This window comes from Blautia sp. MSK.20.85, from assembly GCF_013317245.1.
Taxonomy (GTDB): domain Bacteria; phylum Bacillota; class Clostridia; order Lachnospirales; family Lachnospiraceae; genus Blautia_A.
Genome location: NZ_JAAIUN010000006.1, coordinates 115,344 through 167,575, shown reverse-complemented (window position 1 = coordinate 167,575; position 52,232 = coordinate 115,344). Strand labels below are relative to the sequence as shown.

Here is a 52,232-nt window from a genome sequence, read left to right as displayed (position 1 = left end):
TGTCAATGAGAAAGAAAAGGTTCGTAGTAAGTTTGCGTCCAATTAAGTATTTAGAAGAGCTTTTAGAAGCTTAAAAAGTAGAAAAAAATAGAATTTGCAGTTGCTAACCATTCATGCGTTTGTCGTGGGGTTAAATAACACCTGGCTTTCTTTTGTAAAGATATTCTGCTACAATAAACAGATAGAAACAGGAAGACAGAACAGGAGAAAACAATCATGTCAAATATCATAGAAATCACAGATTTTAACGCACCGGAGCTGGATGTATATGCCAGGATCTCCGAGATACAGCTTTTGAACCGGGCAGAGCCTGAGAAGGGAATCTTTATCGCGGAGAGCCCGAAAGTTATTGAGCGGGCGTTGGATTCCGGATGTAAGCCGATTTCTTTTCTGGTGGAACATAAACATATTGAGGGAGAAGCAAAGGAGCTGATCCGGCGATGTGGAGACATTTCGGTTTATACAGCAGAATTTGATGTTCTGACACAGCTGACCGGTTTTAAGCTGACAAGAGGAATGCTCTGTGCCATGCACCGGCCGGCACTTCCGGGGATTGATGAGATCTGCAAAAATGCCCGCAGGATCGCGGTTCTGGAAAATGTGGTAAATCCTACTAATATCGGCGCGATTTTTCGTTCTGCGGCGGCTCTTGGAATGGATGCGGTCCTGTTAACGCCAGGATGCAGCAATCCCCTGTACCGCCGTGCGATCCGTGTCAGCATGGGAACTGTATTTCAGATCCCATGGACGTTTTTTGATGAAAAGACAGAGTGGAAGACCGAAGGCATCCGGCTGCTGAAGGCAATGGGATTTAAGACCGCAGCCATGGCACTGAAGGAGGATTCTTTTGATATTGACGATCCCCATCTGATGGCGGAAGAAAAACTGGCGGTTGTTCTTGGGACGGAAGGAGATGGACTTGCCTCAGAGACCATTGCGGACTGTGACTATACGGTATGCATTCCCATGGCCCATGGAGTAGATTCATTGAATGTGGCTGCAGCCAGTGCGGTGGCATTCTGGCAATTGGGGAAACATTAAAAAAATGTGCCGGACAGGAAGAACGTATTCTTTTATAAGATCATTGCGGGGAAATGTCATGGACATGGCTATTGGTGTGATCATTGGAGGTGCTTTCTCAGGTATCGTAACATCACTGACCGACAACTTTATCAATCCGATCCTGAATGTGCTTACAGGAGGAGCAACGTATACACTGAAGGATGTATCCGGATTTGCTTCATCCTTTGTCTCATCAGTGATCAATTTTGTGATCATGGCATTTATTCTTTTCTGTCTTCTGAAGGCGGTAAACAAGATCACTTCTATCGGAGCAAAAAAAGAGGAAGAGCCTGCACCAACTACGAAGGTATGTCCGTTCTGCAGAAGTGAGATCGACATCGAGGCTACAAGATGCCCACACTGTACTTCAATTCTGAACGAAGAAAAAAAGGAAGAATTATAAAAGAGAATATCCGCTTTACATAGAAAAAACGGGAAATCAGGAAGCATATTATGGTATGCATGAGATTTCCCGTTTTTTTTATGCGTTTGTGTTCTGATTTTCTTCTTCCATATCCATCAGATGAAAAGAAAGCAGCAGATAAAGGATTTCATCTCTGTCTGTAAGATCCGAATCCAGAAATGCTTTGATCTTATCCAGACGGTAAAGAAGAGTAGTTCTGTGGATAAATAAAGCGCTGGCAGTATGGGCAATGTTCTGGTTGTGTTCCAGAAAACAACGCAGTGTGTCATAGAGATGAGATTGTTTTGCCTCATCTTTGTATTTTAGTGACAGAAGCTTTTCGTGGCAGATCATGTAAGCAGGAAGTTTTCTGGTAGCCTGTTCCAGGATGTAGGGCAGAGCGATGGAGTTAAAATAGTGGATACTTTCTGCGGGGTTTTTGCGTTTGCCAACCTGTAAAGTGACAGAAGCCTGTGTGTATTGACGGTGGAAATTGAAATGCCCGAGCATCTTCCTGCTGTATCCGGCGCTTAGCATGCTGCTTTTGATAAAGCCTTCAATCTTATCGGAAATTTCTTGGACGGTCATAGTACAGAGATCCAGATTGATAAAAAGCACAGCATTTCCTTTATATTCGGTAGCGCAGCTTGCCGGGATCGTATTTTCCAGATAATTGCAGATGGCATTGAGGGTCAGATTTTTCTGATCGATCAGCCCGGTCTGGATCAGGATGCATTGATACATATGGGAAGAAAGCCACCCCACATTTGTCAGCTGCTGGCTGACTTTTACATAATCAGCTCCAGGGTCTGTCAGGATGGATATAAAAATCTGATGCAGAGGAAAAGCTTTATCCCGGTTGTGCATGATACCTGTGGAAAGTGCATGAGATACCATTTGGGAAAGGTACTCCAGGACGAAACCAAAGGTGTCATCCAGAGGAACTTCACCTCCGGAAAACATCAGTCTGTATACGGCCTTGTCATTGTTGGAAATGTTTACACAGAGAGAAGGAACCGTAAGGCCATTTCCCGGATAATAAAAATAACCAGTTTTATAAAATGCTTCCTCGTAATGAGGGTCCTGCTTCAGACTGTCCACAATATCCCAGGAATTTTCGCTGGAACCCAGAACGGAATTGGAGAGATCACCCAGGTCCCAGCCTCTGGAAGCAATGATGGTAAAATCCATGCCGATCAGCATCATTGGATTTGGAATGATGGAAGTGGTAAGATCCAGAAGCTCCTGAATAGAAGCGTTTCGAAGACGGGACTCCATCAGAGACTGATTCCACTGGTCATAAAGGATAAAAATATCCTGAAGTTTATTAAAAACAGTGTTAACAGGAAGGTCTTCAGGGATGATACACATATTTGGCTGGGATAATTCGTAATTCTGATAAGCTTTTCCGATCATCAGGAACAGGATATTTTTGGGATGATGAAAAGTTGGCTGAAAATCCGGATCTGTGATGAGGTAAACACGTCCATCCTGAAGAGGCATGCTTTTTTCAAAACAGGAAGGGCAGGAAAGCGTGGGAAATGTATCCAGCCTGGATGTATGTATGGAAAATGATTTCTGTAAGTGATAACAGATGATTTTTGCACTGAGTTTCAAAGAAAATCCTCCTTCCTATATTTTATAGGAAAAAATAGAAATAATCACCATATTATGTGGAATTGTGATTCTTCTGATTTTCAGTATAATAGAATCATAAAGAAAAAACAAGTGCAGAAATAAGCCTTTTATATTGGGGTGTAGCAAAACAAGTGCGGAAAAAAGGCTTTCCTGCATAATAACGTAGCGGAGGTGTTTTTATGTTAACAAAAAGACAGAATATGATGGAAGTAATCCGTGGAGGAAATCCGGATCGTTTTGTAAAACAGTATGAGGGACTGACCTTTGTTCTGAATACTCCCTATCAGCAGCAGTATCCGATGATGCCGGAAGGACCTGGTGCACCAACAGTAAAATGTGGCTGGGGATATTATAATTCCTGGCCGGCAGGAACGCCAGGAGCGTTTCCACTTCATGATCCCGAACATCTGGTATGCCCGGATATCACAGAATGGAAAAAATATGTAAAAGCACCGGATATCAATTACACAGCAGAAGACTGGAAAGCATGCCAGGAGACCATTGCCGGAATTGATAGGAATGAAACAATGGTTGCCACACTGATCGCACCGGGAGTTTTTGAGATGTGCCATTATCTCTGTGAAATTCAGAATACTATGATGAATTTTTACGAAGAACCGGAAGCCATGCATGAACTGATCGAATATATTACAGAGTGGGAACTGAAATGGGCAGAGCAGATCTGTACCTATATGAAACCGGATGTTGTATTCCATCATGATGACTGGGGAACACAGAAATCTACATTTATCAGTGTGGACATGTTCCGTGAATTCTTTATGGATTCCTACAAACGTATTTATGGCTATTACCATGATCACGGGGTAGAACTGATCATTCATCACAATGACAGTTACAGTGCAACATTGGTTCCAACAATGATCGAGATGGGAATTGATGTATGGCAGGGATGTATGTCAGTCAATGATCTTCCAAAACTGATCAAAGAATATGGAAAAGATATCACATTTATGGGCGGTATCGATAATGGTAAAGTAGATCGTTTTGACTGGAATCAGGAAATGATTGAAGAAGCAACCGATCAGCTTTGCAGAGACTGTGGTAAACTTCATTTTATTCCATGTACCACCCATGGCCTGAATTTTTCCTGCATCCCAGGTGTTTATGAGGCAGTAGATCAGGAAATCGATAAAATGACGAAAGAAATGTTTTGATCGAATTCAGATTGGCCTATATAACTATATAATAGGAAGAAAATAAAATAAAAAAAGGTCGGAAAAGCCTGCAAAACTCAGCAGAAAAGCGCTTTCCCGGCCTTTTTTCTGTGAAATTTTGGAAAAAATAAATTTGTAAAGCAAAAACCCTTGACAGGCATGCCGGAATCGTGTATGATAGCCAAGGTGATTACAGATGGAGAAATTTGTAGAGCAGACTTTTTTATTTGATTTTTATGGAGAGCTTCTGACAGAGAGGCAGCGGCAGGTGTACACCAGTGTGGTATTTGAGGATTATTCCTTAAGTGAAGTTGCTGAGGAACTTGGCATCAGCAGACAGGGTGTACATGATATGATCAGACGGTGCAATCGGACGTTGGAGGAATACGAAGAGAAACTCCATCTGGTCGAGAAATTCCTGAACATCCGCAGTCAGGTTATGAAGATCCATGAACTGGCTGACAAGTACCACGCCGAAGATATTGCGGCGATTTCCAATGTGATATTAGAGGAGTTATGATCAATGGCATTTGAGAGTTTAACAGATAAACTGCAGAATGTATTTAAAAAGCTGAAAGGCAAAGGCCGTCTTACAGAGGCTGATGTCAAGGTTGCGCTGAAAGAAGTTAAGATGGCACTTCTGGAAGCGGATGTTAACTTTAAGGTCGTTAAGCAGTTTACGAAATCTGTTCAGGAAAAGGCTATCGGACAGGATGTTATGAATGGTCTGAATCCGGGACAGATGGTGATCAAGATCGTAAATGACGAGCTGGTCAATCTGATGGGAAGTGAGACAACAGAACTTCCGATCAAACCGGGAATGGATCTTACCGTTCTTATGATGGTCGGCCTCCAGGGTGCAGGTAAGACAACAACGGTTGCCAAGCTGGCAGGCAAACTGAAATCCAAAGGAAAGAGACCACTGCTTGTGGCCTGTGATGTTTACCGTCCCGCAGCGATCACACAGCTGCAGGTGAATGGTGAGAAGCAGGGCGTCGAGGTCTTTTCCATGGGAGACAAGCAGAATCCCGTGGACATTGCAAAAGCAGCTATCGAGCATGCGAAATCCAATCAGCAGAATGTTGTACTGATCGATACAGCAGGACGTCTTCATATTGATGAAGATATGATGCAGGAGCTTGAGAATATCAAGGCAAATGTGAATGTGGATGCGACAGTGCTTGTAGTTGATGCCATGACAGGACAGGATGCGGTGAATGTAGCGCAGAACTTTTCTGATAAAGTCGGCATTGACGGCGTGATCCTGACCAAGATGGACGGTGATACACGAGGTGGAGCTGCACTTTCCATTAAAGCCGTAACCGGCAAACCGATCTTCTATGTTGGTATGGGAGAGAAGCTTTCGGACCTGGAACAGTTTTATCCGGAACGTATGGCTTCCAGAATCCTTGGTATGGGCGATGTGATGAGCCTGATCGAGAAGGTGGAAGCATCTGTGGATCAGGAACAGGCCCAGGAGATGCAGAAGAAGCTGAAGAAAATGGACTTCGACTTTAATGACTATCTTACCAGCATGGAGCAAATGAACAAAATGGGTGGTATTTCCAGTATCCTGAACATGCTTCCTGGAATGGGCGGCAAGATGAAAGATATCGAGGGCATGATCGATGAGAAAGCTATGGATCGTACCAAGTCCATCATCCTTTCCATGACACCTCAGGAGAGAAGCAATCCGAACATTCTGAACATATCCCGTAAGAACCGCATCGCCAGAGGTGCAGGCGTGGATGTCACAGAAGTAAACCGTCTTGTGAAGCAGTTTGAGCAGAGCAAGAAGATGATGAAACAGATGCCGGGCTTAACAGGCGGCAAGATGAATATGGGAAAAAGAGGCGGCTTTAAGCTTCCCTTTTAATAAACAACAATAAATTTTTAGAAAGATAATTGGAGGAAAACAAAAATGGCAGTTAAGATCAGATTAAGAAGAATGGGACAGAAGAAAGCACCTTTCTATAGAATCGTAGTAGCAGATTCCCGCTGCAAACGTGACGGAAGATGTATCGCAGAGATCGGAACATATGATCCGAACCTTGACCCAAGCGTATACAAAATCGACGAAGAGGCAGCTAAGAAATGGCTTGCAGCTGGTGCTCAGCCTACAGAAGTAGTTGCTAAGCTTCTTAAACTTGCCGGAATCGAGAAATAATACCTGACAGATTTAAGATCTGTGGGCCCCGTAAGGGCAGAGCAAGGAGGTATGTAATGAAACAACTTGTAGAAGTAATTGCAAAATCTCTTGTTGAAAATCCGGATGAGGTAGTCGTTACTGAGACTGAGAAAGACGACGCGATTGTTGTTGAACTGAAAGTCGGACCGGCCGATATGGGTAAGGTCATTGGAAGACAGGGAAGAATTGCCAAGGCAATCCGTACTGTTGTGAAAGCGGCTTCTTCAAAAAGCAGCAAAAAAGTGATTGTAGATATTCTGCAATGAAAAATGAGACAGGAGCTGTGGATTCCATGGCTCCTGTTTTTACTCTGAAAGGGAGCAAAAATGGAAGATTTATTAAAAGTAGGAGTTATCACAACAACGCATGGTGTCCGTGGTGAAGTAAAGGTTTTTCCAACAACGGATGATGCAGAGCGTTTTCTTGATATTGAATATGTGCTTCTGGATACAGGAAAAGAACTTCGCAGACTGAATATTCAGAATGTAAAATTCTTTAAGAATCTTGCGATCCTGAAGTTTGAAGGCGTTGATAATATCAATGATATTGAAATGTATAAAGGCCGTGATCTCTGGATTCCGCGTGAGGAAGCACAGGAGCTTGGCGAGGATGAATATTATGTGGCAGATCTGATCGGAATGGATGTACTTCTGGAGAATGGGGAGAAATTCGGAGTACTCCGCGATGTTATGGAGACCGGTGCCAATGATGTTTATATCGTAGATCGTGTGGATGGAGAGGAAGTTCTGCTTCCGGCGATCCATGACTGTGTTCTTGATGTAGACGTGGAAAAAAATACCATGACTGTGCATTTGATGAAAGGGCTTGTTTAAATGAATTATCATGTACTTACACTGTTTCCGGAAATGATCGAGAACGGAATGAACACAAGTATTACAGGCCGTGCGATTACAAAGGGACTGTTATCACTGGAAGCGATCAATATCCGGGATTTTGCCTTCAACAAGCACCAGAAGGTAGATGATTATCCATATGGCGGCGGTGCCGGAATGCTAATGCAGGCAGAACCGGTATATCTGTCCTATGAATCCATTGTAGAGCGCATCGGAAGAAAACCACGTGTGATCTTTCTTACTCCTCAGGGAAAAACTTTCAACCAGAATATGGCGAAAGAGTTCGCACTGGAAGAAGACCTGGTTTTTCTCTGCGGTCATTATGAGGGAATTGATGAGCGTGTTCTGGAAGAAATTGTGACGGATTATGTTTCTATCGGTGATTATGTACTTACTGGTGGGGAACTTCCGGCTATGGTTATGATGGATTCCATTTCCAGAATGGTACCAGGTGTTCTGAATAATCAGGAATCCGGAGAGACGGAATCTTTTTCCGGAAATCTTCTGGAATATCCCCAGTACAGCCGACCGGAAGAATGGCATGGAAAAAAAGTTCCGGAGGTGCTGCTTTCCGGACATCATGCAAATGTGGATAAATGGAGAAGAGAGCAGTCTATTATCCGTACTGCCAAATGGAGACCGGATCTGCTGCCAAAGGCCGATCTTACAAACAAAGAGTGGAACGAGGTCCGCAGGCTTCGCAAACAATGGAAAGAGGAAGTGGAAAAATAATTATGAAAACATCAGATTTTTATTATGACCTGCCGCAGGAACTGATTGCTCAGGACCCGCTGGAGGACAGAAGTTCTTCCAGACTGATGCATCTGTCCCTGAAAGACGGAAGTATCGAGCATCGTCATTTTACCGATATACTGGATTACCTGCATAAGGGAGACTGCCTTGTGATCAATGACACCAAAGTTATTCCGGCACGTCTTTACGGACATAAGGAGGAGACAGGAGCACTGATCGAGATCCTGCTTCTGAAACGCCGTGAGAATGATATCTGGGAGTGTCTTGTAAAGCCCGGCAAAAAGGCACGTCCGGGTGCCAAAATAACTTTTGGCGATGGCATTTTAAAAGGTGAGATCATCGATATTGTAGATGAGGGAAACCGCCTGATCCAGTTCCATTATGAGGGAATTTTTGAGGAAATTCTGGATCAGCTGGGAGAAATGCCGCTGCCGCCATATATTACCCACAAGCTGAAAGACAAAAACCGTTATCAGACCGTGTATGCCAAAAATGAAGGATCTGCTGCAGCACCGACTGCAGGACTGCATTTCACACCGGAACTTCTTGAGAAGGTAAAAGAAATGGGTGTGAATATTGCCCATGTAACTTTACATGTAGGCCTTGGAACGTTCCGACCGGTAAAAGTGGATGATGTGGAGAAACATCATATGCATTCGGAATTTTACATTGTGGAAGAAGATCAGGCAAAACTGATCAATGATACAAAGAAAAACGGTGGAAGAGTGATTTCCGTGGGAACTACCAGCTGCCGTACCCTGGAGTCTGCAACAGGAGAAGACGGAATCGTAAAAGCCGGAAGCGGATGGACAGAGATCTTTATCTATCCAGGCTATAAATTCAAAGCAATCGATGGACTGATCACCAATTTCCATCTTCCGGAGTCCACGCTGCTGATGCTGGTTTCTGCCCTTGCAGGAAAAGAGCATATTATGGCTGCCTATGAGGAGGCGGTGAAGGAGAGATACCGTTTCTTCAGTTTTGGTGATGCCATGATGATCGAGTAACAAAATTACAATTATCTTTCATATAAAAATCCTGACAGATTTTTGCATGGATCATGCAATATCTGTCAGGATTTTATTTTATCTATTCATCGCTGTTATCTGAAAAATCTGCCTCTTCATCGGAACTGTAATCTTCTTCGTCCGAGGTATCATAATCTTCTGAAGTATCGTAATCCGAACCATCCGATTCATCTGAAAAATCAGAGTCTGTATCCGATTCAGATTCATCGGAAGTATCAGTGCTTCCGGATGCGTCATCTGCAGAAACAGTATCAGAACTGCCTGTATCGCCAGAGGATTTGGCTGTAGAATCTGCTGTTGGAATCGCTGCGCTGCGTTCATCAATCTTGGATTTGATTCTGGTGGCTTCATCGCCGGTAGCAGGGGTTGGCTGATAGTTGTTATAACCGTCTGCAGAAGAAATGGAGCAGGGAATGATATTTGTTACATTATCTGCCTGTACACCGTCGGAGGTGATGGTAAAGGTCTGCTGAAAAATCATGGTATCCATATCGCTTGGCGAGCTGTTTCCGCCAAAGCAGAAATTTCCAAGACTGTAAACGATATTTTTGCCCTTGTAAGTTTCAATTCCCTGAAGTACATGTGGATGATGCCCGCATACCAGGTCCGCACCTTCATCAATGGCCAGACGTCCGAGAGTCATCTGATTGGTATCCGGAACAGTTTCGCTCTCATTGCCCCAGTGGAAGATTACAATAACAAGCTCTGCGCCGTCTGCTTTGACTTTGGCAATATTATCTTTCAGCTGTTGTTCACGGCCAAGATGGTCTTTCAGTTCATAAATTCCCACAAGTCCGACTTTAACACCCTTGATGTCCATAACTGCAGTATCATCATAGCCAAAATGGATGATCCCTGCGTTATCCAGAGCAGTCAGTGTGTCCGTGTAACTCTGCTCTCCGTAATCATGACTGTGATTGTTGGCAGTATTTACGGCTTCTATGGAACCACTGGTTAGGATCTGTGCATATTCGGCAGGTGCTTTAAATGCAAATGTTTTATCTTCACGGGTATCCGAATCCGTAAGTGTTCCCTCAAAATTGGCGATGGTCAGATCATCAGCTGAAAAAATACTTTTTACATTCTGGAAAAAGTAATCTTTTCCGTTGCTGTCATAATAGGCGTTCAGACTTGTGTCATAATCAAAGGTTTCGTCTGTACCAAGGGTGCAGTCGCCTACAACACTGATGGTCAGTGAAACAGGATCTTTCTGAGCTGCTTTTGCGGTTTCTTCGGATTTTTTCGCCTGGGCGGCTTCCTGTGCTTTTTGGATGGCAGCAGCTTCGGCGGCTTTTCTGGAAGAAATACAGGAGCGGGCAGAGAAGATAATTACAAGAAGCAAGATCAGAAATCCTCCTCCCGCAAGCATCATTTTCTGACGTCGTACCTGCTGATATCTGGAATTTTTTTTGATGTTTTTTCTGCGGGATGTGGCAGAACTGTGTGTGGACGGACGTTTGTTTACCCGCGAAGTGGTTTGGCGATGGCCGCTTTCTTTCTGACCGGAACGATGTGTATGTGTCTGTCTGGCCTGGAGTGCTTCTTTTCGTGCCAGTTCCGGATCATGTCTGTGCGGCAGCTTTCGATTATCATTTGCCATACTTTTTCTCCTTCATATGTAAAGATACATTTATTATAGGAAGAATTGGAAGTAATGTAAAGAATGAATACCGGACTTTGCAGAAAAAAGAGTTTTTGCTATAATGGACAAGGCAACACAATTGTGGCTTTAAGCTGCTGTAAATAAAAAATACAGGGAGATCAGAAAAAAATGGTATTATATATCGGAAATCATACAAGTTCATCCAAAGGCTATGCAGCCATGGGACGTCAGATGGTAAAAAACGGAGGAAATACGTTCGCATTTTTTACCAGAAATCCAAGAGGCGGTAAGGCGAAAGAGATTGATCCGGCAGATGTGGAAAAGTTTCTGGAACTTGCCAGAGAGCATCATTTCGGTAAGATCGTAGCTCATGCGCCATATACAATGAATGCTTGTGCGGCAAAAGAAAATCTGAGGGATTTTGCCAGAGAGATTATGGCAGATGATCTGAAACGCATGGAGTATACACCGGGGAATTATTATAATTTTCATCCCGGAAGCCATGTAGGGCAGGGAATAGAAGCTGGAATTGCAAAAATTGCAGAAATTCTCAATGATGTTCTTACAGAAGAACAAAGTACCACAGTTCTTCTGGAAACTATGTCCGGCAAGGGATCAGAAGTGGGATCAACGTTTCAGGAACTGAAAGAGATCATTGACCGCGTGGAGAGAAAAGACAAACTGGGGGTCTGCCTGGATACCTGTCACATCTGGGATGGAGGCTATGACATTGTACATGATCTGGATGGAGTACTGACAGAATTTGACCAGGTGATCGGACTTACCAGACTGAAAGCGGTTCATCTTAATGACAGCATGAATGGACTGGGAAGTCATAAAGACCGTCACGCAAAGATCGGCGAAGGAGAAATCGGTCTGGATGCGCTTGTAGAGGTGGTGTGTCATCCGGCACTTAAGGGAGTTCCTTTTATACTGGAGACGCCAAATGATGATGAGGGATGGAAAAGAGAAATTACACTTTTGAGAGAACGATATGCCATGAAAGGAGATTGATTCATGAGAAAGTTTAAACTATTTCTTTTGGCACTGACTGGTGCTGCGATTCTGATGCTGGGTGGCTGTAAGGAGAAGCAGACGTATGATGAAGCTGCTTTTGAGAATGATATGGAGCCGTTGACAGACGATGAATTAAAAGCCATGGATGAGGACAGTGATGATGAAATGACTGCGATGGATGAAGAGGAGATGGAGCAGGCGCAGGATTCTTCAGAGAAAGACAGCACAGAAAGTACAGATCACGCTGCAGAAAACAAAATGGATGAAAAAGGAACGTATACGGACAAAAATGATGTTGCCCAGTATATTTATGAGTATGGCCATGCGCCGTCGAATTTAACTCCCGAGAATTATGAGAATGCAGATAGTATGCTTCCGGTAGAAGAAGGTGTTACTTACCAGCAGTGCAGTCTGGATCCTGAGGGAAAACAGAAATTAATCTATACACAGGATGGAAAGCGTGTATATTATACAGAAGATGATGGAAAATCTTTTGAGGAAATTTATTAGGAAATACAGGTGTACATTTAAGAGTTGACAAAAATGTCCCGGATCATCGTTAAGTGCAATGGTCCGGGACATTTTTTCTATAAAGGTTCTGGAAATCAGTGAACCAGATTTTTCATTTCATCCCCATCCATAAACGCTTTTGCATTTTCCAGGGTTGTTTCAGCAATATTTGTCAGTGCTTCTACTGTGAAAAATCCCTGATGGGAAGTCATTGTAACATTCGGGAAGGACAGAAGACGCTGGATCGTGGAAGTAGGAAGAATGCTGCTTGACATATCTTCATATACATAGGCGGATTCTTCTTCATAAACATCCAGACCAACGGCAAAGAATTTATGATCACGGATACCTGCGATCAGGTCGTCCGTTTTGATCAGTCCACCTCTGGAAGTATTTACAAGGATCACGCCATCTTTCATTTTGGCGATGGTTTCGGAGTTGATCAGATGCTCTGTTTCCGAAGTCATCGGGCAGTGCAGACTGATCAGATCGCTGGTGGCAAGAAGTTCGTCCAGTGAAACATATTCCAGAAAGTCAAGATTTTTATTTGGGAAAAGATCATAAGCGATTACTTTCATACCGAAGCCACGGCAGATTTTTGCCATTGCCTGGCCGATTTTTCCGGTACCGATGATGCCGGCAGTTTTCTGATAAAAGTTTACGCCCATGAGACCGTTCAGGGCGAAGTTGTTTTCACGGCATTTGATATAGGCTTTGTGGGTGTGGCGGTTGGCGGTGAGTGCCAGTGCCATAGCGTGTTCGGCAACTGCTTCCGGAGAATAACCAGGAACACGTGCTACCTGAATTCCACATTTTGCAGAAGTCTCCAGATCAACATTGTTGTATCCTGCACAGCGCATCAGGATCAGTTTTACACCCTGGCGGTGAAGTTCTTCGATAACAGGCGCACCAAGATCTGCATTTACAAATGCACAGATGGCATCGTAGCCGTGGGCAAGAGCTGCGGTTTCTTCATGGATATTTGCTTCAATAAATTTAATCTCAATACCTGGATAGGATGGAAGCAGCTTCTCAAAAAATTCTCTATCGTAGCTCTTGGTGTCATAAAACAAAATTTTCATAATCGTTGCTCCTCTCTGGAAATCTTTTATTTTCCGGACAAATAATACCATAACTGTAGAAATTTGAAAAGTGGGGAAATAGATAAAGTTTATCAAAAAAATGATTTTATTTTGGAATTATAATATCCATAACAGATAAAAAATATACGAAATATAAAAAAATGCAAAAAACAGAGAGCATTTTCAGGTACTTCCATCTGATAGAACAGATGCAATAGTACACAAAAATGCTCTCTGTCTGTATATCTGATAATTATTCTGCCAGACTGTAAAGATCGGAATAGAATTCCGGATAGGAGATGTTGACACATTCACCATTTTTGATGGAAAGTGTTCCTTCTGAGAGAAGGCCTGCTACTGCGAAGGACATGGCTACACGGTGATCCAGATGAGAATCGATCTCTGCACCGTGGAGAGGTTTTCCGCCATGGATGATCATGCCGTCTTCCGTTGCCTGGATATCTGCGCCCATTTTCCGGAGATTTTCGGTCATAACCTGAATACGGTCGGATTCTTTGACACGGAGTTCCTGTGCATCCCGGATAACAGTGGTTCCTTCTGCAAAAGCTGCCATAACAGCGATCATCGGAAGTTCATCGATCAGAGTAGGAATGATGGCACCTTCTACTGTGGTTCCGTGAAGAGCGGAGGAGCGGATCAGAAGATCAGCAGTAGGCTCACCTTCTGTGGTTTCGTTGAGAAGGGTGATATCTGCCCCCATGGCTTTGCATACACGGAGGATACCGTCACGGGTCGGGTTGATCCCCACATTTTTCAGAAGGATCTCGCTGTTGGGAACAAGAAGGCCGGCTGCGATAAAATAAGCAGCGGAAGAGATATCGCCCGGAACCAGAATCTCACGTCCGTAAAGAGAAGGATCTGGCTTGATGAATGCAGTTGTTCCTTCTGATGTTACATCAGCGCCAAAGTAATTCAGCATGATCTCCGTGTGATTTCTGGAGAGAACCGGCTCTGTTACACAGGTAATGCCGTCCGAATACATTCCGGCAAGGAGTACACAGGATTTTACCTGGGCAGACGCTACCGGAGAATTGTAGTGGATGGCATGGAGTTTTTTTCCGGAGATCTTAAGCGGTGCACATCCGTTTCCGCCAAGGCTGATGATATCTGCCCCCATCTGGGAAAGCGGAGTCATGATCCGTTTCATGGGGCGTTTCTGGATGGAAGCATCGCCGGTAAGTTCTGATACAAAATCCTGTCCTGCCAGGATTCCGGAGATGAGGCGGGTGGTAGTACCGCTGTTGCCTACATCAAGAGTCTCTGCTGGAGCGCTGAGACCGTGGAGGCCTTTTCCGTGAACCAGGATCTCGCCTTTGGTATTTTCTATGTTAATGCCCATTTTCCGGAAACAGGAAATGGTGGAGAGGCAGTCGGCACCTTCCAGAAAGTTTGAGATCCTGGTAGTGCCTTCTGCGAGAGAGCCGAACATAACAGCTCTGTGAGAAATGGATTTATCTCCGGGAATAGAAAGAGAACCGGATAATTTTTTTGCTTTTTTGATTTCCATAATAAATACCTCATTTATATATATCAGCGTTCACAGATTTTGTAATTACGTTTGGTAAGAAGCACTTTGGCCTGCTCCAGGGCTGCATCTGTATAAAATTCGATCTTCAGAACGCCATCTTCAAATTCACGGTTGTGGATGATGCCGATATTTTTGATGCTGACCTTTTCTGTTGCAAGAATGGTTGCGATAGTTGCAATGGCACCGGCCTCATCTGCCACATCAATGTAAAGAACATAGGAGCGGGGGATCAGGCTGTTATCTACAATGTCAATGGAATCACGGTAATCCTTGGAACTTGCGAACATGTCAAAAATATTGTCGGCTTCTCTGTTATCAATGGAACAGCGGATCTGGATCAGCATACGGATAAATTCGTCCAGAACTGTGGAAATGTTTTTCTGGTTTTCCAGGCAGATCTGCTCCCACATAACTGGTGAAGAAGAAGCGATACGTGTGATATCACGGAAACCACCGGCTGCGATCATTTTCATATACTGGGCATCGTTGTCCAGAAGGTTTACAAGATTGACAAGAGCGGAAGCCACGATATGAGGGAGGTGGCTGACTCCTGCCGTGATGAAATCATGTTCTTCCGCAGTGAGAACAAGAGGGATCGCACCAAGAGAGGAAACCAGTTCCGTAAAATCGGAAATCCGATCCAGAGCAACTTCTCCTCCGGGAGTAATGATATAGTAAGCATTTTCCAGGAGATGATCACTGGAATTGGAAAAACCGCTGCGCTCGGAGCCTGCCATTGGATGGCCGCCGATAAATTTTCCCTCGAGTCCAAGTTCGGTTACCTTTTCGTGGATGATACTTTTTACACTTCCCACATCGGTGAGAATGCAGTTTTCTCCAAGAGAATCCTTGATCTTTTCCATGTACTCCACATTGAATTCTACAGGGGCACAGAGAAAAAGATAATCGCAGTTGTATAATCGCTCATCTTCAATATCGCAGATCCCGTCGATCACATTTAAACTGACTGCCTCTGCCAGAGCGTCTCTGTCTTTGTCAAAGGCAAGCAGGCGATAATCCGGGTGAAATTTTCGTATGGTTCTGGCAATGGAGCCGCCGATCAGCCCAAGGCCGATAAAACCTATGGTTTTCATAGTACTTCAGAGTCCTTTCCGGTTACATTTTACTTTTATTCTTTAATAGTGTAAATCACGACTATATTGTAAAAGAAAGTACGAAAAATGTCAACAAATGTTAGAACATGTTTGAAAAAGCATTCCCACAATCTGCACGTTCCATTTTGCGGTATATTTTGCCCGAATTCGGTTGTCGTAGCCCGAAACGGGAATATTACCAATGAACAGTAAAAATAATTGGACAGTAATATAAAAAGACTTGAGAAATCAGGGATTTCGGACGTATAATAAGAAAAAATAATGTAGGGTACAGAGGAGAATTTATTATGAAATATCAGTCAGTAATGGATCTGCACACACATACTGTAGCCAGCGGACATGCATACTGTACGCTTCGCGAGATGGCGAAAGCAGCTTCCGATAAGGGGCTTGAGCTTCTGGGAATCACAGAACATGCACCGAAGATGCCCGGAACCTGCCACAAGTTCTATTTTCAGAATATAAAAGTAGTGCCCCGTGAAATGTACGGAATCCAGCTGCTTCTGGGATCAGAGGTAAATATCCTGGATGCTGCAGGAACGGTGGATCTGGCTCAGAAAACCCTGGAAAAGCTGGACGTGGTCATTGCAAGCCTTCATGTGCCATGTATCAAACCGGGCAGCAGACAGGAGAATACAGAAGCCTATCTTAATGTTATGAAAAATCCGTATGTCAATATCATCGGACATCCGGATGACGGAAGATACGATATCGACTATGAGGCGCTTGTACAGGGGGCAAAAGAATATGGTAAAGTTCTGGAGCTTAATAATCACTCCATGGACCCGGACTGTACCCGTGAGAATGCGGTAGAGAACGATACCATTATGCTGAATTACTGCAAAAAATATCAGGTACCTGTGGTTATGGACAGCGATGCCCATTTTGATCTTCTGATCGGAGAATTTGACCTTGCCAGAGCCCTTCTGACAAAACTGGATTTTCCGGAAGATCTGGTACTGAACCGTTCCGTGGATGCCGTGAAAAAATATGTAAACCGTACATTCTGACAGGGGGGACAGAATGTACAGGCTTTTCTCTTAAAAGATATAGAAGATACAGAAAAATAGAAAAAATCCTGAAAGAATACCTGATTTTGCAAAATGCTGAGAAAACATATCCGGATTCTTTCGGGATTTTTTTATGTAAAAATCAGATACTTTCGCCATGTACTACAACGAATTGACGGTATAACTAAAAACTTTCTGAAAAAAAGTTGTCAAAATTGAATAAAATACTTGAAATTTGCATGGAAATTTAGTAAAATGTGAACATATTAAGTAAGACAAACAGGGAGGTATTACATATGGACGTTTTCAGAACAGACCGAATCAGAAATGTAGTCCTATTAGGTCATGGTGGCGCAGGTAAAACAACACTGGCTGAGGCAATGGCTTATCTGGCAGGTATGACAAACAGACTCGGACGTGTTGAGGATGGCAATACTGTCAGCGATTATGACAAGGAAGAAATAAAGAGACATTTTTCCATCACAACTTCTTTGATTCCGGTACCATGGGATAAGATGAAGGTAAATGTACTGGATACTCCCGGATATTTCGATTTTGTGGGAGAAGTTGAGGAAGCCGTCAGTGCAGCAGATGCAGCGATCATCGTTGTTTCCGGTAAGGCCGGTGTTCAGGTTGGAACACAGAAGGCATGGAATCTCTGCGAGAAATATAAACTTCCGCGAATGATCTTTGTTACCGATATGGACGTGGATGATGTCAGCTATCGTGAGGTCGTGGAAGAGCTGACAGAGCTGTATGGCAAGAGGATCGCTCCTCTTCATTTCCCGATCCGTGAAGACGGTAAGTTTGTAGGTTATGTCAATGTTGTGAAACAGGCCGGAAGAAGATACATTGACAAGGCCGGTAAAGAAGAATGCCCGGTTCCGGACTATCTGACCGAATATCTTGAGAAATATCATGAAACTCTGATGGAGTCTGTTGCAGAAACAAGCGAAGAGTTTATGGACCGTTATTTTGAGGGAGATACCTTCTCCGTAGCAGAGGTTTCTGCGGCCATTGCAACTAACGTACAGGATGGAAGCATTGTTCCGGTATGCATGGGTTCACCGGTAAATCTTCGTGGTGTATCCAATCTTCTGGATGATATCTGCGGTTACTTCCCGAGTCCGAGCGGACGTTCCTGCAACGGTATCGCACAGAAGACCAACGAGATCTTTGAGGCGAATTATGACTTTGCCAAGGCAAAATCCGCTTATGTATTTAAGACCATCGCAGATCCGTTCCTTGGTAAATATTCTCTGATCAAGGTATGCTCCGGTGTGCTGAAATCCGATGATACACTTCTCAATGTAGAGAAGGGAACAGAGGAGCGTGTAAATAAACTCTATGTTCTGGAAGGTTCCAAACCGATCGAAGTTCCGGAGCTTTTTGCAGGTGATATCGGTGCCATTGCCAAACTTGGCAGCGTACAGACCGGTGACAGCCTTGCAACTAAGGCGAACCCGATCCTTTATCCGAAGGCTGTACTTTCCACACCATATACATATAAGAGATTTAAGGCAGTGAAGAAGGGCGATGAGGATAAGATCGCACAGTCCCTTGCCAAGATGATGACAGAGGACAGAACGCTTAAGGTTGTCAATGACAGTGCCAACCGTCAGAGCCTGATCTACGGTATGGGCGATCAGCATCTGGATATCGTTGTCAGCAAGCTGAAAGAACGTTATAAAGTGGATGTGGAACTTTCAAAACCAAAGGTTCCGTTCCGTGAGACACTTCGTAAGAAGTCTGATGTAGAAGGCAAACATAAAAAACAGTCCGGTGGACACGGACAGTATGGTCATGTTAAGATGCGTTTTGAGCCATCCGGTGATCTGGAGACACCTTATGTATTTGAGCAGGTAGTTGTAGGTGGCGCAGTTCCGAAGAATTACTTCCCGGCAGTTGAAAAAGGACTTCAGGAATGTGTCCTGAAAGGACCTCTGGCTGCATATCCGGTAGTTGGTGTGAAAGCAACTCTTTATGATGGATCTTATCATCCGGTAGATTCTTCTGAAATGGCATTTAAGATGGCAACGATCCTTGCCTTCAAGAAGGGCTTTATGGAAGCTTCTCCTGTACTTCTTGAGCCGATCATTTCCATGAAGGTTACTGTTCCGGATAAATATACCGGTGATGTTATGGGCGATCTGAACAAGAGACGTGGCCGTGTTCTCGGAATGAATCCGGATCATGAAGGAAATACCATCATTGAGGCAGATGTTCCGCTTCTTGAGATTTATGGATATTCCACAGTTCTTCGTTCCATGACCGGTGGAAGCGGAGATTTCTCCTATGAGTTTGCACGCTATGAGCAGGCTCCGAGTGATATCCAGGAGAAAGAGATCGCGGCACGCGCAAGCAAGGTTGACAGTGCTGACGAATAAACAGAGATATTTTTTGAGGGCAGAATAAAGAGTTGACAGGCTGCAGCATTTGCTGTAGCCTGTTTTTAGATGCATTCGTGAATAAGCAGTCAGAGAAACGAATTGCGCTCATACAGGTTATTGAAGTATGAGCAGAAAAGAAAAGAGAGAGGACAAAAAATGTTGGTATGTGATTATATCGTGGAACAGATTGACGGAGATTATGCACATTTGAAGCGTGTGGATCAGCCGGAGGAGGAACTGAAAGTGGTTGCCAGAGCATTACTTCCGGCAGAAATCTATGAGGGCTGTGAGCTTCATTATGAGCTGATGCAGTATTCAATGAAATGATAAGGCTGCAGGATATCGCGGATATGGCAGGTGTCAGTCGTACAACAGTATCCAATGTGATCAATGGAAATACAAAACGGGTTTCACAGAACACTATTGACCGGATCACGGCGATCCTGAAGGAGCAGAATTATGTTCCCCACATGGGATCTGTGATGCTATCCGGACACGGCTCAAGGATCATTGGAGTGGTTCTTGGTTTTTCCTTCATTCATGGTATGCAGTCTCTGCAGGACTCTTTTGTGGGAGAAATCACCGGAACGCTGCAGGTGGAAGCGGAGAACAGAGGCTATTATATCATGCTCATTGGCGGGGAAAAGATTGACAATGTGGTAGATATGGCCTCCCGTTGGAATGTGGAAGGTCTTATCATTATAGGATACAACGAAGAACGGTATCACCAGCTTTCCAGGAAGCTGAATAAAAAAATGGTATTGATCGACGCTTATCCCAAAGGAGAATACACTTTTCAGAATGTAGGAGTGGATGATTATTCCGGCGGATATCAGATCGGGGAATATCTGCATTCCTGTGGATACCACCGGGCACTTTTTGTTGCGGAGACAGAGCAGGACAGTGATTATGCCAGATGGCTGGGATTTAAGCAGGCAATGGAAAAAAATGGCGGCTTCTGCAGCCGTTCCCGATATGTGGTAGTTCCCCAGGACCCCCGGCGCAGGCTGAAAAAATATGAAGAACTGCTGCCACGTTTTCTGGAGGCAAAAGCACTGGCATTTTCTTCGGATTACACAGCAGTGGAAGCCATCAATTTTTTTACAGATCAGGGAATCCGGATTCCGGAGCAGATTTCCATTACCGGGTTTGATGATAATTTTTATGCACAGATCGTAAGGCCAAAGCTGACCACCATTCATCAGGATGTTCATCAGAAAGCAGTTCTGGCCTTGCGGAAGCTGCTTCTTATGGCAGAGGGAAAGGAACCTGCCGAAAAAAATGTAAAAAGCCCTGTCTGGCTTGTAAAGAGAGATTCTGTAAAAGAGTAGCAGGATCTCTTTTTTTATGTTGTGATGACTTTTCCTGGCACATCATCGAAATACGGTTGGAAATTATTTTTAGAGGCCAGTAGTGCTTTATTGTTAAAACTGCATAAAAAAAACAGAAAAGTTTGGCAGTAATTTAAGTTTCACGAGAAACTTATTGATTTTAAAGGTGGGATAGGATATGCTGATTTCAGAATCAACAGAAAAAGGAGGCAATTTACCATGAAAAAAAACTGGTGGAAAGAAAGCGTGGTATATCAGATCTACCCGAGAAGTTTTAAGGACAGCAACGGAGACGGAATTGGTGATATTCCCGGGATTATAGAAAAACTGGACTATCTGAAAGAACTGGGAGTAAATGTTCTCTGGATCTCACCCATGCTGGAATCTCCGCAGGATGACAATGGCTATGATATTTCCGATTACCGCAGGATCTATAAAGAATATGGAACCATGGAGGATTATGAAAAGCTTCTTGAGGAAGCACATAAACGTGGCATTAAGATCCTCATGGATCTGGTCGTAAACCATACTTCCGATGAACACAACTGGTTTATTGAAAGTAGGAAATCCAAAGATAATCCTTACAGGGATTACTATATCTGGAGAGAGCCGGTGAATGGAAAAGAACCGAATAACTGGGGAAGTGCGTTCGGAGGCCCTGCATGGGAATATGATCCTCAGACAGAGATGTATTATCTTCACCTGTTTTCCAGAAAGCAGCCGGATCTGAACTGGGAAAATGAAAAGGTTCGTCAGGAAGTTTACGATATGATGAATTTCTGGTGTGAAAAAGGAATCGACGGTTTCCGAATGGACGTGATCAGCATGATCTCCAAGGATCAGTCATATCCGGATGGAGAAATGAATGGAGGATTATACGGTGATTTTGGTCCTTACTGCGTCCATGGCCCGAGGATCCATGAGTTTCTTCAGGAAATGAACAGAGAGGTTTTATCCCGATACGATGTGATGACAGTTGGAGAAACCTCCGGTGTGACTATCGAAGAGGCACAGAAATATGCAGGTGAGGACAGAAATGAGCTGAACATGGTGTTTCAGTTTGAGCATGTAGAGGGCCAGGGATCAGACCATGGTAAATGGACTACCGAGAAATACGATTTCCAGGAATTTAAAAAGGTTATGATCAAATGGCAGGAAGAGCTTGCGGGAAAAGCATGGAACAGTCTGTTTCTTGGAAATCATGACCAGCCAAGAAGTGTTTCCAGATTTGGAAATGATAATCCTGCATACAGGGAAACTTCAGCCAAGATGCTGGCAACCTGTCTTCATATGATGCAGGGAACTCCTTATGTTTATCAGGGAGAAGAGCTTGGAATGACCAATGCTTATTTTACAGAGCTTAAGGATTATCGTGATATCGAGAGTATTCAGTATTTCCATGAATATACAGAAGCAGGTATTTATACACCGGAATATATGATGAAGTGCCTGATGCTGAGAGGACGTGACAATGCCAGAACACCAATGCAGTGGGAGGATTCTCATCAGGCCGGCTTTACGGAGGGAACGCCATGGATCAGGGTAAACTCCAATTATAAGGAGATCAATGCGAAGCAGCAGCTTTCGGATCCGGATTCCATTTTCCATTATTATCAGAAGCTGATCCGTTTAAGAAAAGAAAAACCGGTGATCGTTTACGGTGCATTTGAGGCACTTTACAGAGATCATGATCAGATTTTTGCATATACCAGAACCCTTGAGGGAGAGAAGCTTCTTACAGTCTGCAATTTCAGTGAGCATGTGGCAGAAATGGAAATCCCGGAAGAATTTCAGAAAAATGCAGAATGCCTGATCACCAATCTTGGAAGAAAGGATTTTGGGAAGAAAGTGATCCTGAAACCTTATGAGGCATTTGTTCTTTACAGAAATCTGTAACAGGAGAGTGAAAAATGATAAAAAAATATGTATATGGAGAGCCCTTTGAAACTGAGGCACTGACAGAAACCCTTGAAACAGCAGAAGGAAAGCCAGGATATGGAGAAATCTGCACAGAAGATGGATTTTCTTTTACTTATATCATGGATGAAGAGGATATCGTTTACGGACTGGGAGAATCCAACCGCGGTATCAACAAGAGAGGATTCATTTATACCAGTAACTGTACCGATGATCCGGAGCATACAGAGGATAAACATTCCCTGTACGGTGCACATAATCTTATCATTGTGTCCGGAAAAGAAACCTTTGGAATGTTTTTTGATTATCCGGCAGCGATCACCTTTGACATTGGCTATACCAGAATGGATACCATGAAGGTAACCTGCGAAAATGCAGACCTGAAGCTTTATGTGATCGAGGGGGAGAGTCCCTATGATATTGTAAAGCAGTTCCGCCATGTGATCGGAAGAAGCTATATCCCGCCGAAATTTGCCTTTGGATTCGGCCAGAGCAGATGGGGCTATACCACAAAAGAAGATTTCCGGAACGTTGCAGCAGGCTATCGAGAAAACCATATCCCCATTGATATGATCTACATGGATATCGATTACATGCAGTCCTATAAAGATTTTACATTAAACGAAGAGAATTTCCAGGATTTTCCGGAGTTTGTAAAGGAACTGAAAGATCAGGATATCCGTCTGATCCCCATTATTGATGCTGGCGTCAAAGTGGAGCCGGGATACGATGTTTATGAGGAAGGGGTTAAAAATCGTTATTTCTGCCAGAGAGAGGATGGCAGTGACTTTGTGGCAGCTGTATGGCCTGGAGATACCCATTTCCCGGATGTGTTGAATAAAGATGCCAGAAAATGGTTCGGTGACAAATACCGTTTCCTGATTGAGAAGGGAATCGACGGTTTCTGGAACGATATGAACGAGCCGGCAATTTTTTATTCCACAGAGGGAATGAAAGAGGTCAAAGAGCTTGCCGGGGAATTTGCAAAAGATACAGAGGGAAAGATCCATATCTGGAAGATGCAGAGTGCCCTTCGTGATGTTGCCAACAATCCGGAAGATTACCGGAGATTTTATCATAATGTAGATGGTAAAAAGATCCGCCATGACAAAGTGCACAACCTGTTTGGCTACAATATGACCAGGGCAGCGGGGGAAGCTTTTGAACGGATCGATCCGGAGAAACGTTTCCTGATGTTCTCCAGATCTTCTTACATTGGTATGCACCGCTATGGTGGAATCTGGACCGGTGACAATAAATCCTGGTGGGCGCATATTCTCCTGAACCTGAAGATGATGCCTTCTCTGAATATGTGTGGTTTCCTGTATGCAGGAGCAGATCTGGGGGGATTTGGCGCTGATACCACAAGAGAGCTGCTGCTCCGTTTCCTGGCACTTGGAGTATTCACACCGCTGATGCGTGATCATACAGCGATCGGTACCAGAGAGCAGGAATGCTACCAGTTTGAAAATGTGGAGGATTTCCGTCATGTGATCGGTGTAAGATATCGTCTTATTCCATATCTTTACAGTGAATATATGAAGGCGGCTCTGAACGATGATATGTATTTCCGGCCGTTGGGCTTTGTTTATCCGGAGGATAAGATTGCCGTACATGTGGAAGACCAGCTGCTTCTTGGAAATGAGATCATGATCGCTCCGGTTTATGAACAGAACGCAAGAGGCCGTTATGTATATCTTCCAGAGGAGATGAAGTTTGTGAAATTCCTTCCGGATGGAACCATTGCAGAGGAGATCCTTGAAAAGGGTGTTCATTATGTAGAGGTGGCACTGAATGAGATTCCGTTGTTTATCCGGAAGGGAAAATGTATTCCGGTTGCAGAAGCAGCGGAATGTGTGGCAGCTCTGGATACAAAAAATATGCAGCTTCTCGGATATGAAGGTGCGGAGTATACCTTATATGAGGACGATGGGGTCCATAAGGATTACGACAGAGAAGAAAATTACCGTGTTCTGAAAAAATAAAGTCAGCAAAATGAAATATAAATTTCTGTGTTACATCATTTACGTTAAACAGTATAAAGAATACAGGATGTGAACAGTTGATAAACAGAAAAGCCGTAAGTATATGTAAAAGTTTCTTAAACATATATCTTACGGCTTTTGCTACTGCTACTTTACATAAAATATTTTATGTAAAGTAATTTGCATTCTGTTTAAATAACACTTCAGAAAGATTTGTTTATGCTTCTTCCTCAATCTTGATAACATTTTTCAGTGCAGAGCAACATGCCATGTCACCGATAACATTGACACAGGTGGCGCCCATATCACAGAGGGTATTGATGCTGATATAAACACCAAGAACTCCGGCAGGAAGTCCGGCCATAGTTGCCAGTGCTGCGAAAGATGCGATAGCACCACCGGGAACACCTGGAGTACCAACGGAAAGCAGTACGTTTGCAAGAAGGATAATGATCATAAGAGGAATACTTACATGGATTCCGCAGGCGTTTGCAAAGAACATGATCATAAAGGACATCAGGATAGATACAGCATCCATATTAACGGTAGCACCAAGAGGAATGGCGATGCTGGTGATCTGGTTGGATACGCCCATTTCTTCTTCCATACACTGCTTGCTTAATGGAATGGTTGCGGAGCTTGAGCAGGTTCCGAAGGCGTTCAGTGCTGCTGGCAGGATCGCTTTCAGGAATTTCAGCGGGCTTTGTTTGCCGATCAGCTTTACAGAGAGACCGTACACTACAATAGCGAAGCCAAAGAATGCCACATACAGAATGACAAGCTGTGTTGCAAGGGAAATGATCGTTTCAGTTCCGTTGGCTTCCACAACTGGTACGATGGTACAGAAAACACCGATGGGTGTAAAGTACATGATGGTTGTGATGATTTTCAGACATACTTCATTAACGGAATCGATCAGATTCAGGAATGGAGTTCCTTTTTCACCGACTGCGATCAGTGTGAAACCGATGATCAGGGCAAATACCAGAACCTGAAGCATGTTTCCGTTGGCAAATGCAGCGATGGGGTTGGACGGGATCAGGTTTTTCAGTGTGTCCAGGATGCTGCTCATCTTAGTAGCCTGGATATCTGAGGTTGCCATCTCGAATTTTACGCCTTCACCGAGGTGAATAAGGCGAGGGATGATCAGTCCACACAGGCTGGCAAGTGCCGTTGTGCAGAGGAAATAGATCATGGATGCAGCTGTGATCTTACCGGTAGTACGTGCATTTCCGATGGAACAGATTCCAATGACAATGGAGCAGAAGACCATCGGAAAGATCATCATGTTCAGGGCGTTCATGTAGATACTTCCGATCAGGCTGGTTACAGTGAGGACGGGTTCAAACCGTCCGGCCAGGAAAAGTCCTGTGAGGATACCCAGAATCAGTCCTGTGAAGATCGCACCGGTAATATGCTTCCGGTACCAGGAATAAAAAGATTTCATTTACGTGTTCCCTCCTAAAATATGTGTGGTATGTATAATATAGGAAAATACATGAAAAAAATTATATCATGTGGAAAAAGAAGCGTCAACAAAACAGGGCCAAATCTGCCGGATTATGCGTATTTTGATGGAAAAGAGCTGTTTTTGGATTTCTGTTTGACAAATACATCATAAGTAGTTAAAATTAAAAGCAGTGTGTGAAAGCATTAAAGTATTAATACTGAGTAATTTGTCAGGAGGAATAAAAAAATGGCTGCACCTTATAACCATAGAGCCATCGAAGCGAAATGGCGCACAAACTGGGAAAAGAAGCCGGTAAATGTCAATGACGGCAAGAAACCGAAATATTACTGCCTGGATATGTTCCCGTATCCGTCCGGAAACGGTCTTCACGTAGGACACTGGAGAGGTTATGTTATCTCTGATGTATGGAGCCGTTATAAAATGCTTCAGGGTTATTACCTGATCCATCCGATGGGATGGGACGCTTTTGGACTTCCGGCTGAGAACTATGCCATCAAGATGGGCGTTCATCCGGCAGTATCCACAGCAGCAAACATCAAGAACATCAAACGTCAGATCAACGATATCGCAGCAATCTATGACTGGGATATGGAAGTAAATACAACAGACCCTGATTTCTATAAATGGACACAGTGGATCTTTGTAAAAATGTTCAAAGAAGGCCTTGCATATGAGAAGGAGTTCCCAATCAACTGGTGTCCTTCCTGTAAAACAGGTCTTGCAAACGAAGAGGTTGTAAACGGATGCTGTGAGCGTTGCGGTACACCGGTTACCAAGAAGAACCTTCGTCAGTGGATGCTCCGCATCACAAAATATGCAGACAGACTTTTAAATGACCTGGACAAACTGGACTGGCCGGAAAAAGTTAAGAAGATGCAGACAGACTGGATCGGTAAATCCTACGGTGCAGAGGTAGATTTCCCGGTTGAAGGAAGAGATGAGAAGATCACCGTCTATACAACAAGACCGGATACTCTTCACGGAGCAACATTCATGGTACTTGCACCGGAGCATGCTCTTGCGAAATCTCTTGCAACAGACGAGACAAGAGAGGCTGTAGAGAAATATATCTTTGATGCTTCCATGAAATCCAATGTAGACCGTCTTCAGGATAAAGAGAAGACCGGTGTGTTCACAGGTACTTATGCGATCAATCCGCTGAACGGCGAGAAGCTTCCAATCTGGCTTTCTGACTATGTACTTGCTGATTATGGTACAGGTGCTATCATGTGTGTACCTGCTCATGATGACCGTGACTTTGAGTTCGCAAAGAAATTCGATATTCCGATCATCCAGGTTATCGCAAAAGACGGTAAAGAAATCCAGGATATGACAGAAGCTTACACAGAGGCTGCCGGAACCATGATCAACTCCGGTGAGTGGAACGGAATGGAATCTTCCGTACTGAAGAAGGAAGCACCGCATATCATCGAGAAGCTGGGTATCGGACGTAAGACTGTCAATTACAAACTGAGAGACTGGGTATTCTCCCGTCAGCGTTATTGGGGTGAGCCGATCCCGATCGTACACTGCCCGAAATGCGGTGCGGTACCGGTACCGGAGGATCAGCTTCCGTTAAGACTTCCGGAGGTAGAGAGCTATCAGCCTACAGGAACCGGAGAGTCACCTCTTGCAGCTATTGACGAGTGGGTGAATACCACATGCCCATGCTGTGGTGCTCCTGCAAAACGTGAGACAAACACCATGCCTCAGTGGGCAGGATCTTCCTGGTATTTCCTCCGTTATGTAGATAATAAGAATAATAAAGAACTGGTTTCCAAAGAGAAAGCGGACAAATATCTGCCGGTAGATATGTATATCGGTGGTGTAGAGCATGCGGTTCTTCACCTTCTGTACTCCAGATTCTACACCAAGTTCCTGTATGATATCGGAGCGATTGATTTCGATGAGCCGTTTGTCAAGCTGTTCAACCAGGGTATGATTACAGGTAAAAACGGAATCAAGATGAGTAAATCCAAAGGAAATGTTATTTCACCGGATGATCTTGTAAATGATTACGGATGTGATTCCTTACGTATGTATGAGCTGTTCGTAGGACCGCCGGAACTGGATGCAGAATGGGATGACAGAGGAATCGATGGTGTATCCAGATTCCTGAAACGTTTCTGGAATCTGGCTCTTGACAGCATTGAGAAAGATATCCCGGCTACCAAAGAGATGGAGAAGACCCGTCATAAGATGGTATACGATATCACCAGCAGACTTGAGGCCTTCAGCCTGAATACCGTAGTGTCCGGATTTATGGAATACACAAACAAGCTGATCGCTATCGCAAAGCAGAACGACGGTGCTGTTGACAAAGAGACCATCGAGACAGCTACCATTCTTCTTGCTCCGTTTGTTCCTCATATTGCAGAGGAGATCTGGGAGAAGCTTGGACATGAGGATTCCATTTTCCATGCTCAGTGGCCGGCTCACGATGAGGAGCTTATGAAGGATGATGAGATCGAGGTTCCGGTTCAGATCAACGGCAAGACCAAGGCTGTTATCAGTATTCCGGCAGAGATCTCCAAAGAAGATGCGATCGCCGAAGGAAAGAAGGCAGTTGCAGATAAGATTTCCGGAAATATCATCAAAGAGATTTATGTACCGAAGAAGATCATCAATATCGTAGTAAAGTAATAAGATAAATTAAAAACACCCGAAGCAGGGCGGAAGATATTTCTGCCATTGCCAGGGTGTTTTTTATATAGACAAATATCGTGAAATCAGTAAGCATGCACAAAAATAACAAATGTTATTTAGAAGAAATGCCAAAAATATTTAGGCATTTTAATAGATTTGCCTAGTTTTTGGTCATACCAATTATATTGTCTATTGTTATTCAAATGGAAAAAACGTACAGTAACACCATGAGTCAGGCAAAGACAGTAAGAAAGCTTTGTTACTCGAAATGCAGTGTGACGGAATGAGGATGTCCGTTTAGCTAGATTGCATATTTACATTGAGAGAAATAAGGAGAGATAGTATGAGCGCAATGAACACACTTAAGAAATTCGGACTGGAACAGGCATTCAACTATGTTTATAAAGATCCGGATAAGAATTTTATCAAGATCATGGACTGGGCAGATAAATTTTCCGGTGGTGGATTTCCTACACAGAGAGCAATGATCCGCGAAGCCATTTCTGATCCGGAACATCCGTATTATCCGTTTATTCATAGATTGGTAACTGATATTGATCCGCATGTTATGAAAACTCTGGTTGCAAACTTTTTTATCAATGCAAATCTTGCAGGCTGGAAGAAACAGGATGAATGCCGTGAGAAATATGGCTGTAATATCCCGTGGGCGATCCTTCTTGACCCAACAAGTGCCTGTAATCTGCACTGTACAGGATGCTGGGCAGCAGAGTATGGAAACAAGCTGAACCTCACCTACGATGAGATCGATGACATCATCCGCCAGGGTAAGGAGCTTGGCGTTTATATGTATATTTACACAGGCGGAGAGCCACTTGTAAGAAAAAAGGATCTGATCCGTCTTTGCGAGAAACATAATGACTGTATCTTCCTTTCCTTCACAAATGCAACATTGATCGATGAGGATTTTGCAAATGATATGCTTCGGGTAGGAAACTTTGTTCCTGCGATCTCACTGGAAGGATTTGAGACTGCAACAGATGGCAGAAGAGGAAATGGTGTATACCAGAAGGTTATCAAGGCCATCAATCTTCTCAGAGAGAAGAAGCTTGTATTTGGTATCTCTGCATGTTATACGAGTGCAAATTTCGAGTCTATCACATCAGAGGCATTTTACGACAGCCTGATCGATCTTGGAGCGTACTTTATCTGGTATTTCCATTACATGCCGGTTGGAAATGATGCTGCACCGGAGCTTCTCCCAACACCGGAACAGAGAAGAGAAACCTATGAGCGTATCCGCAAATACCGTGCAACAAAGCCGTTGTTTGCCATGGATTTCCAGAATGATGCAGAGTTTGTGGGAGGATGTATTGCAGGCGGCCGTCGTTATCTGCATATCAATGCAAATGGTGATATCGATCCATGTGTATTTATCCATTATTCTGATTCCAATATCCGCGAGAAAACACTTCTGGAAGCACTGCAGTCTCCGATGATGATGGCATATCATGACGGACAGCCGTTTAATGACAATATGTACCGCCCATGCCCGATGCTTGAAAATCCACAGAAGCTGAGAGAAATGGTAGAAAAATCCGGAGCACATTCCACAGATCTTCAGTCACCGGAGAGTGCAGAGCATCTCTGTGCAAAATGTGACCGGTATGCTGAAAACTGGAAACCGGTAGCAGAGGAAATGTGGAAGGAAGATCAGGAGAGAAAGGCAGCGAAGAAAGTCTGCTGATCCTGAAACTTAAAAAAACAGAATTTATGAAAGAGCACGGTGCTGGAAACAGGTGCCGGTGCTCTTTTTTTGAAAACGGAGTGATCAGACCATGAAAAAAATGATTGATAACATCAGAAAATATCTGCCCGTGGTGTTTCTTTTTGTGCTGCTTTTTTTCTGCATCCGTTACAGAAAGGATCTGTCTGTGGAAAAGATCCTGCGCTATACACCGAAGGAACCTGTTAAGGCAGCATTACTTATGCTTGTGTTTTACGCCGTGAAAAGTGTCTCCTTTGTATTCCCCATTGCAGTTCTGCAGCTGGCTGTAGGACATCTGTTTTCTACAGGAACTGCACTTCTGGTGAACTTTCTGGGAAGAGCAGTTACACTGGCAATTCCTTACTGGATGGGACGTTTTTCCGGCTCTTCCATGGTGGAGAATCTTACTTCCAAATATCCGAAGCTGAAAACAGTGGTGGATTACCAGAACGGAAATCCTTTGTATATTTCTTTTTTTATGAGAACGCTGAATTTTTTGCCCGGGGATGCAGTGAGTCTGTTTCTGGGTGCGGTGAAGATCCCATTTGGAATATATATGCTGGGCGGGATGCTGGGAACACTTCCGGGAGTTATCCTTGCCACGATATTTGGAGCAAATATCAAGAATCCCGGATCACCGGCATTCTGGCTCTCCGCGGTACTTCTTGTGATGATCAGTGTATTCTCGATCCTGATACATAGATATATTTCCGGAAAGAAAATATAAGGGCTTTCTCCTTACTGCTTTTACTGTGAAGAAAAATGTAGTATAATGCAGACAGTAAAGAAAAGAGGGGAAGGAACATGGGGATAGATCATAACAAAAGATTAAAGGAACATTTATATTATTACAGTGCAAGAATCAGCCGGGATATATCAAATCTGATCAAGTGGCTGGTTCTTGCTGTCGTTACAGGATGTATCGTAGGAGCTGCCAGCACACTGTTTTCTTTTACGTTGAAGGCAGTAACCGGTTACCGAAAGGCTCATGAATGGATTTTTCTTTTGCTGCCATTGTCCGGACTTGTCATTGTATTTCTGTATGAGAAGCTTGGAAAAGAGGATGGAGGGACCAATCAGGTTCTTTCTACCGTGCGTTCCAGAGATGATGTGCCGATCCTTTCTGCACCACTGATCTTTATCACAACGGCACTGACTCATCTTACCGGTGGTTCTGCAGGACGTGAGGGGGCAGCGATCCAGCTTGGAGGAAGTATTGCCAACCAGCTTGGAAGATGGATCCATCTGGACGAGGAGGACCGTCATGTAATTGTCATGTGCGGCATGAGCGCGGCGTTTTCAGCACTGTTTGGAACACCGATGGCAGCGGCAGTTTTTGCGCTGGAAGTGGTCAGTGTGGGCGTGATGTATTATGCAGCACTGATGCCGTGTATGATCGCGTCATTGATCGCTTCCGGATTTGCAGCCGGAATGGGAGTCACGCCGGAAAGTTTTCATGTGACGGATATTCCGGCACTGACTGTGGAAACTGGCCTGAAAATGGGAGCGATCGCTCTGGGCTGTGCAGTTGTTAGCATTATGTTCTGTATTGCGCTGAATGGTGCAGCAGGACTTTATGGCAGATGGTTTAAGAATAAATATGTCAGGGTTGCAGTGGGCGCCTGCCTGGTCATTGTTGTCACCTTTATTCTGAGAACAGATGAATATATGGGCGCTGGTGCGGAGCTTATTGAAAAAGCGGTGGAAAACGGACAGGCGGATACTTTCGCCTTTTTCTGGAAAATGGTGCTTACAGCACTGACTATGCGCGCAGGATTCCGCGGGGGAGAGATCGTACCTTCTTTCTGCATTGGAGCTACCTTTGGCTGTGTGATGGGTAATCTTATGGGAATTTCTCCGTCGATCTGTGCAGCCTGCGGAATGGCAGCAGTTTTCTGCGGTGTGACCAACTGTCCGATCACTTCGATCCTGATCGCTTTTGAAATGTTTGGATTTAAGGGAGTATCCTTCTATCTGATCGCAGTATCTATCAGCTATGCAGCATCGGGATATTATGGCCTTTACAAGGATCAGACCATTGTGTACTCCAAATATAAAGCAAAATATGTGAACCGACATACCAGATTCTGATATAGAACGAAATGTAAAGGGGTGTTTATACTGGCATAATATCTTATGGAATACTGTATGGACATGGCTGGAAAATATCTGGACATCTGCGGAAATCTGATGTAATATATTAAACGTTAGTATTTACAGAAAGGCAGATTTTGAGGTATGGAAGAGAAGATTCTTGATTTTATCATGGAGTATGCACAGGAGAATGAGGGAGTTCCGTTTCAGGTGATCGAGGAGAATTTTAATATCGTTATGGATGATAAGCTGAAAGATATCATCAGCGATGCGATCTGGGACAGGGATAATGTTTCCGATGTGATCATAGAAAGCGACCGCTATGTGATCACCTGTTTTGAAGATTGATACAGGGCTATCTGTGACCGTTATGGTAATGAGATTAAGAAGTCTGGATATGAGGAGAATGCGTATGCGGCATTCTCTTTTTTCATTAGTCTGCCAAAATAATCTAAAGGAATTGAAGTTCCCCAAAAAGAATGATATCCTAAAGAAAAACAGATGGGGTGGTTGAAATGAACAGTAAATATGAGATCAACACTAAAGAAAACCGGGAATTCCTGAAAGCATCCTGTGAGGATCTTCTGAACTTCGGACATCGGTTTCCTTCTCCAAATGGAGGTTCCTATTATCTGGGGGATGACGGAACACCATGGAAGGACAGAAACCGGGAAACCTGGATCACCTGCCGCATGGCACATGTATACAGCCTGGGACTGATGCTTGGCCATGAAGGAAGCGGAGAGCTTGTGGATGCGGCGTTGAAAGGTCTTAGGGGAGAGCTTCACGATGACAAAAATGGTGGCTGGTATGCAGGTGTGACACAGGAGGGTGGCATTGTTCCCAATAAACAGTGTTATGCACATGCTTTTGTAATCCTGGCTGCATCTTCCGCACTGACAGCCGGAAGGCCTGGGGCGAAGGAGCTCCTTGAAGAGGCGCTGGATGTTTATGATCAGCATTTCTGGAATGAAGAGGAAGGACTGGCCTGCGATACCTGGAATACAGAATTTACCGTGCTGGACGATTACCGGGGATTAAATGCAAACATGCATACTGTGGAAGCTTTTTTGGCAGCAGGAGATGTCACCGGGGACAAAAAATATCACATCCGCGCAGGCAGGATCATTGACCATGTGATCCGTTGGGCAGAGGATAACTCCTGGAGGATTCCGGAACATTTCACAAAGGAATGGGTGGCAGATCTTGACTGCAACCGCGACCGCCCGGATGACCCGTTCAAGCCATATGGTGCAACACCGGGCCATGGAATTGAGTGGGCAAGGCTGATCACTCAATGGGCACTTGCAAACTGCGGGGAAGAGAAAGAAAAACTGGAAAATTATCTCCAGGCAGCAGAGAACCTTTATACAACAGCCATAAAAGACGGCTGGGATGCAGATGGTGCACCGGGGATTGTATACACAACAGACTGGCAGGGAAAACCTGTGGTACATGACCGTATGCACTGGACACTTGCAGAGGCAATCAATACTTCTGTGGTTCTTTATCATGTGACCGGCAGGGAAAAATATGCGAAAGACTATGCAGAATTCATGAAGTATCTGGATGAAGTGGTCATGGATCACGAGAATGGCTCCTGGTTCCATCAGCTGGACGAGCATAATCATTTGAAAGGAACCGTATGGCCGGGAAAATCCGACCTGTATCATGCGCTGCAGTCCACATTGATCCCGTATCATAAGGCAGATACATCCATTGCGCCTGCCGTAAAGAAAAAACTGGAAATCTGAACAAAAATCATAAAGTGATTTCCACTTATGGGCATGTAACGAAGTGGAATGCGAATGTTTGTTGCAAAAATAAAAACCTTCCTGTGTTTACAGAAAGATTTCTCAGGACAGATACTTACATAGATGCAGGTATCCTGGCCAGAAGAAATACTAAAACACAGGAAGGTTTTTTATTGATTAATTATTATTCTGTAACCTCTTTCAGATCCGAGATATCCGGAGAAGCCATCAGAGAATAGTTGGTATAATATACAACGAAACCAGGTTTTGCACCTGCAGGCTTCTTTACATGTTTTTTCTGGATGTAGTCGATTTCTACTTTAGGAGCAGAATGACCTTTGGAATACCAGGCTGCCAGGCGCCCTGCTTCTTCAAAGGTACGGTCCGGAAGTTCACCGTCTTTGGTGCGGACGATCACGTGGGAACCTGCCATCTTCTTTGCATGGAACCACCAGTCATTTCCGGTTGCGAACTTGAAGGTCAGCTCATCATTCTGGAAATTGTTTTTTCCAACATAGATATCAAAACCGTCACTGGATATATAGTGGAGCGGTTTTGATTTCGGCTGGGCTTTCTGGCCTTTTTTGTTTGTGTAGTGACGTTTGATATAGCCGTACTCAGTGAGCTCTTCCTTGATCTGGGAAAGGTCACTTTCAGATCTGGCGATATCCAGAGCATTGGAGATAGATTCCAGATGAGAGATCTCACTTTCCGTATCTGCGATCTGTTCGGTGACGGCTTCCTCTGTACGCTTCAGCTTTCCGTATTTATCAAAATATTTCTTGGAATTCTGTGCCGGTGTCAGTGTCGGGTCAAGAGGGATGGTGATCTCCTCGTTGGTATAATAATTCAGTGCCTTAAAGGATCTGCAGCCTTCCTCAAGCCCGTATCCGTAGGTGTTGATCAGTTCACCGTAGATCTTGAACTTATCTTTTTTTGAAGTATCATTCAGCTGCTTTTTCTGGATGTTATATTTTTTTCGGTTACGTTCCAGAGCAGTCTGTACTACACGGCGAAGATCGGAGGATTTCTGGTGGATGCGTGTCAGCAGACTTTTGGTAGCATAATAAGTCTCCAGCATAACAGAAACACTGTCAAAGGTTTCGCTGCGGTATTCACTGCCAAACTGCTGATAAGGAAAGACACCGTATTCCACAGGTTCTTCTCCGCGGTAGACAATATTCGGAGTGAACTCTCGGTTCTGGATCTGTTCCATCAGGCGGAGGAAGGTGTGGTAAAGATGGGTGCAGGCCGTCTCATCCAGAGACTGTGCCGCATCACTTCCGTCAATAGATGCACGGTAGCAGATCTCCTCAGCCATTACCGGGCTCATACCGGTGAGGGAAGTATAAAGCGCTTTGGAAATGTTTACCGGTTTTTTGCAGATATGTCCGGTAAATTCTTCCTCGGAAACTGTCAGCGGATTTTCTTTATCCCGGGTATTTGGAATGAAATATTCTCTTCCTGGAAGGACTTCACGGACAGAACTCATATGGGAAGAGACATGTTTGATACTGTCCAGGATCATGCCTTTTTCATCGCAGAAGATGATGTTGCTGTGTTTGCCCATCAGCTCCATGATCAGGCGCTTCCGGCAGGGGTCGCCAAGTTCATTGAGGTGCTCCAGCTCAAATTCCACCACACGCTCCATTCCCGGCTGTTTTACATCCAGGATTCGGGCGCTTCCGATATGCTTTCGAAGAAGCATACAGAAGTTGGGTGCAGTTAAAGGGCTGATACGGTTTTTATCTGTAAAATAGATCAGAGGAAGAGATGCGCTTGCACTTAAGAGAAGACGTTTCTGTCCGTTAGCGCCTTTTCCTGTGATCAGAAGTTCATCGTTTTCCGGCTGGGCGATCTTGTTGATACGTCCACCTTTTAAATTATCATCGATCTCTGCCACAAGGGCGGAGACTGTAATTCCGTCAAATGCCATGATTTTTACCTCCATTTCAACATCAGTTATTATAACAGTAAAAAAAGAGTTTGACTAGGGTTTTGGAATGAACTATAATAAATCCGTATGCAATCATTGGCTGCATTTATCTGCAGCTGATAAACTTAAGAGGCAGTATTGGAGGATAACATGATAAAAAGTATGACCGGCTTTGGCAGGGCAGAAGCAGTTTCCAGAGAGCGTAAGGTTTCTGTTGAACTGAAATCCGTCAATCACAGATATCTGGATCTGAACATCAAAATGCCGAAAAGACTCAGCTATTTTGAGGGAGAGATCCGAAATGTGATGAAGACTTATATCCGCCGTGGCAAAGTCGATGTGTTCATCACCTATGAAGACTATACGATGGGCGGAATGGCTCTGAAATATAACGCAGAGCTGGCAAAGGAATATCTGGGCTATCTGAACCAGATGAGTGAGGAACTGGGGATCGAGAATGATATCCGTGTTTCCACACTTTCCAGATATCCGGATGTGTTTACGATGGAAGAGCAGGCTCCGGATGAGGAAGAGCTCTGGAATTTTCTGGAGGGTCCGCTTCATGAGGCCTGCCGGAAATTTGTGGAGACCCGCCAGCGTGAGGGTGCTAATCTGAAACAGGATCTTCTTGGGAAGCTGGACGGACTGGAAGCAAAGGTCGATGTAGTGGAAAAACGTTCTCCGGAAGTAGTGAAGGCTTATCGGGAGAAACTGGAAGCCAAGATGCACGAACTTCTTGAGGATAACCAGATCGATGATTCCAGGATCGCCGCAGAGGTGATACTTTTTTCAGATAAGATCTGCAATGACGAGGAGACGGTACGTCTTCGAAGCCACATCCACGGAATGAGAAAGATCCTGGATGAGGACGAGGGCGTGGGACGTAAGATGGATTTCATGGCACAGGAGATGAACCGTGAGGCGAACACCATCCTGTCTAAATCCAATGATCTTACCGTATCCAACGCGGCTATCGATCTGAAGACAGAGATCGAGAAGATCCGTGAGCAGATCCAGAATATCGAGTAACCGGACAGGAAACAGGCTGTACACAGACAGAAAGGGAGAGCGTAAATGGCGAAACTTATTAATGTAGGCTTTGGAAATGTTGTCAATTCACGCAAGATCGTGGCTGTGGTAAGTCCGGATGCCGCTCCTGTGAAGCGCATGATACAGAGTGTCAAGGGAACCCGAACTCTGATCGATGCCACACAGGGAAGAAAAACAAAAGCAGTGATCGTTACTTCCGATGATTATCTTGTGCTTTCCGCTTTGCAGCCGGAAACCATTGCCAGGAGATTTTCGGAAGCCTACGGAGAGGAAGAGAGGGAGGAAGGAAATGAGTAAGGGAATTTTAGTTGTTGTTTCTGGTTTTTCCGGTTCCGGAAAGGGCACCGTCATGAAACGGCTGATGGAGAAATATGACAATTATGCATTATCCGTTTCTGTTACCACCAGAAATCCAAGACCAGGCGAAAAAGACGGAGAAGCTTATTTCTTCCGCACAAAAGAAGAATTTGAACAGCTGATCCGGGAAGACGGACTGATCGAATACGCACAGTATGTGGAGAATTATTACGGTACTCCTCGTAAATATGTGGAGGAACAGCTTGCAGCAGGAAAAGATGTGATCCTTGAGATCGAGATCCAGGGAGCCATGAAGATCCGTGAGAAATTTCCGGATACTCTGCTTGTATTTGTCTGCCCGCCATCTATGGGAGAGCTTAAGAACCGTCTGGTAGGCCGCGGAACAGAAACTCTGGATGTGATCAACGGACGTCTCAGAAGAGCCGTTGAAGAATCCAAGGGAATGGATAAATACGACTATCTCCTGATCAACGATGATCTGGAGGAATGTGTTGATACACTTCATGAAACCATCCGATGTGAGCGTATGCGCGCATCCAGAAACCATGATTTTGTATCCAGAATTCAGAAAGAAGCGGAAGCTTTTTTATAAATACCAATTAACAAGTTAAATACGGCCCTGCCGTTACAGAAGGGAGAAAAGATATGATACATCCATCTTATTCAGAATTAATTGAGGCTATCAACACAAACAACGAGGACGACGATGAGGCTCTCGTGCTGAACAGCCGTTATTCTCTTGTACTTGCAGCAAGCAAACGTGCACGTCAGCTGATCGCAGGAGCAGAGCCGCTTGTACCGGGTGCAGCAGGCAAGAAACCGCTTTCCGTTGCCATTGACGAGCTTTACAAAGGCAAAGTAAAGATCCTTCCGGGTCAGGAAGAAGAGGAAGAGATCGAAGCTCTGGAAGCAGAGAAAGAGGCCCTTGAGGCAGCAGAAGGTGAGACCGCAGAGAGCACTGAGACTGCAGATGCAGCTCAGACAGAAGCGGAGTAACTGTATGAAGATATTATTCATCTCTCTTGGCTGTGACAAAAACCTGGCAGACTCCGAGGAGATGCTGGGACTTCTCACAGCCAGAGGACATGAGATCGTAGACGATGAGACACAGGCAGATGCCATTGTGATCAATACCTGCTGTTTTATCAAGGACGCCAAGGAAGAGAGTGTGGAAACCATTCTTGAGATGGCAGAATACAAGAAAACAGGAAGCTGCCATGCCCTGGTTGTTACCGGCTGTATGGCACAGCGATATCAGAAGGAGATCATCCAGGAGGTTCCGGAAGTAGATGCTGTTCTTGGAACCACGTCCTATGGAGATATCGTAAAGGCGCTGGAAGAAGCAGTAGCCGGAAATCATTTCGAAGAGTTCCGTGATATTGACTATCTTCCGGACACAGGAAGCAAACGTGTCCTTACTACTGGCGGACATTTCGGTTATCTGAAGATCGCAGAAGGCTGTGATAAGCACTGCACCTACTGTATCATCCCGAAACTCCGCGGCAGGTTCCGAAGCGTTCCTATGGAGCGCCTCATTGCCCAGGCAGAGGATATGGCTGAACAGGGAGTGAAAGAGCTGATCCTGGTAGCACAGGAGACCACCGTTTACGGAAAGGATCTTTACGGCAAAAAATCTCTTCACATTCTTTTAAAGAAGCTCTGTGAGATCAGAGGTATCCGTTGGATCCGCATCCTTTACTGCTATCCGGAGGAGATTTACGATGAACTGATCGAAACCATTCGTGATGAGAAAAAGATCTGTCATTATCTGGATATTCCGATCCAGCACGCATCGGACCGCATTCTTAAGAGAATGGGCCGCCGCACTTCCAAACAGGAACTGATCGATATTATCGGAAAGCTCCGTAAGGAGATTCCGGATATCGTACTGCGTACAACTCTGATCACCGGATTTCCGGGGGAGACGGAGGAAGATCATGAAGAACTGAAGGAGTTCGTAGATGAGATGGAATTTGACCGTCTCGGTGTCTTCACTTACTCTCCGGAGGAGAATACCCCGGCAGCAGAGATGGCAGACCAGGTTCCGGAAGAAGTGAAGGAAGAACGCAGAGACGAGCTGATGGAGCTTCAGCAGGAAATCTCTTACGACAGAGGCCAGGACCGTATCGGACAGGAACTTCTTGTTATGATCGAAGGAAAAGTTGCAGATGAAAGTGCCTATATCGGACGTACCTATGGGGATGCACCGAAGGTTGACGGATACATTTTCGTTCAGACAGGCGAACTGCTTATGACAGGTGATTTTGCAAAGGTACGTGTGACAGGTGCGCTTGAGTATGATTTGATAGGAGTGCTGAGCGATGAATACACCGAATAAACTTACAGTTGCAAGAATGATACTTGTACCATTTCTTGTAGTTTTCTTACTGACAGGATGGGGAGGAGAAGCAAACCGCTGGATCTGTCTTGCGATTTTTGTCGCAGCAAGTGTGACAGACTGGTTTGACGGTCATCTTGCCAGAAAATATAATCTGATAACCAATTTTGGAAAATTTATGGATCCGCTGGCTGACAAGCTTCTGGTATGCTCTGCCATGATCTGTATGATCGAGGTTGACAAGCTTCCGGCATGGGTTGTGATCATTATCATTGGACGCGAATTTATCATCAGCGGTTTCCGTCTGATCGCAGCTGAGAACGGAATTGTCATTGCCGCAAACTACTGGGGAAAATTCAAAACCGTTTCCCAGATGATCATGATCATACTTCTGATGCTGGATTTCGGAGGTGTTTTTGCAGTGCTGACACAGATATTTATCTGGCTGTCCGTTGCACTGACCATTATCTCCCTGCTGACTTATATCATGCAGAACAGAAAGGTCCTTTCCATGCAGGAGTAGGAATCAGAGTATACGAAAGGAGTTTCTTTTCATGATCACAGAACTGATATCCGTAGGAACCGAGATCCTTCTAGGAAATATCGTAAATACCAACAGCGCCTATCTTTCTGAAAAATGCGCCCTGCTTGGGTTAAGTGTTTACTATCAGGATGTAGTAGGTGATAATGAAGGCCGTATGCGTGACGTGATCCGTACTGCACTGGATCGTTCCGATGTTGTGATCCTCACCGGAGGTCTTGGACCAACAGAGGATGATATCACCAAGGAAGTAACTGCGGATCTGATGGGAATGCCTCTTAAGGAAGATTCCCACTCAAGGAAACTGATCGATAAATATCTGAAGGAATATGAGAAAAACAATCCTCAGAGACGTATCACGAAGAACAACTATAAACAGGCCATGGTTCCTGAGGGAGCCATTGTTCTTGACAATCATAACGGAACTGCTCCGGGACTGATCCTTGAGAAAAAAGGAAAAACCGCGATCCTTCTTCCTGGACCTCCCAATGAGCTGAAGCCCATGTTCGAGGAGTACGTTGTCCCGTATCTGCAGAAAAACCAGCCGGAGATCATTGTATCCCAGATGGTTAAGATCAGCGGGATCGGTGAGAGCCAGGTAGCAGAGGAGATCCAGGATCTGATCGAAAGTCAGACCAATCCTACCATTGCACCTTATGCAAAAACCGGTGAAGTGCATCTTCGTGTGACAGCAAGCGCAGAGAATGAAAAGGCCTGCAGAAAGCTGATCAAACCGGTTGTCAAAGAGCTAAAGAAGCGTTTTGGAGAGAATGTTTTTGCCACAGATGAGAGCAAGACACTGGAGGAAGCAGTGATCGATCTTCTGAAAGAAAAAGATCTGAAGCTATCCCTGGCGGAATCTCTTACCGGCGGTATGATCGCCCAGCGCATTGTCAATGTATCCGGTGCGTCTGAGGTGTTTGGCTATGGCTTTGTGACTTACAGTAACAAGGCCAAGCATAAATGTCTGGGAGTGAAGAAGCGTACTCTGAAGGAGCAGGGGGCAGTTTCCGCCAAATGTGCCAGAGAAATGGCAAAGGGCGCCTGCAAAGCATCCGGAGCAGACATCAGTATTTCCGTGACGGGTCTGGCAGGACCGGGAGGCGGAACAAAGGAAACTCCGGTTGGTACTGTATTTATGGGCTGCTGCTATAAGGGCAAGGCTATTGCCAAAGAGTTCCACTTTACAGGAAACCGCATGCGAATCCGCGAGCAGACTACAGCGCATGCACTGGCGATGTTACGTGACTGTATCATTATGGGCAAATAGCGAATGCCTTTATCGGCCTGGTGTTACAGATCAACATAATATTTTTTATAAACAGGACTGATTTTTGAACAGATGAAACTTTTGATTTCAAGTATCTGTATCAAAAATCAGTCCTGTTTTATTTTTGTTTCCTGACAATAAGTCCGGTATGGACGACGAAAGAATATAAATGTTTATAATGATACTATCATAAGTGCTAGTGTTTTTATCAGGGATTTCCTCTAAAATATGATTAAAGCAATATATGACGTAAATATACGTTTTACCGGAAAGGGGGAAATCAGAATGAAAAAGAAAAAAAATCTGTTGTGTTTTGTGCTGCTGATCAGCCTTATTTTTACGATGGTATTTGGAAGTGTGACGGTCAGCGCCGCACCAAAACTGAACAGAACAAAAGTAACTCTTTTAAAAGGTGAGAAGACAATACTCAAGGTTACCGGAACCAGGCGGAAGGTTGCCTGGAGATCTTCCAAAAAGAGCGTTGCGACCGTAAACAGCAAAGGTCAGGTGGTTGCCAAAAATAAAGGTTCCGCAACGATCTATGCAAAGGTAAGCAAAAAAACATATAAATGTGTTGTAAAGGTAGAAACACCGAAGCTCAGCAGGACATCGCTGACATTAACAGAAAAGAAATCCAGTGCCATTAAACTGACAGGAACAACTGTGAAGGTGAAATATTCTTCTTCCAATCCTAAGGTCGCACGTGTGGATTCCAAAGGAAAGATCACCGCAGTGAAAAAAGGAACGGCAGTGATCACAGCGAAGGCAAATACTAAGAAATTTAACTGTAAGGTTACAGTAAAAGCAGCGCAGAAACCGAAGCCGACACCTACACCGGTGCCGAAACCATCTTTAAGTGCCACCACCTTAAATATGAACAAAGGTGATGTGAGACAGCTTCAGGTAAAGAATTATAAAGAGATTCTTGTATGGACCAGTGACGATACATCTGTTGCAACTGTAGACAGTAAAGGCAAAGTAACGGCAGTGAATGTGGGAACAACAAAGATCCAGGTCCGGGATAAGAGTACCTGGCGAGGCAGCTGTATTGTCCACGTGACACAGACAGTAAAGAAACAGGTGGAGCCGGTTCTTACAAAAGGAACTAAATCTGCAAAAAAAGAGATCACCAACGATAAAGGACAGAAGGAAGTCATTGATGTAACGATAAATACCTATACTTACACCTTTACCACGATCCCGACCAATGCAGAGGAGCTGAAACAGTATGATATCACAACGGCAGACAGCCGCTATAAGACCATGGCTCTTCTGATCCTTGCATATCGTACCTGGACACCGACCAATCCGACGGACTGCGAGGAGATGATTTCTTATCTCAACAATAAAGAGATGACTCAGTATTACAAAAACTTTTTGAGAGATCGTATGAAAGCGGATAACGGATATAAATATCTTGGCAATTCTTACCTGAACGGAGCAACTCCGGCCAACAATTATACTCCGTCTAAACCGATTTCCATTACGTTAAGACAGGACACACTTCCGGGTAAGGGAAATTCCATCAGTGAAGATATCCCGTATTTTGAACCGACCCAGACCACTCCTGCGATCTACAGATCATTTACTGATTTTGCAGGCAGCGACAGTTCCAGATGGATCTGTACATATAAGCACTCCAAAACCGGAAAATGGTATATCTGGGATCAGTCCTGGCATGATCTTCTTACCAGGATCAAACAGCCGGCAGGAAACTATGAATATTGATCGAATGTGAATGTACCGCTATTCAATCCCATTCTAAAAAAGGAACCGACAGCGTAAAAACTGTCGGTTCCTTTTTGGCATACATAATAGAATATCTCATCGGTGCAGCGCAAACTTTTCAATGGCGCGTGCTACACCATCTTCATCATTAGAAGAGGTAATATAATCCGCCACATCTTTTACCTGCGACTGTGCATTGGCCATGGCTACGCCGAAGCCAACTTCCCGGAGAAGATGCACATCATTGTCTCCGTCTCCGCATGCCATAATGGATTCTCTTGGGATTCCCAGCATTTTACCTAACGCAACAAGGGCAGTTCCTTTATTGACACCTGCTGCATTGATCTCAATATTATAGCTTAAGGAACCGACAAGCTCCAGTTCCTTAAGTTCGCTTAATTCCTTCCAGGCAGCTGCACGCTCATCCAGGTTGGCAAAAAGTGCCTGCACCTTATCCATATTGCGGTGCTCTTTAGCAATCACATCCCAGATGTCAGGAACTGCAATACGGGTGGATCTAACGTAATCCCACATATTGGGATCATGATGATATTTTCCTACATTGTCAAGCTTGGCAGTGTCTGCATATCCCTGCCCGTCAAAATAGATCTCACTTAAAGTATCATATTTTTCAAAGATACGGAGAGCTTTTTTTGCACTTTCCATGGGAAGAAGCTGCTCGATAAGAAGTTTATTATGGTCTGTATCAAGGACTCTGGCTCCGTTGGAGGTGAGAGCATAGTGAATTCCCGGAAAATTTCTCAGTTCCGCGGGAATGCCAGTATATGGCCGGCCGGTAGCCATCAGAACAAGGATCCCTGCATCAATAGCTTCCCTGAGAACACGCCTGGTATTTTCTGTGAGCTCTTTTTTGGTGTTCAGAAGAGTACCGTCCAGATCAAGACCGATCATTTTTATCTGCTGCATATTTAAGAATTCCTTTCACGGTTAAGGTCACATATACAAAAAAACCGTCCCGAAAAAAATATTTCCCGGGACGGTATTTATCTGCTTATCAGATATTCAGAAGATCACTGTAAACCTTCAGTGCTCCGTCTGTATCATGAGCAAGAACACGTTTTGCAAGAACCTTACCAAGCTGTACACCCTCCTGGTCAAAGCTGTTCAGGTTCCATACAAAGCCCTGGAACATGATCTTGTTCTCAAAGTGTGCAAGAAGCGCACCCAGAGACTTCGGTGTAAGTTCCTCACCGACAATGATACTGGAAGGACGTCCGCCCTTGAAGTTTTTGTTCAGGTTCTCATCTTCTTTTCCGCATGCAAAAGCAACGATCTGTGCTGCAACGTTTGCACAGAGTTTCTGCTGGCTTGTGCTGTTCTCGATATCAACATCAACACCAAGCTGGCTCTTTTTAAAGCCGATGAACTGAAGCGGAACAATATTGGTTCCCTGATGCAGAAGCTGGTAGAAGGAATGCTGTCCGTTGGTTCCTGGCTCACCGAAGATCACCGGTCCGGTCACATAATCCACCGGCTCACCAAAGCGGTTTACGGATTTACCGTTAGACTCCATATCACACTGCTGAAGATGAGCTGGGAAGCGGCTTAATGCCTGGGAGTATGGTAAAACTGCAGTAGAAGGATATCCCTGTACGTTTCTTTCATAAACGCCGATCAGGGCATCCAGCATATCCGGGTTCTCAAGAATGTTCTTATTTGTTGCAAGCTTATCTTCTTCAGCAGCTCCGTCAAGGATGTCTGCGAATACCTCCGGTCCGAATGCAAGGGAAAGGATTGCTCCGCCTACGCCGGAAACAGAAGAGTAACGTCCGCCGATATAGTCGTCCATGAAAATAGCGGTAAGGTACTCATCACTCTTTGCAAGAGGAGAGGTCTCACTGGTTACAGCAAGCATATGTCTGGACGGGTTCAGGCCCGCTTTTGTAAGGGCGTCTTTTACGAATGCCTCGTTTGTCAGAGTTTCAAGTGTTGTACCGGATTTGGATACAACGATGAAAAGAGAGTGAGCAAGATCTACAGATGCAAGAACAGCAGCTGCATCATCCGGGTCAACGTTGCTGATGAATTTTGCTTCCATCTTGAAGGTGTTGTTTGCCTTTGCCCAGTTCTCAAGTGCGATATATAATGCACGCGGTCCCAGGTCACTTCCGCCGATACCGATCTGTACAACAGTAGTAAATTTCTCACCGGCTTCGTTTGTAATCTCGCCTGCATGTACTCTGTTTGCAAAATCTGCGGCCTTCTTCTGCTGTGCCACATAGAATTCACGCTTGTCCACACCGTCAACAACAACAGGCTCGCCAAGCTGTGTACGTGCAAGATGATGAAGTACCATACGTTTCTCGCCTGTGTTGATCACTGCACCGTTGTATAATTCCTGGAATTTCTCAATCAGTTCTGCCTCATCAGCCAGTTTGGAAAGTGCGTCAAGAACGGTCTCGTCCACTTCCTTAGCTGCGTAATTGTAAGCCAGACCTGCTGCCATCGGTACGCTGTACTTCTTTACACGTTCTGCACCCTGCTCGCCGGACATTGCCTCTGCAATGTTCACGTGATCTTTCAGACCGTTAAGTGTGCTGTAAGAAGCAAGAGTGTCAAGATTTTTCCATGTTGCCATAATCATATTCCTCCTTTAATGACTGTGATCCGAGATATCACTATAAATCCGTTGGATATCTTTTTCACAATTGTCTACAGCCAATTATACTGAAAAAAGCTCCGGATTTCAACGGAAGGAACGATTTAATTAGTGAAAATCTTGTTAAATAAGGTAAAAAATATCAGAGATAACAGGATCGTGCCGGAAATGTGAAGAAGTTTCCGCCGGCAGCAGGACAGGAATGGGGAAATATGATATGATAGAAAACAGATCACCCGGAGAAAAAGCCGGGAATATAATAAGTGATGAAGGGAATTGTTTTATGGAGGAAATGAGGAAAAAAGGAAATGTGATCGCACTGCTGCCTATCGGTGTTTTCCTGGTCCTGTATCTGGGGCTGGGGATTTTGTTTGAGTATGTGATGAAGATCCCCATGGGATTTTATAATGTACCGATCGTTGTGGCTTTTCTGGCTGCGATCCTGGTGGCATGTGTTCAGAACAGAACGATCAGCTTTGACAGAAAGCTGGAGCTTATGGCAAAAGGAGTAGGAGATAAAAATATCATCACCATGCTTCTGATCTTTCTGACTGCAGGCTCTTTTGTGGGCGTTGTGGGGCGCAGCAGTGCAGAAAGTGTGGCCTACTGCATGCTTTCTCTGATACCTGCACGTTTTTCCGTTGCGGTACTGTTTGTAGTTGCCTGCTTCGTATCTGTGGCGATGGGAACCTCCGTTGGGACGATCACGCTTCTTACCCCTATTGCGGTAGCGGTTTCCAAAGCTTCCGGTTTTGATATGGCATTTTGTGTGGCATCGGTGATGGGAGGAGCCATGTTTGGTGACAATCTTTCTTTTATTTCTGATACCACGATCGCAGCCTGCAACGGTCAGGGCTGTCAGATGAAAGATAAATTCCGGGAAAACTTCTGGATTGCATTTCCGGCAGCTGTTGTTACACTGCTCCTGATCCTTATCCTGTCTTTTCAGACAGAGATCCAGGGAAGAGTGGTACAGGATTATCATCTTATACAGATCTTTCCGTATGTTCTGGTTCTGATCGGCGGGATCATCGGCATCAATGTATTTGTGGTACTTCTGATCGGAATTGTCTCCGGAGCATTTATCATGCTTCTTGGAGGACATATCGCACCTGTGGAGCTCCTGACTAATATCGGCTCCGGCGTTTCCGGAATGTTCGAGACCTGCATGGTGGCTATCCTTGTAGCAGCCATGTGTGCGCTGATCCGTGAGCATGGAGGCTTTGAAGCACTGCTCTCCGGAATACAGAGAGTTTTTAAAGGGAAAAAGGGCGGACTTCTCGGTATGGGACTTCTGGTTGGAGCCATGGATATCGCAACAGCCAATAATACGGTAGCCATTGTTATGGCCAACCCCATTGCAAAGGAAATGGCGCTGGAATATAAGATCACTTCCAGAAAGACAGCTTCTATCCTGGATACATTTTCCTGTATTTTCCAGGGGGTGATCCCGTATGGAGCCCAGATGCTGGTTGCCATTTCTGCGGCAAAGGAACTGGGATTTGAGCTTTCTGCTTTTCAGATCATGCCGAAACTGTTTTATCCCATGCTTCTGCTTGTAAGTTCTCTGATCGCGATCTTTGGTGTAAAAGGCGGGGATGATAAATGAATCAGGAAGAGATGATCCGGGATGTTCGGAAAAGACTGTTCGAAATGCAGGATACAGGATATCGGGATTTTCATGCAAGGCTGATTCCGACTGTGGAGAAAGAAAAGATCATCGGTATCCGGACACCGATACTCCGGAAATTTGCAAAAGAATTTGGAAAAACAGAAAGATCCGAAATGTTCCTGAAGGTTCTTCCTCATCAGTATTATGAGGAAAATAATCTCCATGGCCTGCTGATCGAGCAGATCAGAGATTATGATAAATGTCTGAAAGAACTGGAGCGTTTTCTTCCGTATATTGATAACTGGGCGACCTGTGATCTGCTGGCGCTCCATATGATGAAAAAACACCGTGATATATTTATCCGGGAGGTTTATCGCTGGATGGAATCGGATCAGCCCTATACTATCCGGTTCGGGATCAGTATGCTGATGCGCCATTATCTGGACGAAGGATTTAAACCGGAATATCCGGAGAAAGTGGCAACGATCCGCTCGGAAGAATATTATGTAAATATGATGCGAGCCTGGTATTTTGCTACAGCGCTGGCAAAACAGTATGAGAAGATCCTTCCATTCCTGGAAGAGCAGAGAATGGATATCTGGACTCATAACAAGACGATCCAGAAATCCATTGAAAGCTACCGGATCACACAGGAGCAGAAGGATCATCTCAGGACACTGCGGATAAAGAAATAAACAGCAGGTAAGGGTTGGAATATGAAGGCAATATCGATCTATGCACTTACAAGAAATCAAAATATGGAATGTGTCCAGAAGCTGGAACGCCAGCTTTCCGGCAGAGATTTTTTCCTCCGGATTAAAGAGTGGGAACTGGAAAGTATGAAAGCGCTGGTGAAACAGCTGGAACTACATATGGAAGAAGTATATAAACTCCGTTTTTTTTATTCGTTTCAGATTCCGAAGCTTGGAAAGGAGTTTGACCTTCTTCAGATCAAAGATGACCAGATTGTGAATATTGAACTGAAAAGCGGCAGCGTATCGGACGAGGCCATCCGGAGACAGCTGATCCAGAACCGGTATTATCTGTCCGTTTTCGGGAAACCGATCCTGTCGTATACTTATATCAGCAGTGAAGACCGTCTGGTGAGACTGACCAATCACGATCATATTGTGGAGGGAGACTGGAAACAGCTTTGTAATGCATTGGAGAAAGAAACCCCGGACTATGAGGGAGATATTGAAAAGCTGTTTCAGGCAGAACTGTATCTGATCTCTCCACTGACAGAACCGGAACGTTTTCTCAAAAAAGAGTATTTCCTTACCTCTCAGCAGAGAGATATTGAACGACAGATCCTGAAGCGGATTCGTGGAGAAAGAGAAGGATATTTCTGGTTCAGCGGACTTCCCGGAACAGGAAAAACATTGCTGCTTTATGATATTGCGATGAAGCTTTCCGTACGACAGAGGGTTTGTATCATTCACTGCGGAGAGGCTGGAAAAGAATGGAAGCTCCTTCATGAACGTCTGCGGCGGACAGACTTTCTGGCGGATAATCAGTTGAGAAAGACGACAGATTTTGGCTGTTACAGCAGTATTCTGGTGGATGAAGCACATCTTCTGTCCCTGGAAAAATTATCTGTTCTGCTTGCATGGAGTGAGCACAGGCCAGTGATCTTTTCCAGTGACTCCGAAGATGTGATTTCACCGGAAGAGCTGGACCGGAACATTGTGGAAAGACTAGAGAATCTGCCGGGGCTCCAGAAATTTCATCTGACAAACCGGATCCGTACCAATGCGGAGCTTTCCACTTTTATCCAGAACATGATGCACCTGCCGGAAAAAAGAAGTCCCAGATGGTATCCGAATATTGCAGTGGTGTATGCTGGTAATGGCCGAGAATCGGAAAATCTTATGAATGATTTTGTGAGACAGGGATATCAGCGGCGGACGACAGAGGGATCTGGACAGCTTGATGCCCAGGCAGTGAGAGACGAGGAGAAGATTGTTGTATTACTGGACGAACAATATTATTACGATGAAAAAGGATATCTCAGATTCATGTGTTCTTCGGAAAAAGATTTCAGTGTGCGGAGACTTTTTCATCTTCTGAACCAGGCGAAAGAGAGTCTGGCTCTTGTGGTAAAGGAAAATATGGAAGTATATGAAGTGCTGCTGGAAATTTTGCAGATGCACAGAAACAGATAGAAATAAAAAATTAAGGACAACGGAGAGGATGACAGAGAAAATGGATGTTTTAGAGATTGTTTTACCGGTACTGGTTATGATCATTCTTGGAATGCTGTGTAGAAAGTGGAAACTTTTAGATCAGAATGGTGTCAATAACATGAAAACACTGGTAACAAACATTATGCTTCCAGTGGCAATTTTTCATGCGCTTGCGACTGCAAAATACAGTGGAAAGATTGGAACATTGGTGCTGATCATGTTCATAATGCTTCTGATTTCATTTGGCGTGGGATTCCTGCTGAAGAGATTTATGGAAGAACCCTATAAAAAATATCTTCCTTTTCTGGTCTGTATCTATGAAGGCGGAATGATGGCATATCCTTTATATACAAGCCTTTGTGGCAGCGAAAATCTTTCACAGATTGCGGTGCTGGATATTGCAGGATTGCTTTTTGGCTTTAGTGTGTATATGGGAATGCTGGGACAAACGGAAAACGGAGAAAAGATCAATGCAAAAAGTTTATTTTACAGTGCATTAAAAACTCCTGCTTTTATAGGGACGGTTCTTGGAATCATCGCCGGATTGACGGGGCTGATCAACCGGTTGATGGATAGTTCTTTTGGTCCTGGCTATCTCAGTGCAGAAAGCATTCTGACAACTGCAATTACGCCTATTATCCTTATTGTTGTTGGGTACAGTATGGAACTGGTACCGGAACTTATAGGACCCTGTATCAAAACTATTTTTCTGAGGATTATTTTGCAGGCAGCGATGATAATGGGAGTTCTTATAGCTGTGAAATATCTGGTCGGAAGTTCCAGACTTTTGAATCTGGCAATTATTATATATATGTCGTCTCCAGCAACATTCAGTATGCAGACATTTCTGAAAAAGAAAGAAAGCAGTGCATATGCTTCTACAACAAATTCATTGTATTGTATTGTTTCGATTCTGGTTTATATTGTGTTGGCAGTGGTAGGGTGATTAAACGGAAAGAAGGTATTTAAATGACGACAACCACTTTATGTTATATAGAAAATGATGACAAATATCTGATGCTTCATAGAATTAAAAAACAGAATGATATGAATGGTGGAAAATGGATCGGTGTTGGCGGACATGTAGAAAGTCAGGAAACTCCGGAGGAATGTCTTATGCGCGAGGTGAAGGAGGAAACCGGATTAACACTTACATCTTATAAATTTCGTGGGCTGGTGACATTTGTTAATAATGAATATGAATCTGAGCTTATGTGTGTTTTCACAGCGGACAGATATACAGGAGAACTGATTGAATGTAATGAAGGACAACTTTGCTGGGTTGACAAAACCAAAGTGCCTGAACTGCCTGCATGGGAGGGGGATAAAGTATTTCTTGATCTGCTTCTTTCTGGAGAAGAACGCTTTTTTTCCGTAAAATTACAGTATGAAGGGGACAGACTTGTAGAAAAGAAGATTTATTTGTATTAGATGATAGTTTGCGCATCTGCGTTTTTATGGTAAAATAATAAAAAATTATAGGAAGGATGGTTTGGAATGGATTTTTCAGAAGTAATAAAAAACAGATATTCCTGCAAAAAATTCAGTGACGTGGAAGTGAAAAAAGAAAAGCTGGATAAGATCCTGGAGGCCGGACGTGTCGCTCCAACAGCAAAAAATCTTCAGGAACAGCATATTTATGTAGTACAGTCTGAAAAGGGACTGGAAGCAATTGATAAAGCAACACCATGCCGTTATCAGGCACCTGTTGTTTTGGTGGTAGCATATAATAAGAATAATGTTTTCACATATCCTGGAGGAAAAAGAGATTCCGGGATTGAAGATGCCAGTATTGTAGCAACTCACATGATGCTGGCAGCTTACAATGAGGGGATTGACAGCTGTTGGATCAATTTTTTCAATCCGGATGAACTGGCAAAGGCTCTTGGACTTCCGGAGGAAGAAGAAATTTTGATGTTGCTGGATCTTGGAATTGCGGCAGATGGAACAGGCGCACTTCCAAACCATAACAGCAGAAAAGAATTAACAGAAACAATAAGCTATATGTAGTTAAATATGAAGGGGAAGCTGAAGACAGTCAGCTTCCCCTTTTTAACCAAATAAACTGCGGAGCAGTTATTTGGTTATGAGCAAGTAGCGAAGCGGATTGCGAATATCCGCTTGACGTATTCCTGTGTCTTTCTGATAAAAACAAAGGTTTTTATATGGAAAACACTTGTGAAAAATGTCAGATTATAGTAAATTAAAGAATAGAGTTTTAAATATATAAGGACGAGAGGAAAGAGTATGGAAGTATTTGTAACAGTAATGAACGCGATCAATGACATCATCTGGCATCCGGTGATGTGTGTGTTCCTGATGTGCGCGGCGG

48 protein-coding genes and 1 pseudogene (1 of these 49 only partly in view) are annotated in these 52,232 nt (G+C 44.2%); 40 read left to right on the top strand and 9 right to left on the bottom strand.

Annotated features, from left to right (window positions below; all coding sequences use genetic code 11):
- Positions 1 to 216 precede the first annotated feature (216 nt).
- Both G5B12_RS05580 and mscL read left to right on the top strand, forming a co-directional pair.
- Positions 217 to 1,041 carry a TrmH family RNA methyltransferase gene (locus G5B12_RS05580; protein WP_021978101.1) on the top strand — a complete coding sequence of 275 codons (825 nt, stop codon included), beginning with the start codon at positions 217 to 219 and terminating at the stop codon, positions 1,039 to 1,041.
- Between the two features lie 4 nt (positions 1,042 to 1,045).
- Positions 1,046 to 1,465 carry a large conductance mechanosensitive channel protein MscL gene (gene mscL / locus G5B12_RS05575; RefSeq protein ID WP_255493884.1) on the top strand — a complete coding sequence of 140 codons (420 nt, stop codon included), beginning with the start codon at positions 1,046 to 1,048 and terminating at the stop codon, positions 1,463 to 1,465.
- A 78-nt stretch (positions 1,466 to 1,543) separates the two neighbouring features.
- On the opposite strand, the gene G5B12_RS05570 is transcribed toward mscL, so the two are convergent.
- Positions 1,544 to 3,082, bottom strand: coding sequence for a PucR family transcriptional regulator (locus G5B12_RS05570; RefSeq protein WP_021978099.1), 1,539 nt, complete (start codon positions 3,080 to 3,082; stop codon positions 1,544 to 1,546).
- A gap of 200 nt (positions 3,083 to 3,282) precedes the next feature.
- Here G5B12_RS05570 and G5B12_RS05565 point away from each other — a divergent pair, with 200 nt between their 5' ends.
- The 8 genes from G5B12_RS05565 (at position 3,283) to queA (ending at position 9,080) form a co-directional block, all read left to right on the top strand.
- On the top strand, positions 3,283 to 4,278 hold the full coding sequence (locus G5B12_RS05565) for a uroporphyrinogen decarboxylase family protein (RefSeq protein ID WP_021978098.1): 996 nt from the start codon (positions 3,283 to 3,285) through the stop codon (positions 4,276 to 4,278).
- Between the two features lie 196 nt (positions 4,279 to 4,474).
- On the top strand, positions 4,475 to 4,798 hold the full coding sequence (gene ylxM / locus G5B12_RS05560; protein ID WP_021978097.1) for a YlxM family DNA-binding protein: 324 nt from the start codon (positions 4,475 to 4,477) through the stop codon (positions 4,796 to 4,798).
- Positions 4,799 to 4,801: 3 nt separating this feature from the next.
- Entirely contained in the window at positions 4,802 to 6,154 is a 1,353-nt protein-coding gene (gene ffh, locus G5B12_RS05555; RefSeq protein ID WP_021978096.1) for a signal recognition particle protein, read from the top strand.
- A 45-nt stretch (positions 6,155 to 6,199) separates the two neighbouring features.
- Positions 6,200 to 6,445: a 30S ribosomal protein S16 gene (rpsP, locus tag G5B12_RS05550; RefSeq protein ID WP_015525220.1), complete on the top strand. Its 246-nt coding sequence runs from the start codon at positions 6,200 to 6,202 to the stop codon at positions 6,443 to 6,445.
- A gap of 56 nt (positions 6,446 to 6,501) precedes the next feature.
- The gene (locus G5B12_RS05545) at positions 6,502 to 6,732 is read left to right on the top strand and encodes a KH domain-containing protein (protein ID WP_015525219.1); all 231 of its coding nucleotides are present in this window, start codon (positions 6,502 to 6,504) and stop codon (positions 6,730 to 6,732) included.
- 60 nt (positions 6,733 to 6,792) lie between these two features.
- Positions 6,793 to 7,299, top strand: coding sequence for a ribosome maturation factor RimM (gene rimM / locus G5B12_RS05540; protein WP_021978095.1), 507 nt, complete (start codon positions 6,793 to 6,795; stop codon positions 7,297 to 7,299).
- Entirely contained in the window at positions 7,300 to 8,052 is a 753-nt protein-coding gene (gene trmD, locus G5B12_RS05535; RefSeq protein WP_021978094.1) for a tRNA (guanosine(37)-N1)-methyltransferase TrmD, read from the top strand.
- A 2-nt stretch (positions 8,053 to 8,054) separates the two neighbouring features.
- Positions 8,055 to 9,080 carry a tRNA preQ1(34) S-adenosylmethionine ribosyltransferase-isomerase QueA gene (gene queA, locus G5B12_RS05530; RefSeq protein WP_021978093.1) on the top strand — a complete coding sequence of 342 codons (1,026 nt, stop codon included), beginning with the start codon at positions 8,055 to 8,057 and terminating at the stop codon, positions 9,078 to 9,080.
- A gap of 82 nt (positions 9,081 to 9,162) precedes the next feature.
- Here queA and G5B12_RS05525 read toward each other — a convergent pair whose 3' ends face one another.
- Positions 9,163 to 10,701 (bottom strand): CapA family protein, encoded by a 1,539-nt coding sequence (locus tag G5B12_RS05525; RefSeq protein ID WP_174087876.1) that lies wholly within the window; start codon positions 10,699 to 10,701, stop codon positions 9,163 to 9,165.
- 171 nt (positions 10,702 to 10,872) lie between these two features.
- Between G5B12_RS05525 and G5B12_RS05520 the strand changes: the two genes are divergently transcribed.
- Together G5B12_RS05520 and G5B12_RS05515 are read left to right on the top strand one after the other, a co-directional pair.
- The gene (locus G5B12_RS05520) at positions 10,873 to 11,718 is read left to right on the top strand and encodes a deoxyribonuclease IV (RefSeq protein ID WP_118064494.1); all 846 of its coding nucleotides are present in this window, start codon (positions 10,873 to 10,875) and stop codon (positions 11,716 to 11,718) included.
- 3 nt (positions 11,719 to 11,721) lie between these two features.
- Entirely contained in the window at positions 11,722 to 12,231 is a 510-nt protein-coding gene (locus G5B12_RS05515) for a ribonuclease domain-containing protein (RefSeq protein WP_021978090.1), read from the top strand.
- 95 nt (positions 12,232 to 12,326) lie between these two features.
- Here G5B12_RS05515 and G5B12_RS05510 read toward each other — a convergent pair whose 3' ends face one another.
- The 3 genes from G5B12_RS05510 to G5B12_RS05500 form a co-directional block, all read right to left on the bottom strand.
- Positions 12,327 to 13,313, bottom strand: coding sequence for a 2-hydroxyacid dehydrogenase (locus G5B12_RS05510; protein WP_174087875.1), 987 nt, complete (start codon positions 13,311 to 13,313; stop codon positions 12,327 to 12,329).
- Between the two features lie 253 nt (positions 13,314 to 13,566).
- On the bottom strand, positions 13,567 to 14,841 hold the full coding sequence (gene aroA / locus G5B12_RS05505) for a 3-phosphoshikimate 1-carboxyvinyltransferase (RefSeq protein WP_148446999.1): 1,275 nt from the start codon (positions 14,839 to 14,841) through the stop codon (positions 13,567 to 13,569).
- Positions 14,842 to 14,864: 23 nt separating this feature from the next.
- A complete protein-coding gene (locus G5B12_RS05500) occupies positions 14,865 to 15,956 on the bottom strand; it encodes a prephenate dehydrogenase (RefSeq protein WP_118064487.1) in 1,092 nt (363 codons plus the stop codon).
- A gap of 87 nt (positions 15,957 to 16,043) precedes the next feature.
- Here G5B12_RS05500 and G5B12_RS18490 point away from each other — a divergent pair, with 87 nt between their 5' ends.
- From G5B12_RS18490 to G5B12_RS05470, 7 genes are all read left to right on the top strand, one after another.
- On the top strand, positions 16,044 to 16,169 hold the full coding sequence (locus tag G5B12_RS18490; protein ID WP_417029149.1) for a DUF6783 domain-containing protein: 126 nt from the start codon (positions 16,044 to 16,046) through the stop codon (positions 16,167 to 16,169).
- Between the two features lie 95 nt (positions 16,170 to 16,264).
- On the top strand, positions 16,265 to 16,987 hold the full coding sequence (locus G5B12_RS05495) for a phosphatase (RefSeq protein WP_021978086.1): 723 nt from the start codon (positions 16,265 to 16,267) through the stop codon (positions 16,985 to 16,987).
- 296 nt (positions 16,988 to 17,283) lie between these two features.
- Positions 17,284 to 19,374, top strand: a complete 2,091-nt coding sequence (locus tag G5B12_RS05490) for an elongation factor G (protein ID WP_021978085.1) — start codon at positions 17,284 to 17,286, stop codon at positions 19,372 to 19,374.
- Positions 19,375 to 19,533: 159 nt separating this feature from the next.
- Positions 19,534 to 19,704, top strand: a complete 171-nt coding sequence (locus tag G5B12_RS05485) for a hypothetical protein (protein WP_015525206.1) — start codon at positions 19,534 to 19,536, stop codon at positions 19,702 to 19,704.
- On the top strand, positions 19,701 to 20,708 hold the full coding sequence (locus tag G5B12_RS05480) for a LacI family DNA-binding transcriptional regulator (RefSeq protein WP_174087874.1): 1,008 nt from the start codon (positions 19,701 to 19,703) through the stop codon (positions 20,706 to 20,708). The genes G5B12_RS05485 and G5B12_RS05480 overlap by 4 nt, the downstream gene beginning before the upstream one ends.
- 219 nt (positions 20,709 to 20,927) lie before the next feature.
- A complete protein-coding gene (locus G5B12_RS05475) occupies positions 20,928 to 22,604 on the top strand; it encodes a glycoside hydrolase family 13 protein (RefSeq protein ID WP_174087873.1) in 1,677 nt (558 codons plus the stop codon).
- A gap of 14 nt (positions 22,605 to 22,618) precedes the next feature.
- Positions 22,619 to 24,610, top strand: coding sequence for a glycoside hydrolase family 31 protein (locus tag G5B12_RS05470; protein ID WP_174087872.1), 1,992 nt, complete (start codon positions 22,619 to 22,621; stop codon positions 24,608 to 24,610).
- 217 nt (positions 24,611 to 24,827) lie between these two features.
- On the opposite strand, the gene G5B12_RS05465 is transcribed toward G5B12_RS05470, so the two are convergent.
- A complete protein-coding gene (locus G5B12_RS05465; RefSeq protein ID WP_118070079.1) occupies positions 24,828 to 26,057 on the bottom strand; it encodes a dicarboxylate/amino acid:cation symporter in 1,230 nt (409 codons plus the stop codon).
- 249 nt (positions 26,058 to 26,306) lie between these two features.
- On the opposite strand from G5B12_RS05465, the gene leuS reads away from it, so the two are divergent.
- The 6 genes from leuS (at position 26,307) to G5B12_RS05435 (ending at position 34,301) form a co-directional block, all read left to right on the top strand.
- Complete coding sequence (gene leuS, locus G5B12_RS05460) at positions 26,307 to 28,724, top strand: leucine--tRNA ligase (protein WP_118070077.1); 2,418 nt, start codon at positions 26,307 to 26,309, stop codon at positions 28,722 to 28,724.
- 346 nt (positions 28,725 to 29,070) lie between these two features.
- A complete protein-coding gene (locus G5B12_RS05455) occupies positions 29,071 to 30,432 on the top strand; it encodes a radical SAM protein (RefSeq protein WP_174087871.1) in 1,362 nt (453 codons plus the stop codon).
- 91 nt (positions 30,433 to 30,523) lie between these two features.
- A complete protein-coding gene (locus G5B12_RS05450) occupies positions 30,524 to 31,180 on the top strand; it encodes a TVP38/TMEM64 family protein (protein WP_174087870.1) in 657 nt (218 codons plus the stop codon).
- A 77-nt stretch (positions 31,181 to 31,257) separates the two neighbouring features.
- Positions 31,258 to 32,544 (top strand): chloride channel protein, encoded by a 1,287-nt coding sequence (locus G5B12_RS05445; protein WP_174087869.1) that lies wholly within the window; start codon positions 31,258 to 31,260, stop codon positions 32,542 to 32,544.
- Between the two features lie 147 nt (positions 32,545 to 32,691).
- Positions 32,692 to 32,895 (top strand): hypothetical protein, encoded by a 204-nt coding sequence (locus G5B12_RS05440; protein WP_021978076.1) that lies wholly within the window; start codon positions 32,692 to 32,694, stop codon positions 32,893 to 32,895.
- 167 nt (positions 32,896 to 33,062) lie between these two features.
- Positions 33,063 to 34,301: an AGE family epimerase/isomerase gene (locus G5B12_RS05435; RefSeq protein ID WP_174087868.1), complete on the top strand. Its 1,239-nt coding sequence runs from the start codon at positions 33,063 to 33,065 to the stop codon at positions 34,299 to 34,301.
- 184 nt (positions 34,302 to 34,485) lie between these two features.
- On the opposite strand, the gene G5B12_RS05430 is transcribed toward G5B12_RS05435, so the two are convergent.
- Positions 34,486 to 36,237: an Rqc2 family fibronectin-binding protein gene (locus tag G5B12_RS05430; RefSeq protein ID WP_174087867.1), complete on the bottom strand. Its 1,752-nt coding sequence runs from the start codon at positions 36,235 to 36,237 to the stop codon at positions 34,486 to 34,488.
- Positions 36,238 to 36,387: 150 nt separating this feature from the next.
- Between G5B12_RS05430 and G5B12_RS05425 the strand changes: the two genes are divergently transcribed.
- The 8 genes and pseudogenes from G5B12_RS05425 to G5B12_RS05390 all read left to right on the top strand — a co-directional run bounded on the left by G5B12_RS05425 (position 36,388) and on the right by G5B12_RS05390 (position 43,482).
- Entirely contained in the window at positions 36,388 to 37,266 is an 879-nt protein-coding gene (locus G5B12_RS05425; RefSeq protein WP_021978073.1) for a YicC/YloC family endoribonuclease, read from the top strand.
- Between the two features lie 45 nt (positions 37,267 to 37,311).
- On the top strand, positions 37,312 to 37,584 hold the full coding sequence (locus tag G5B12_RS05420) for an extracellular matrix/biofilm biosynthesis regulator RemA family protein (protein ID WP_118070069.1): 273 nt from the start codon (positions 37,312 to 37,314) through the stop codon (positions 37,582 to 37,584).
- Positions 37,577 to 38,197: a guanylate kinase gene (gmk, locus tag G5B12_RS05415; protein ID WP_118070067.1), complete on the top strand. Its 621-nt coding sequence runs from the start codon at positions 37,577 to 37,579 to the stop codon at positions 38,195 to 38,197. The genes G5B12_RS05420 and gmk overlap by 8 nt, the downstream gene beginning before the upstream one ends.
- Before the next feature lie 53 nt (positions 38,198 to 38,250).
- Positions 38,251 to 38,505: pseudogene (gene rpoZ, locus G5B12_RS05410) on the top strand (DNA-directed RNA polymerase subunit omega); the annotation flags it as partial.
- A 100-nt stretch (positions 38,506 to 38,605) separates the two neighbouring features.
- Positions 38,606 to 39,943, top strand: coding sequence for a 30S ribosomal protein S12 methylthiotransferase RimO (gene rimO, locus G5B12_RS05405; protein ID WP_174087865.1), 1,338 nt, complete (start codon positions 38,606 to 38,608; stop codon positions 39,941 to 39,943).
- Positions 39,927 to 40,466 carry a CDP-diacylglycerol--glycerol-3-phosphate 3-phosphatidyltransferase gene (pgsA, locus tag G5B12_RS05400; protein ID WP_015525184.1) on the top strand — a complete coding sequence of 180 codons (540 nt, stop codon included), beginning with the start codon at positions 39,927 to 39,929 and terminating at the stop codon, positions 40,464 to 40,466. The genes rimO and pgsA overlap by 17 nt, the downstream gene beginning before the upstream one ends.
- Positions 40,467 to 40,497: 31 nt before the next feature.
- Positions 40,498 to 41,754, top strand: a complete 1,257-nt coding sequence (locus tag G5B12_RS05395; protein WP_174087864.1) for a competence/damage-inducible protein A — start codon at positions 40,498 to 40,500, stop codon at positions 41,752 to 41,754.
- Positions 41,755 to 42,039: 285 nt separating this feature from the next.
- Positions 42,040 to 43,482 carry a DUF6935 domain-containing protein gene (locus G5B12_RS05390; protein ID WP_174087863.1) on the top strand — a complete coding sequence of 481 codons (1,443 nt, stop codon included), beginning with the start codon at positions 42,040 to 42,042 and terminating at the stop codon, positions 43,480 to 43,482.
- A 96-nt stretch (positions 43,483 to 43,578) separates the two neighbouring features.
- On the opposite strand, the gene G5B12_RS05385 is transcribed toward G5B12_RS05390, so the two are convergent.
- Both G5B12_RS05385 and G5B12_RS05380 read right to left on the bottom strand, forming a co-directional pair.
- The gene (locus tag G5B12_RS05385; protein WP_174087862.1) at positions 43,579 to 44,409 is read right to left on the bottom strand and encodes a Cof-type HAD-IIB family hydrolase; all 831 of its coding nucleotides are present in this window, start codon (positions 44,407 to 44,409) and stop codon (positions 43,579 to 43,581) included.
- A gap of 88 nt (positions 44,410 to 44,497) precedes the next feature.
- On the bottom strand, positions 44,498 to 46,081 hold the full coding sequence (locus tag G5B12_RS05380; RefSeq protein ID WP_118063889.1) for a glucose-6-phosphate isomerase: 1,584 nt from the start codon (positions 46,079 to 46,081) through the stop codon (positions 44,498 to 44,500).
- Positions 46,082 to 46,394: 313 nt separating this feature from the next.
- Between G5B12_RS05380 and G5B12_RS05375 the strand changes: the two genes are divergently transcribed.
- From G5B12_RS05375 to G5B12_RS05345, 7 genes are all read left to right on the top strand, one after another.
- On the top strand, positions 46,395 to 47,711 hold the full coding sequence (locus tag G5B12_RS05375) for a Na+/H+ antiporter NhaC family protein (protein ID WP_334297791.1): 1,317 nt from the start codon (positions 46,395 to 46,397) through the stop codon (positions 47,709 to 47,711).
- The gene (locus G5B12_RS05370) at positions 47,708 to 48,409 is read left to right on the top strand and encodes a DNA alkylation repair protein (protein WP_174087861.1); all 702 of its coding nucleotides are present in this window, start codon (positions 47,708 to 47,710) and stop codon (positions 48,407 to 48,409) included. The genes G5B12_RS05375 and G5B12_RS05370 overlap by 4 nt, the downstream gene beginning before the upstream one ends.
- 21 nt (positions 48,410 to 48,430) lie before the next feature.
- Positions 48,431 to 49,879, top strand: coding sequence for a DNA/RNA helicase domain-containing protein (locus tag G5B12_RS05365; protein WP_174087860.1), 1,449 nt, complete (start codon positions 48,431 to 48,433; stop codon positions 49,877 to 49,879).
- Between the two features lie 40 nt (positions 49,880 to 49,919).
- Positions 49,920 to 50,846, top strand: coding sequence for an AEC family transporter (locus G5B12_RS05360; protein WP_118070532.1), 927 nt, complete (start codon positions 49,920 to 49,922; stop codon positions 50,844 to 50,846).
- A gap of 23 nt (positions 50,847 to 50,869) precedes the next feature.
- Positions 50,870 to 51,331 carry an NUDIX hydrolase gene (locus tag G5B12_RS05355; protein ID WP_021978061.1) on the top strand — a complete coding sequence of 154 codons (462 nt, stop codon included), beginning with the start codon at positions 50,870 to 50,872 and terminating at the stop codon, positions 51,329 to 51,331.
- A gap of 66 nt (positions 51,332 to 51,397) precedes the next feature.
- Positions 51,398 to 51,910 (top strand): nitroreductase family protein, encoded by a 513-nt coding sequence (locus G5B12_RS05350; RefSeq protein WP_021978060.1) that lies wholly within the window; start codon positions 51,398 to 51,400, stop codon positions 51,908 to 51,910.
- Between the two features lie 237 nt (positions 51,911 to 52,147).
- Positions 52,148 to 52,232: the beginning of an alanine/glycine:cation symporter family protein gene (locus G5B12_RS05345; protein ID WP_021978059.1), read on the top strand. 1,433 nt of this gene lie beyond the right edge of the window; 85 of the gene's 1,518 nt are visible here — the first part of the coding sequence; the start codon lies at positions 52,148 to 52,150; its stop codon lies beyond the right edge, outside the window.

Coding starts and splice junctions, on each gene's coding strand:
- G5B12_RS05515 (WP_021978090.1), top strand. CDS start 11,722: ATGAGAAAGTTTAAACTATTTCTTTTGGCACTGACTGGTGCTGCGATT.
- G5B12_RS05485 (WP_015525206.1), top strand. CDS start 19,534: ATGTTGGTATGTGATTATATCGTGGAACAGATTGACGGAGATTATGCA.
- rimO (WP_174087865.1), top strand. CDS start 38,606: ATGAAGATATTATTCATCTCTCTTGGCTGTGACAAAAACCTGGCAGAC.
- G5B12_RS05580 (WP_021978101.1), top strand. CDS start 217: ATGTCAAATATCATAGAAATCACAGATTTTAACGCACCGGAGCTGGAT.
- G5B12_RS05430 (WP_174087867.1), bottom strand. CDS start 36,237: ATGGCATTTGACGGAATTACAGTCTCCGCCCTTGTGGCAGAGATCGAT.
- G5B12_RS05380 (WP_118063889.1), bottom strand. CDS start 46,081: ATGGCAACATGGAAAAATCTTGACACTCTTGCTTCTTACAGCACACTT.
- G5B12_RS05510 (WP_174087875.1), bottom strand. CDS start 13,313: ATGAAAATTTTGTTTTATGACACCAAGAGCTACGATAGAGAATTTTTT.
- G5B12_RS05370 (WP_174087861.1), top strand. CDS start 47,708: ATGAATCAGGAAGAGATGATCCGGGATGTTCGGAAAAGACTGTTCGAA.
- G5B12_RS05450 (WP_174087870.1), top strand. CDS start 30,524: ATGAAAAAAATGATTGATAACATCAGAAAATATCTGCCCGTGGTGTTT.
- G5B12_RS05395 (WP_174087864.1), top strand. CDS start 40,498: ATGATCACAGAACTGATATCCGTAGGAACCGAGATCCTTCTAGGAAAT.
- G5B12_RS05425 (WP_021978073.1), top strand. CDS start 36,388: ATGATAAAAAGTATGACCGGCTTTGGCAGGGCAGAAGCAGTTTCCAGA.
- G5B12_RS05455 (WP_174087871.1), top strand. CDS start 29,071: ATGAGCGCAATGAACACACTTAAGAAATTCGGACTGGAACAGGCATTC.
- G5B12_RS05375 (WP_334297791.1), top strand. CDS start 46,395: ATGAGGAAAAAAGGAAATGTGATCGCACTGCTGCCTATCGGTGTTTTC.
- G5B12_RS05490 (WP_021978085.1), top strand. CDS start 17,284: ATGGACGTTTTCAGAACAGACCGAATCAGAAATGTAGTCCTATTAGGT.
- aroA (WP_148446999.1), bottom strand. CDS start 14,841: ATGGAAATCAAAAAAGCAAAAAAATTATCCGGTTCTCTTTCTATTCCC.
- G5B12_RS18490 (WP_417029149.1), top strand. CDS start 16,044: ATGTCAACAAATGTTAGAACATGTTTGAAAAAGCATTCCCACAATCTG.
- gmk (WP_118070067.1), top strand. CDS start 37,577: ATGAGTAAGGGAATTTTAGTTGTTGTTTCTGGTTTTTCCGGTTCCGGA.
- pgsA (WP_015525184.1), top strand. CDS start 39,927: ATGAATACACCGAATAAACTTACAGTTGCAAGAATGATACTTGTACCA.
- G5B12_RS05420 (WP_118070069.1), top strand. CDS start 37,312: ATGGCGAAACTTATTAATGTAGGCTTTGGAAATGTTGTCAATTCACGC.
- G5B12_RS05565 (WP_021978098.1), top strand. CDS start 3,283: ATGTTAACAAAAAGACAGAATATGATGGAAGTAATCCGTGGAGGAAAT.
- ffh (WP_021978096.1), top strand. CDS start 4,802: ATGGCATTTGAGAGTTTAACAGATAAACTGCAGAATGTATTTAAAAAG.
- G5B12_RS05500 (WP_118064487.1), bottom strand. CDS start 15,956: ATGAAAACCATAGGTTTTATCGGCCTTGGGCTGATCGGCGGCTCCATT.
- G5B12_RS05390 (WP_174087863.1), top strand. CDS start 42,040: ATGAAAAAGAAAAAAAATCTGTTGTGTTTTGTGCTGCTGATCAGCCTT.
- G5B12_RS05365 (WP_174087860.1), top strand. CDS start 48,431: ATGAAGGCAATATCGATCTATGCACTTACAAGAAATCAAAATATGGAA.
- G5B12_RS05470 (WP_174087872.1), top strand. CDS start 22,619: ATGATAAAAAAATATGTATATGGAGAGCCCTTTGAAACTGAGGCACTG.
- G5B12_RS05355 (WP_021978061.1), top strand. CDS start 50,870: ATGACGACAACCACTTTATGTTATATAGAAAATGATGACAAATATCTG.
- G5B12_RS05525 (WP_174087876.1), bottom strand. CDS start 10,701: ATGGCAAATGATAATCGAAAGCTGCCGCACAGACATGATCCGGAACTG.
- queA (WP_021978093.1), top strand. CDS start 8,055: ATGAAAACATCAGATTTTTATTATGACCTGCCGCAGGAACTGATTGCT.
- G5B12_RS05350 (WP_021978060.1), top strand. CDS start 51,398: ATGGATTTTTCAGAAGTAATAAAAAACAGATATTCCTGCAAAAAATTC.
- G5B12_RS05545 (WP_015525219.1), top strand. CDS start 6,502: ATGAAACAACTTGTAGAAGTAATTGCAAAATCTCTTGTTGAAAATCCG.
- G5B12_RS05475 (WP_174087873.1), top strand. CDS start 20,928: ATGAAAAAAAACTGGTGGAAAGAAAGCGTGGTATATCAGATCTACCCG.
- mscL (WP_255493884.1), top strand. CDS start 1,046: ATGTGCCGGACAGGAAGAACGTATTCTTTTATAAGATCATTGCGGGGA.
- G5B12_RS05520 (WP_118064494.1), top strand. CDS start 10,873: ATGGTATTATATATCGGAAATCATACAAGTTCATCCAAAGGCTATGCA.
- rpsP (WP_015525220.1), top strand. CDS start 6,200: ATGGCAGTTAAGATCAGATTAAGAAGAATGGGACAGAAGAAAGCACCT.
- rimM (WP_021978095.1), top strand. CDS start 6,793: ATGGAAGATTTATTAAAAGTAGGAGTTATCACAACAACGCATGGTGTC.
- G5B12_RS05385 (WP_174087862.1), bottom strand. CDS start 44,409: ATGCAGCAGATAAAAATGATCGGTCTTGATCTGGACGGTACTCTTCTG.
- trmD (WP_021978094.1), top strand. CDS start 7,300: ATGAATTATCATGTACTTACACTGTTTCCGGAAATGATCGAGAACGGA.
- ylxM (WP_021978097.1), top strand. CDS start 4,475: ATGGAGAAATTTGTAGAGCAGACTTTTTTATTTGATTTTTATGGAGAG.
- G5B12_RS05465 (WP_118070079.1), bottom strand. CDS start 26,057: ATGAAATCTTTTTATTCCTGGTACCGGAAGCATATTACCGGTGCGATC.
- G5B12_RS05495 (WP_021978086.1), top strand. CDS start 16,265: ATGAAATATCAGTCAGTAATGGATCTGCACACACATACTGTAGCCAGC.
- G5B12_RS05480 (WP_174087874.1), top strand. CDS start 19,701: ATGATAAGGCTGCAGGATATCGCGGATATGGCAGGTGTCAGTCGTACA.
- G5B12_RS05435 (WP_174087868.1), top strand. CDS start 33,063: ATGAACAGTAAATATGAGATCAACACTAAAGAAAACCGGGAATTCCTG.
- G5B12_RS05360 (WP_118070532.1), top strand. CDS start 49,920: ATGGATGTTTTAGAGATTGTTTTACCGGTACTGGTTATGATCATTCTT.
- G5B12_RS05445 (WP_174087869.1), top strand. CDS start 31,258: ATGGGGATAGATCATAACAAAAGATTAAAGGAACATTTATATTATTAC.
- G5B12_RS05440 (WP_021978076.1), top strand. CDS start 32,692: ATGGAAGAGAAGATTCTTGATTTTATCATGGAGTATGCACAGGAGAAT.
- leuS (WP_118070077.1), top strand. CDS start 26,307: ATGGCTGCACCTTATAACCATAGAGCCATCGAAGCGAAATGGCGCACA.